General features: G+C 63.1%; 49 protein-coding genes and 2 tRNA genes (2 of these 51 cut by a window edge). 33 read left to right on the forward strand and 18 right to left on the reverse strand.

Annotation, left to right across the window (positions count from 1 at the left end; genetic code table 11):
• Nucleotides 1-2,189 carry the 5' portion of an ATP-binding protein gene (locus ACSKB8_RS41570; RefSeq protein WP_438111093.1) on the reverse strand. Its footprint begins 946 nt before the window's first position, so the window shows 2,189 of its 3,135 coding nt (coding positions 1-2,189); the start codon lies at nucleotides 2,187-2,189; its stop codon lies beyond the left edge, outside the window.
• 422 nt (nucleotides 2,190-2,611) lie between these two features.
• Here ACSKB8_RS41570 and ACSKB8_RS41575 point away from each other — a divergent pair, with 422 nt between their 5' ends.
• The 5 genes from ACSKB8_RS41575 to ACSKB8_RS41595 all read left to right on the forward strand — a co-directional run bounded on the left by ACSKB8_RS41575 (nucleotide 2,612) and on the right by ACSKB8_RS41595 (nucleotide 7,379).
• Complete coding sequence (locus tag ACSKB8_RS41575) at nucleotides 2,612-2,800, forward strand: hypothetical protein (protein WP_370988071.1); 189 nt, start codon at nucleotides 2,612-2,614, stop codon at nucleotides 2,798-2,800.
• 36 nt (nucleotides 2,801-2,836) lie between these two features.
• Nucleotides 2,837-3,565, forward strand: coding sequence for a sulfite exporter TauE/SafE family protein (locus ACSKB8_RS41580; RefSeq protein WP_438111095.1), 729 nt, complete (start codon nucleotides 2,837-2,839; stop codon nucleotides 3,563-3,565).
• Nucleotides 3,566-3,939: 374 nt separating this feature from the next.
• Entirely contained in the window at nucleotides 3,940-5,457 is a 1,518-nt protein-coding gene (gene hpaE / locus ACSKB8_RS41585; protein ID WP_438111097.1) for a 5-carboxymethyl-2-hydroxymuconate semialdehyde dehydrogenase, read from the forward strand.
• Nucleotides 5,458-5,487: 30 nt separating this feature from the next.
• On the forward strand, nucleotides 5,488-6,468 hold the full coding sequence (hpaD, locus tag ACSKB8_RS41590; protein WP_438111099.1) for a 3,4-dihydroxyphenylacetate 2,3-dioxygenase: 981 nt from the start codon (nucleotides 5,488-5,490) through the stop codon (nucleotides 6,466-6,468).
• Between the two features lie 41 nt (nucleotides 6,469-6,509).
• Nucleotides 6,510-7,379: a fumarylacetoacetate hydrolase family protein gene (locus ACSKB8_RS41595; RefSeq protein ID WP_438111779.1), complete on the forward strand. Its 870-nt coding sequence runs from the start codon at nucleotides 6,510-6,512 to the stop codon at nucleotides 7,377-7,379.
• Between the two features lie 42 nt (nucleotides 7,380-7,421).
• On the opposite strand, the gene ACSKB8_RS41600 is transcribed toward ACSKB8_RS41595, so the two are convergent.
• Nucleotides 7,422-7,814, reverse strand: a complete 393-nt coding sequence (locus tag ACSKB8_RS41600; RefSeq protein WP_208753103.1) for a Rieske (2Fe-2S) protein — start codon at nucleotides 7,812-7,814, stop codon at nucleotides 7,422-7,424.
• A complete protein-coding gene (gene hppD / locus ACSKB8_RS41605) occupies nucleotides 7,814-8,917 on the reverse strand; it encodes a 4-hydroxyphenylpyruvate dioxygenase (protein WP_438111101.1) in 1,104 nt (367 codons plus the stop codon). The genes ACSKB8_RS41600 and hppD overlap by 1 nt, the downstream gene beginning before the upstream one ends.
• Before the next feature lie 136 nt (nucleotides 8,918-9,053).
• On the opposite strand from hppD, the gene ACSKB8_RS41610 reads away from it, so the two are divergent.
• The gene (locus ACSKB8_RS41610) at nucleotides 9,054-9,596 is read left to right on the forward strand and encodes an Lrp/AsnC family transcriptional regulator (RefSeq protein ID WP_438111780.1); all 543 of its coding nucleotides are present in this window, start codon (nucleotides 9,054-9,056) and stop codon (nucleotides 9,594-9,596) included.
• Nucleotides 9,597-9,692: 96 nt separating this feature from the next.
• Here the strand turns inward: ACSKB8_RS41610 and hpaD (ACSKB8_RS41615) are convergent, their stop codons facing one another.
• From hpaD (ACSKB8_RS41615) to ACSKB8_RS41630, 4 genes are all read right to left on the reverse strand, one after another.
• Nucleotides 9,693-10,538, reverse strand: coding sequence for a 3,4-dihydroxyphenylacetate 2,3-dioxygenase (hpaD, locus tag ACSKB8_RS41615; RefSeq protein ID WP_438111103.1), 846 nt, complete (start codon nucleotides 10,536-10,538; stop codon nucleotides 9,693-9,695).
• 249 nt (nucleotides 10,539-10,787) lie between these two features.
• Complete coding sequence (locus ACSKB8_RS41620; RefSeq protein ID WP_438111104.1) at nucleotides 10,788-11,369, reverse strand: amino acid synthesis family protein; 582 nt, start codon at nucleotides 11,367-11,369, stop codon at nucleotides 10,788-10,790.
• A 6-nt stretch (nucleotides 11,370-11,375) separates the two neighbouring features.
• Nucleotides 11,376-12,239 (reverse strand): fumarylacetoacetate hydrolase family protein, encoded by an 864-nt coding sequence (locus ACSKB8_RS41625; RefSeq protein ID WP_438111106.1) that lies wholly within the window; start codon nucleotides 12,237-12,239, stop codon nucleotides 11,376-11,378.
• 96 nt (nucleotides 12,240-12,335) lie between these two features.
• On the reverse strand, nucleotides 12,336-13,037 hold the full coding sequence (locus tag ACSKB8_RS41630) for an FCD domain-containing protein (RefSeq protein ID WP_438111108.1): 702 nt from the start codon (nucleotides 13,035-13,037) through the stop codon (nucleotides 12,336-12,338).
• Nucleotides 13,038-13,150: 113 nt separating this feature from the next.
• On the opposite strand from ACSKB8_RS41630, the gene ACSKB8_RS41635 reads away from it, so the two are divergent.
• The 3 genes from ACSKB8_RS41635 to ACSKB8_RS41645 are packed head-to-tail and all read left to right on the forward strand — an operon-like array spanning nucleotide 13,151 to nucleotide 16,080.
• The gene (locus ACSKB8_RS41635; RefSeq protein ID WP_438111110.1) at nucleotides 13,151-14,143 is read left to right on the forward strand and encodes a zinc-dependent alcohol dehydrogenase family protein; all 993 of its coding nucleotides are present in this window, start codon (nucleotides 13,151-13,153) and stop codon (nucleotides 14,141-14,143) included.
• Nucleotides 14,144-14,160: 17 nt separating this feature from the next.
• A complete protein-coding gene (locus ACSKB8_RS41640; RefSeq protein WP_438111112.1) occupies nucleotides 14,161-15,066 on the forward strand; it encodes a VOC family protein in 906 nt (301 codons plus the stop codon).
• Nucleotides 15,067-15,099: 33 nt separating this feature from the next.
• Nucleotides 15,100-16,080, forward strand: a complete 981-nt coding sequence (locus ACSKB8_RS41645) for a Bug family tripartite tricarboxylate transporter substrate binding protein (RefSeq protein ID WP_438111114.1) — start codon at nucleotides 15,100-15,102, stop codon at nucleotides 16,078-16,080.
• Nucleotides 16,081-16,178: 98 nt separating this feature from the next.
• Here ACSKB8_RS41645 and opgC read toward each other — a convergent pair whose 3' ends face one another.
• Complete coding sequence (gene opgC, locus ACSKB8_RS41650) at nucleotides 16,179-17,534, reverse strand: OpgC domain-containing protein (RefSeq protein ID WP_438111116.1); 1,356 nt, start codon at nucleotides 17,532-17,534, stop codon at nucleotides 16,179-16,181.
• 597 nt (nucleotides 17,535-18,131) lie between these two features.
• Here opgC and ACSKB8_RS41655 point away from each other — a divergent pair.
• The gene (locus ACSKB8_RS41655; RefSeq protein ID WP_128956415.1) at nucleotides 18,132-18,794 is read left to right on the forward strand and encodes a response regulator; all 663 of its coding nucleotides are present in this window, start codon (nucleotides 18,132-18,134) and stop codon (nucleotides 18,792-18,794) included.
• On the opposite strand, the gene ACSKB8_RS41660 is transcribed toward ACSKB8_RS41655, so the two are convergent.
• Both ACSKB8_RS41660 and ACSKB8_RS41665 read right to left on the reverse strand, forming a co-directional pair.
• Nucleotides 18,789-19,535, reverse strand: coding sequence for a hybrid sensor histidine kinase/response regulator (locus ACSKB8_RS41660; RefSeq protein ID WP_438111117.1), 747 nt, complete (start codon nucleotides 19,533-19,535; stop codon nucleotides 18,789-18,791). The two genes, ACSKB8_RS41655 and ACSKB8_RS41660, sit on opposite strands and share 6 nt — an antisense overlap.
• Nucleotides 19,483-20,988 (reverse strand): sensor histidine kinase, encoded by a 1,506-nt coding sequence (locus ACSKB8_RS41665; protein ID WP_438111119.1) that lies wholly within the window; start codon nucleotides 20,986-20,988, stop codon nucleotides 19,483-19,485. The genes ACSKB8_RS41660 and ACSKB8_RS41665 overlap by 53 nt, the downstream gene beginning before the upstream one ends.
• 925 nt (nucleotides 20,989-21,913) lie before the next feature.
• Between ACSKB8_RS41665 and ACSKB8_RS41670 the strand changes: the two genes are divergently transcribed.
• Together ACSKB8_RS41670 and ACSKB8_RS41675 are read left to right on the forward strand one after the other, a co-directional pair.
• Nucleotides 21,914-23,479, forward strand: coding sequence for an amidase (locus tag ACSKB8_RS41670; RefSeq protein WP_438111121.1), 1,566 nt, complete (start codon nucleotides 21,914-21,916; stop codon nucleotides 23,477-23,479).
• A 144-nt stretch (nucleotides 23,480-23,623) separates the two neighbouring features.
• Nucleotides 23,624-24,427, forward strand: a complete 804-nt coding sequence (locus ACSKB8_RS41675) for an autoinducer binding domain-containing protein (RefSeq protein ID WP_438111123.1) — start codon at nucleotides 23,624-23,626, stop codon at nucleotides 24,425-24,427.
• Nucleotides 24,428-24,635: 208 nt separating this feature from the next.
• On the opposite strand, the gene ACSKB8_RS41680 is transcribed toward ACSKB8_RS41675, so the two are convergent.
• Nucleotides 24,636-24,711, reverse strand: a tRNA-Ile gene (locus ACSKB8_RS41680).
• A gap of 367 nt (nucleotides 24,712-25,078) precedes the next feature.
• Nucleotides 25,079-25,312 carry a hypothetical protein gene (locus ACSKB8_RS41685; protein ID WP_130219806.1) on the reverse strand — a complete coding sequence of 78 codons (234 nt, stop codon included), beginning with the start codon at nucleotides 25,310-25,312 and terminating at the stop codon, nucleotides 25,079-25,081.
• Nucleotides 25,313-25,567: 255 nt separating this feature from the next.
• Between ACSKB8_RS41685 and ACSKB8_RS41690 the strand changes: the two genes are divergently transcribed.
• Nucleotides 25,568-25,768: a hypothetical protein gene (locus tag ACSKB8_RS41690; RefSeq protein ID WP_438111125.1), complete on the forward strand. Its 201-nt coding sequence runs from the start codon at nucleotides 25,568-25,570 to the stop codon at nucleotides 25,766-25,768.
• 210 nt (nucleotides 25,769-25,978) lie between these two features.
• Here the strand turns inward: ACSKB8_RS41690 and ACSKB8_RS41695 are convergent.
• Nucleotides 25,979-26,055, reverse strand: a tRNA-Ile gene (locus ACSKB8_RS41695).
• Between the two features lie 360 nt (nucleotides 26,056-26,415).
• Nucleotides 26,416-27,390 (reverse strand): Bug family tripartite tricarboxylate transporter substrate binding protein, encoded by a 975-nt coding sequence (locus ACSKB8_RS41700; RefSeq protein WP_438111127.1) that lies wholly within the window; start codon nucleotides 27,388-27,390, stop codon nucleotides 26,416-26,418.
• 106 nt (nucleotides 27,391-27,496) lie between these two features.
• Here ACSKB8_RS41700 and ACSKB8_RS41705 point away from each other — a divergent pair, with 106 nt between their 5' ends.
• Nucleotides 27,497-28,459, forward strand: a complete 963-nt coding sequence (locus ACSKB8_RS41705) for a TAXI family TRAP transporter solute-binding subunit (RefSeq protein ID WP_438111129.1) — start codon at nucleotides 27,497-27,499, stop codon at nucleotides 28,457-28,459.
• 132 nt (nucleotides 28,460-28,591) lie between these two features.
• Here the strand turns inward: ACSKB8_RS41705 and ACSKB8_RS41710 are convergent, their stop codons facing one another.
• Nucleotides 28,592-29,803, reverse strand: a complete 1,212-nt coding sequence (locus ACSKB8_RS41710; RefSeq protein ID WP_438111131.1) for an ABC transporter substrate-binding protein — start codon at nucleotides 29,801-29,803, stop codon at nucleotides 28,592-28,594.
• 97 nt (nucleotides 29,804-29,900) lie between these two features.
• Complete coding sequence (locus ACSKB8_RS41715) at nucleotides 29,901-30,794, reverse strand: substrate-binding domain-containing protein (RefSeq protein WP_438111133.1); 894 nt, start codon at nucleotides 30,792-30,794, stop codon at nucleotides 29,901-29,903.
• 270 nt (nucleotides 30,795-31,064) lie between these two features.
• Between ACSKB8_RS41715 and ACSKB8_RS41720 the strand changes: the two genes are divergently transcribed.
• The 3 genes from ACSKB8_RS41720 to ACSKB8_RS41730 are packed head-to-tail and all read left to right on the forward strand — an operon-like array spanning nucleotide 31,065 to nucleotide 35,022.
• Nucleotides 31,065-31,898 carry a substrate-binding domain-containing protein gene (locus tag ACSKB8_RS41720; protein WP_438111135.1) on the forward strand — a complete coding sequence of 278 codons (834 nt, stop codon included), beginning with the start codon at nucleotides 31,065-31,067 and terminating at the stop codon, nucleotides 31,896-31,898.
• A 54-nt stretch (nucleotides 31,899-31,952) separates the two neighbouring features.
• On the forward strand, nucleotides 31,953-33,059 hold the full coding sequence (locus tag ACSKB8_RS41725; RefSeq protein WP_438111136.1) for a molybdopterin-binding protein: 1,107 nt from the start codon (nucleotides 31,953-31,955) through the stop codon (nucleotides 33,057-33,059).
• Nucleotides 33,060-33,072: 13 nt separating this feature from the next.
• Nucleotides 33,073-35,022, forward strand: a complete 1,950-nt coding sequence (locus ACSKB8_RS41730; RefSeq protein WP_438111138.1) for a molybdopterin biosynthesis protein — start codon at nucleotides 33,073-33,075, stop codon at nucleotides 35,020-35,022.
• Between the two features lie 51 nt (nucleotides 35,023-35,073).
• Here the strand turns inward: ACSKB8_RS41730 and mobA are convergent, their stop codons facing one another.
• Both mobA and ACSKB8_RS41740 read right to left on the reverse strand, forming a co-directional pair.
• Complete coding sequence (gene mobA / locus ACSKB8_RS41735; protein ID WP_438111140.1) at nucleotides 35,074-35,730, reverse strand: molybdenum cofactor guanylyltransferase MobA; 657 nt, start codon at nucleotides 35,728-35,730, stop codon at nucleotides 35,074-35,076.
• Nucleotides 35,711-36,601, reverse strand: a complete 891-nt coding sequence (locus ACSKB8_RS41740; RefSeq protein WP_438111142.1) for a formate dehydrogenase accessory sulfurtransferase FdhD — start codon at nucleotides 36,599-36,601, stop codon at nucleotides 35,711-35,713. The genes mobA and ACSKB8_RS41740 overlap by 20 nt, the downstream gene beginning before the upstream one ends.
• A 104-nt stretch (nucleotides 36,602-36,705) precedes the next feature.
• Here ACSKB8_RS41740 and mobB point away from each other — a divergent pair, with 104 nt between their 5' ends.
• The 16 genes from mobB to ACSKB8_RS41820 all read left to right on the forward strand — a co-directional run.
• Nucleotides 36,706-37,233, forward strand: coding sequence for a molybdopterin-guanine dinucleotide biosynthesis protein B (gene mobB, locus ACSKB8_RS41745; RefSeq protein ID WP_091884256.1), 528 nt, complete (start codon nucleotides 36,706-36,708; stop codon nucleotides 37,231-37,233).
• A gap of 9 nt (nucleotides 37,234-37,242) precedes the next feature.
• Nucleotides 37,243-38,499, forward strand: a complete 1,257-nt coding sequence (locus ACSKB8_RS41750; protein WP_438111144.1) for a molybdopterin molybdotransferase MoeA — start codon at nucleotides 37,243-37,245, stop codon at nucleotides 38,497-38,499.
• 45 nt (nucleotides 38,500-38,544) lie between these two features.
• Nucleotides 38,545-38,778 (forward strand): sulfurtransferase TusA family protein, encoded by a 234-nt coding sequence (locus tag ACSKB8_RS41755; RefSeq protein ID WP_028142272.1) that lies wholly within the window; start codon nucleotides 38,545-38,547, stop codon nucleotides 38,776-38,778.
• Nucleotides 38,779-38,902: 124 nt separating this feature from the next.
• A complete protein-coding gene (locus tag ACSKB8_RS41760; protein WP_438111146.1) occupies nucleotides 38,903-40,336 on the forward strand; it encodes a sigma-54-dependent transcriptional regulator in 1,434 nt (477 codons plus the stop codon).
• Complete coding sequence (locus ACSKB8_RS41765) at nucleotides 40,329-42,353, forward strand: sensor histidine kinase (protein WP_438111148.1); 2,025 nt, start codon at nucleotides 40,329-40,331, stop codon at nucleotides 42,351-42,353. Before ACSKB8_RS41760 ends, ACSKB8_RS41765 begins: the two co-directional genes overlap by 8 nt.
• A gap of 340 nt (nucleotides 42,354-42,693) precedes the next feature.
• On the forward strand, nucleotides 42,694-44,346 hold the full coding sequence (locus ACSKB8_RS41770; protein WP_438111150.1) for an OFA family MFS transporter: 1,653 nt from the start codon (nucleotides 42,694-42,696) through the stop codon (nucleotides 44,344-44,346).
• A 197-nt stretch (nucleotides 44,347-44,543) separates the two neighbouring features.
• Nucleotides 44,544-46,247 (forward strand): NADH-ubiquinone oxidoreductase-F iron-sulfur binding region domain-containing protein, encoded by a 1,704-nt coding sequence (locus ACSKB8_RS41775; protein ID WP_438111152.1) that lies wholly within the window; start codon nucleotides 44,544-44,546, stop codon nucleotides 46,245-46,247.
• Nucleotides 46,244-49,012 carry a formate dehydrogenase subunit alpha gene (fdhF, locus tag ACSKB8_RS41780; RefSeq protein WP_438111154.1) on the forward strand — a complete coding sequence of 923 codons (2,769 nt, stop codon included), beginning with the start codon at nucleotides 46,244-46,246 and terminating at the stop codon, nucleotides 49,010-49,012. Before ACSKB8_RS41775 ends, fdhF begins: the two co-directional genes overlap by 4 nt.
• A 304-nt stretch (nucleotides 49,013-49,316) precedes the next feature.
• Nucleotides 49,317-49,790, forward strand: a complete 474-nt coding sequence (gene ybaK / locus ACSKB8_RS41785) for a Cys-tRNA(Pro) deacylase (protein ID WP_438111156.1) — start codon at nucleotides 49,317-49,319, stop codon at nucleotides 49,788-49,790.
• A 218-nt stretch (nucleotides 49,791-50,008) separates the two neighbouring features.
• Nucleotides 50,009-50,845 carry an N-acyl homoserine lactonase family protein gene (locus tag ACSKB8_RS41790; RefSeq protein WP_438111158.1) on the forward strand — a complete coding sequence of 279 codons (837 nt, stop codon included), beginning with the start codon at nucleotides 50,009-50,011 and terminating at the stop codon, nucleotides 50,843-50,845.
• Between the two features lie 110 nt (nucleotides 50,846-50,955).
• Nucleotides 50,956-51,354, forward strand: a complete 399-nt coding sequence (locus tag ACSKB8_RS41795; protein ID WP_438111160.1) for an ATP-binding cassette domain-containing protein — start codon at nucleotides 50,956-50,958, stop codon at nucleotides 51,352-51,354.
• On the forward strand, nucleotides 51,351-51,902 hold the full coding sequence (locus tag ACSKB8_RS41800) for an ATP-binding cassette domain-containing protein (RefSeq protein ID WP_438111162.1): 552 nt from the start codon (nucleotides 51,351-51,353) through the stop codon (nucleotides 51,900-51,902). Before ACSKB8_RS41795 ends, ACSKB8_RS41800 begins: the two co-directional genes overlap by 4 nt.
• Nucleotides 51,899-52,600 (forward strand): ABC transporter permease, encoded by a 702-nt coding sequence (locus ACSKB8_RS41805; protein ID WP_438111164.1) that lies wholly within the window; start codon nucleotides 51,899-51,901, stop codon nucleotides 52,598-52,600. The genes ACSKB8_RS41800 and ACSKB8_RS41805 overlap by 4 nt, the downstream gene beginning before the upstream one ends.
• 11 nt (nucleotides 52,601-52,611) lie before the next feature.
• Nucleotides 52,612-54,201 carry a Gldg family protein gene (locus ACSKB8_RS41810; protein WP_438111166.1) on the forward strand — a complete coding sequence of 530 codons (1,590 nt, stop codon included), beginning with the start codon at nucleotides 52,612-52,614 and terminating at the stop codon, nucleotides 54,199-54,201.
• A 38-nt stretch (nucleotides 54,202-54,239) separates the two neighbouring features.
• Nucleotides 54,240-55,259 (forward strand): DUF4340 domain-containing protein, encoded by a 1,020-nt coding sequence (locus tag ACSKB8_RS41815; protein ID WP_438111168.1) that lies wholly within the window; start codon nucleotides 54,240-54,242, stop codon nucleotides 55,257-55,259.
• Nucleotides 55,256-56,226: the 5' portion of a HupE/UreJ family protein gene (locus ACSKB8_RS41820; RefSeq protein ID WP_438111170.1), read on the forward strand. Its footprint extends 121 nt past the window's final position; the window shows 971 of its 1,092 coding nt (coding positions 1-971); the start codon lies at nucleotides 55,256-55,258; its stop codon lies beyond the right edge, outside the window. Before ACSKB8_RS41815 ends, ACSKB8_RS41820 begins: the two co-directional genes overlap by 4 nt.

Below are 56,226 nucleotides of genomic sequence, written 5' to 3' on the forward strand. Positions count from 1 at the left end.
CCATAGTTGGTCGCGCTGGCGCTCAACTCGATCGCCCTGTCGCAGAGCGTGGCGTCCTGATCCCTCCAGCCGTTGAGGAACAGGTTGATGCTGGCGCTGCTGCCCTGGGCCAGGGCCTTGAATGTGTCGTCCGCAAGCGCCTGGCTCCGTGACAATACATCATCGGCTGCCTCGAGACAGGCGTGGCGATCGACCCGCAGCCATAAAGAGCTCACGGCCATGAGACCGTTGAGCTGCTGCTTGATTTCGCCGACCTGTTCGGCGCACGCAATCACATCCTGGAGATCGCGGATCGAGCCGACGAGGTCGCCACCCGAACGGAGAGCCAGGCTTCGTTGCCGCAGAAGCGCGATGCGGGTTGAGAGTTTGTCGGCAGCATCGAAGCGATCGAGTATGCCGAGCGCGCGGGTGAGATAGCTGGCGGCCTCGGCATGGCCAAGACGCTTCATCGAGTTCTGTGCCGCTTCTCCGAGATAGCGCAACGCGCTCGGGAAGTCGCGACCCTGCTCGAAATGAAGGGCAAGCTCTGGCGCTATTTCACCGGTGCGGCCCGCATAGGCCTCCTCCAGCCTTTTGCCCAAGCGCTTGTGTGTCTGCGCGCGATGTCCGGGCGGCAAATTCTGATAAATGACGTTCTGATAGAGAATGTGACGGAAGGCGTAAGTGCCCGAATAAGTTCCATCGGGCCATTCGGAAACACCTGAACGAACCAGGATATGATCCTTCCGGATCAACGCTTCGATGTCGCGTTCAACGTCGATGGCATCATCGGATAGGCCGGCTGCAACGACAGCTGCAGAAAATTCTTCGCCGGCAACGCTGGCGACATCGAGCAGGCGCCGTTCGTTGTCAGTAAGGCGTTCGAGTTCATGGCCGATCATCTTCAAGAGGCTGTCTGGAATGCCGTCTCGAGCAAACGCGTCTTGTGAAGACAGGCGCCATCTGCCGTCCACCTCGACGATCCATTCCTGGTCGATCAGATGCTTGAGCAGTGACGCAACGAACAGCGGGTGCCCCAACGTTCGCTCGAATACCGGCTTTGACAGGGCCGAGGCCAATTCGGCGTCATGGAAGCGCAATGCGAGATAGTGCCCGACCTCCTGGGGCGACAATCGATCGAGGTGCAATTCGCTGCAGCACCCATGAATCTGGAGATCCTGGTGCAGGCGGCGGATCGGATGCCCACCGATGGCGCTGTCGGCCGGCCGATAAGAGCAGAGGACCAGCACGCGTGCCCTGCCGTTTCCGCGCGCGAAACGAGACAGCACGTCGAGTGTCGCGAAGTCGCTCCAATGCAGGTCTTCGAGAACAATCACCCAGGGGCGGCCGGCGCTCAGCGCTTCGAGGAGATCGCAAAACTCGCGCAGCATCCGCTCACGCGTCGCGCCGAACACTTCATTCTGAAAAGCCGCGCGTTCCGATGCGTCGATCGCGCCTGGCAATTGCAGCAGCCAGGTGGGCGCGTGGGTGCGAACAGCCGAAATCAGCTCGGGACCGTTCGTTCGATACCTGTTCACCAGGGCATCGATGAGCGGCAGAAACACCTCATCTGTTCCGAACCGTTCGGTACAGCGCCCATAAAGCAGATCGAAGCCCTGTTCCGTCAGCCGCTCGATGGCTTTGGCGATGAATGCCGTCTTGCCTATTCCGGCTTCTCCCGTGACAAAAGCCATCTGCCGTTTGCCGGACAATACGTGCCGGGCCATCTGGTCGATAATCCCGAGGGGGGCTGTCCGGCCGACCACCAGGGCGGAGGTTTCGAGCTTCAGAGGTGCGACTGCGCTCTCGGCCTCCCTGGGTGCTTCGCGCACCGCGCCGATAAAGCGGACGCCTTTGCGCGGTAAAGTCTTGATCAGCCGTTGCGCTTCGCCGGAATCGCCTATTCCCGTACGAGCGGCGTTGATGCGGGTGGTGAGCGCTGACTCCGAGATGATGCGCCCGCCCCAAATTGCACTGATCAGATCGTCCTTGGTTACCACCCGGGCACGGTGGCGGATCAGATATTCGAGGAGGTCAAAAACCTGAGGCTGCAACGGAATCGCACGTCCGTCGCGGCGCAATTCCCGCTGGTCGGTGTCGAGAACAAATTCGTCAAATAGATACAGCAAAAGAATGCCTTCGGAGGTGCGCGCGAGGCGGATATTCAACCGGTACACGGGGTCGAAATCAAGCACACCCTGCAAAATCAAGGAAACGATAAGGACAAATTAAGCTCGTCTTAAAGCGCGGCGCGGTGTCCCGTTCGATACTTCCAGCCGTATCCAGCCACTCAGACAAGGTGTTCGTGTCATGCGCTTGGAAGAAAGGGCGCCGCGTCTCACTCGCGTGTTCTATGGGGCGTTGCTTCACAAGATGTGTCAGTCGATCGCGGCACCCTCCGTACCATTATTCAACAGCAGAGCTTCAACCAAAAGCGACGCGCCATTTTCAGCGAATTCGTTTGTCGCCTCCACAGGTTCTTCTCGAAAAGAAGACCGGTTTGGGCGCCTCCTTCAAACGCTCCATCACTCGCGACGGCTGCAGGCAGGGCGCACCCTTCGACAGTATCATCGTCTGATCGACAATACGTGGCACCAGTTTGCCTCTCGGTCAGATATTGGCGGAGGTGACAATGTCGGTCAGTGACGAGTCGTTCGAACGCAAGCTTCTGATTTCGGCGTTGAGCGAGAATGCGCTGCTTGCAACGATCGCCATCTGCTTTGTCATTTTGCACATCCTTGCAGCCACGATGTTGACGTCGACCGGCCAGAGCGATGCCGGAGCCGCGCCCGAGCCGCCCGGACTATCGTCGGAGGACTAATCGCAAGGTCGCCACTCCAGGATGAAAGATTAGCTCATGGGCGACATTGCGTCGTTTTGCCTGCTCAGTATCGCAGTGTTTTGCGGCGCGTTCGTCTCGGGCCTCGCGGGCTTTGCCTTTTCGGCGGTGGCCGGCGCGATTCTCCTTCACGTTCTCCCGCCACTGGAGGCGGTCCCGCTGATGATGGCCTGCAGCATCACCGTGCAGGCCACGGGTCTTTGGGCCTTGAGAAAAAGCATCCGCTGGAAACAGAGCTCGGTTCTCGTCGTTGGCGGATTGCTTGGCGTTCCGATCGCCGTGTGGTTGCTGCAAGCCGCTGACGCGCGGATCTTCAGGGAGAGCTTTGGTCTCGCGGTCGCCTGCTATGCGGCCTATACGTTATTCCGGCCGGTGCTTTCTCATCGCTTGCAGATGAATGCAGGACGCAATGCATTAATCGGCTTCGGCGGAGGCTTTATCGGCGGGTTGACGGCAATGCCGGGTGCAATACCGACCATATGGTGTGACATCCACGGGGTGCCAAAAACCGAGCAGCGCGGAATGGTTCAACCCTTCATCGCCGCCATGCAGATATTCGCCCTTGTTCTTATGCTGATCCGAAGAGATCTGTCGGCAAAGGTCCTGGTTGACTTCGCAGTCAGCATCCCGGCGCTCCTCGCAGGAACGGCGCTCGGTATTTATGTCTTTCGCTGCGTCAATGACGCGCTGTTCCGGCGGATTATTCTCAGCATCTTGCTGGTTTCGGGACTGTTGCTGATATTTTAGTTCCGACGCCGCGCGTCCAGTTACAACGGCAGCCGTTGGAGCACGCGCACGCGCTGATCCCTAAAGGAAGCCGGCGCCGTCGATTTCTTCAATGCGATCTATGGAACCATGGATTCGACCATGGCTTGGCCGAGGAGAATATTCCCGGCATGGGCTCGTGTCTCGTACCCTGTGTCAAACCGGTCGGGGCATTTCGCCCTGAAGTGGAGGTGCGAAAACGCTTGACAGTTGACGAAATACTTAACATGTTAAGTATATCCACCGGTACCCGGGATTGAGGCCATCGGAAGGGCGATGCCATTCATCTCTGGAATCGCGAAAACAGGTGGAGGGTCGCTGCCCGCGTGCGGCGCTGCAAAAGGGAGTGAACCGTCATGTCCAAGCTGCAGGAAAATATCGCCAAGGCCGAGCGGCACCTTGCCCGCTTCAGAGAGACGGGCGTGCTCAACCGCATCGGCGGTGAAGACATCCCGGCTGCGGACAATGTAACTTTTGAAACGATCTCTCCGGTCGACCTGAAGCCGCTCGCCAAGGTATCGCATGGCAAGGCCGCGGACATCGATCGCGCCGCGAGGGCGGCGCAGGCGGCCTTTCCGCAATGGGCCGAAACATCCGGCGATGCGCGAAAGGAGCTGTTGCACAAGGTCGCTGACGCTATCGTCGCCCGCGCTGAAGAAATTGCGTTCGTCGAATGCATGGATACGGGACAGTCGTTGAAGTTCATGGCCAAGGCCGCGCTGCGGGGGGCGGAGAATTTCCGCTTCTTCGCCGACCGCGCGCCCGAGGCGCGCGACGGCAAGTCACTTCGCACCGCCGGTCAGGTGAACATGACCACCCGCGTGCCGATCGGTCCGGTGGGCATCATCACGCCCTGGAATACGCCCTTCATGCTGTCGACGTGGAAGATCGCGCCGGCGCTCGCGGCGGGCTGCACCATCGTTCACAAGCCCGCCGAATTCTCGCCGTTGACTGCACGCCTGCTGATCGAGATCGCGGAGGAGGCCGGGCTGCCCAAGGGCGTCTGGAATCTCGTCAACGGTCTTGGCGAGGACGCGGGCAAGGCGCTGACCGAGCACCCGCTCATCAAGGCGATCGGCTTCGTTGGCGAAAGCCGCACCGGATCGATAATCATGAAACAGGGCGCCGATACGCTGAAGCGTGTTCATTTCGAACTGGGCGGCAAGAATCCGGTGATCGTATTCGCGGATGCCGACCTCGAACGCGCCGCGGACGCGGCGGTGTTCATGATCTACTCTCTCAACGGCGAACGCTGCACCTCGTCCTCGCGTCTTCTCGTCGAGGCGAGCATCTATGATAAATTCACGGCGATGGTTGCAGAGAAGGCCAGCCGGATCAAAGTGGGGCATCCGCTCGATCCCGAGACCGTCATCGGTCCGTTGATCCATCCGGTTCACGAGAAGAAGGTGCTCGACTACGTCGAGATTGGTAGAACGGAGGGCGCCAAGATTGCGACCGGCGGCCGCAAGATCGACGGTCCCGGCGGCGGTTGCTACGTTGCGCCGACACTCTTTACCGGCGCCAACAACCAAATGCGCATCGCGCAGGAAGAGATCTTCGGGCCGGTGCTGACGGCGATCCCGTTTAGGGATGAGGCCGATGCCCTCGCACTCGCCAACGACGTTCAGTATGGCCTCACCGGATATCTCTGGACTGCCGACGTCACCCGTGCCTTCCGTTTCACCGACCGGCTGCAAGCCGGCATGATCTGGGTCAACTCGGAGAATGTTCGTCATCTGCCGACGCCCTTTGGCGGTGTGAAGAGCTCGGGCATCGGACGCGACGGAGGAGATTGGTCGTTCGATTTCTATATGGAGACAAAGAACGTCGCGTTTGCCACCACCGCGCACAACATCCAAAAATTGGGCGGCTAAGCGGTCCGCAGCAGACCAACGGAGGAAATCATGGCATTGCCCAAGCCCAACCTTTATCCACCATTCAACATCGTGCGTCTCAGTCATGTCGAACTCGGCGTGAGCGATCTTGCGAGGTCACGGGCCTTCTATGTCGACATGCTTGGTTTGCAGGTGACGGACGAGAGCTCCGATGCGATCTATCTTCGCGCGATGGAAGAGCGCGGCCATCACTGCATCGTGCTGCGGAAGTCCGAGAAGATCGAAGCCCGTGACCTCGGCTTCAAGGTGTTCAGCGAGGAAGATCTCGACAAGGCCGCCAGCTTCTTCAGCAGCAGGGATCTGCCGGTTGAGTGGGTCGAGCGTCCCTATCAATCCCGCACGTTCCGCACCCGCGATCCCCACGGCATTCCCCTCGAGTTCTATTCCAAGATGGACCGGCTGCCGCCGATTCATCAGAAATACGCGCTGTACAAGGGCGTGAAGCCGCTCCGCATCGACCATTTCAATTGCTTCTCGCCGAACGTCGATGAATCCGTCGCCTTCTACAACGAGATCGGCTTTCGCGTGACGGAGTACACGGCGGATGAGGAGACTGGGCGGCTGTGGGCTGCCTGGACTTACCGCAAGGGCGGCGTTCACGATCTGGCCTTCACCAATGGCCGCGGCCCGCGCCTGCACCACACCGCATTCTGGGTGCCGACCCCGCTCAACATCATCGATCTGCTCGACCTCATGGCCACCACCGGATGGGTGTCCAACATCGAGCGCGGTCCCGGCCGCCATGGCATCTCGAATGCCTTCTTCCTCTATATCCTTGATCCGGACGGTCATCGGATCGAGATCTATTGTTCGGATTACCAGACGGTCGATCCCGATCTCGAGCCGATCAAATGGGACCTGAAGGATCCGCAACGTCAGACGCTTTGGGGGGCGCCCGCGCCGAAATCCTGGTTCGAGCATGGCAGCCTCTTTGCCGGAGCTGAACCGCGCGACGCCGATCTGGCCGCCCAGCCGATCATCGCCCCGTGACCGGCATTCGCATATCGCCTGAAACGAGGGAAAGGCACCACATGTCTCGTCCGAGGTTCGTCAGCTTCACTCGCAACGGCACGCCCGGCTACGGTCTCCTGGGCGATCAGGGCGTTGTCGACCTGTCCGGCCGCCATGGCAAGCGTTGGCGTACGTTGCGTGAGGTGATCGAAGCCGGCGCGCTGGTGTCCCTGGCCGAGGAGAGCGCCGGGTTGCCGGCGGATTTTCCGGTCACTGATATCCGCTACGAGATTCCGATTCCGGCACCGGAAAAAATCATCTGCGTCGGCGTGAACTTCCCCGACCGGAACGAGGAATACAAGGACGGGCAGGCGGCCCCCTCGAATCCCTCGCTCTTCATCCGTTTTCCGCGCTCGTTTACGGGCCATGAACAGGCTCTGCTGCGTCCCCCGGAGAGCCGGCAGCTCGACTATGAAGGCGAAATCGTCATCGTGATCGGCAAGGGCGGTCGCCGGATTCCACAGAGCGCAGCGCTCGACCATATCGCCGCAATATCGCTGTGCAACGAAGGCACGATCCGCGATTGGGTGCGGCACGCCAAATTCAACGTGACGCAGGGGAAAAACTTCGATCGCACCGGTTCGATTGGGCCTTGGCTAATCCCCTATACCGATGAGAGCCAGCTTGCCGACATCAAGCTGGAAACCCGGGTCAACGGCGAGGTCCGCCAGCAGGACCGCACGAGCCGGATGATCTTCTCCTTCCGCAAGATCATCAACTATATCTCGACGTTCACGACGCTGGTTCCTGGCGATGTCATCGTGACCGGTACGCCGACAGGTGCCGGCGCGCGCTTCGAGCCGCCTATCTGGCTGAAGCCCGGCGACGTCGTCGAGATAGAAGCAGAGGGCATCGGTATCCTGCGCAACACGATCGCAGATGAGGCATGATCCTTGTCGACTGCCAAGGTCGGGCAGTGGACTTTGGATTGCTCAAGCCGCTGATGCGGCATGCACGCGAATCCGACCGTCGTCGTCCACGACGATCGGAATGGCATCGAGGGCGCAATTCAGGCCCAGTCCCTCGACGCCGGTGCCATCCTGAACGCGAAATCCGGCGCTGTGGTTGGTGCACCGAAGAACCGTGCCGTCCGCGCTCAGCACGTTCTCCCCGCGATGATCGAGGGGTAGGTACTGATGCGGACATGCATTGACATAGGCTGCGAGAGTGCCTGCCGACCTGACGATCAGGATCGGAAAATCTGCGGGACCGAACTTGATGGACTTGAGGCTCCCTTCGCCAACGTCATGGGCGTCGCACAGGATGGTTCCTTCGGCCGGCGCGCCGCGATAGCTCTTCCATGCGTCAGGTATGGCTGCCTCCATCAGGATGCCTTGAGCACGCCGCGCTGAATCTGATCGGCCTCGATACTCTCAAACAGGGCCTTGAAGTTGCCCTCGCCAAAACCGTCATCTCCCTTCCTCTGGATGAACTCGAAGAAGATCGGGCCGATCACGGTCCTTGAGAAGATCTGAAGCAGGATGCGGGTCAGACCGCCATTGACGACACCTTCGCCGTCGATGAGGATTCCGTGCTTGCGCATGCGATCGAGCGGCTCGGTGTGGCCTTTCACGCGGTCAAACGACTTGTCGTAGTAGATCGGGGGCGGGCCCGGCATGAATTCGAGCCCGCGACCGGCGATGGCGTCGGTTGCCGCATAGATGTCGTCGGTGCCGACGGCGATGTGCTGGATGCCTTCGCCCTTGTACTGGCGCAGATATTCCTCGATCTGGCTCTTGTCGTCGGCGCTTTCGTTGATCGGGATCCGAATCTTGCCGCAGGGTGACGTCAGAGCGCGCGAGGTCAGGCCGGTCAGCTTGCCGGAAATGTCGAAGTAGCGGATCTCGCGGAAATTGAACGTCTGGCTGTAGAACTTGTACCAGGTGTCCATGTTGCCGCGCATGACGTTGTGCGTGAGGTGATCGAGATAATAGAACCCGACGCCTTTCGGGGTTGGATCGACTTCGCCGGTCCAGTCATATTCGGCTGAATAAGGGGAGCCCTTGGCGCCATAGGTCTCGACCAGGTACAGCAGGGATCCGCCAATGCCGACGACGGCGGGCACGTCGAGTGACTTGTCGTTGCCGGTGTATTCCGTTCCGCCGAGTTCGAGGACGCGCTTTAGGGCGTGTTTGGCATCGACGACCCGCCAGGCCATCGCCGGCGCGCAAGGTCCGTGTTGGGCGACAAAGCGGGCGGCATGGGAGTTCGGCTCGCGGTTCAGGACGTAATTGATCTTTCCCTGGCGCCAAACGGAGATGTCCTTGGTCTTGTGCCGGGCAACCTCGGTGTAGCCCATTTGCTCGAAGAGCTTGGCGAGCTTCTGCGGCTCCGGATGGGCGAACTCGACAAACTCGAATCCGTCGGTGCCGGCCGGATTGGCTGCCGAAATCGTGGCGGGTGGGGCATCGTGAGGGAAGGGGCCCATATCGCGCTCCTGGAATGGTATTTGATTTAGATCAAAATACCGCGGCTCCGTTGCACGATCTTCGCATAATCTGCTCGACAAAATCAGATTATGCGTGAAACATGCGCGCGTCCCCATTATCGTGCAAGGATCGCGCATGGACCAGTTTGATGTGAAATTGCTGCAAGCGCTCCAATCCGATGGACGGTTGTCGAATTTTGAACTGGCCGATGTTGTCGGCCTGTCGGCATCTCAATGTTCGCGCCGTCGCGCGGCGCTCGAAAATGCCGGCACGATCGCAAGCTACCATGCTCATCTCGATCGCGAGGCGCTCGGGCTCGGCATCGTCGTCTTCGTACAGGTGACGCTCGCAACGCACTCGCCAGACAATTCGAGACGCTTCCTCAAGCTCATCGAGAGCCTGGCAGAAGTGCAGGAGGCCTACGCACTCACGGGCGAAGCGGACTACCTCGTCAAGGTGGCGATCACCGACCTCAAGGCGCTCTCGATGCTTCTCAACGGCGTATTTCTGCCGCACGACAGTGTCGCGCACGTGCGCTCGTCCATCGTCCTTGATTGCCTGAAGCAAACCTCGCAGTTGCCGCTTGGGCATCTGATGCCCGCCGAGACACGTGCTGCGGGAAGTTCTCGGTCCCGAGACGAAGGCAAGCCGCGGTCAAGGCGACCCAGAAAGGCTTGAGTTGGCGACCAAAAACATGGCCGTCCCTCGACCGGACGCTGCGAACTTCCCGCTGGATGTGCACAGTCGGCGGCAGAGCCGACAGCATGGATTCGTTCACAGATGATGTTCGGCGATGATCTGGCCGCTGCCCGAGGACGGAAAATAAGGACACAGCAGTTCGGTCTCGCCTTTATATGCATCCCAACCGAGCATGCCGAACATCATGTGGGTGTCGGCCATCAAAGCTTCGCCGTTGCACTTGGTCGAATATTCGGGAAGCATGCGGACGAATTCCGCATAGCGGCGTTCCTTCCATAGATCGAGGACGCGCAAGTCGACCTGACGGTTGAACTCGCTGCCGACCTGTTCCCATTGGCCGTCGCCGACCTGCTCGTTGGCAATGAGCTTGTGCGACATGGAGCCGGAGGCGAGGACCGCGACCTTGCGGCTCGACGCGGCGATCGCCGTGGCGCAGGCAGCTCCAAACGTGCGGTTCTCCTCGATGCTGGCGAAGATCGGGGCTGCGACCGACAGGACGCGCGCCCAGCCGCCTTCGTTCATGTAGTGCATCGGCACGATGGTGCCGTACTCGAGCGGTAGCGTCTCCACCTTGTGCGCCAGGACCTGCAGGCCGCTCCTCGAGGCTTCGACCGCAATGGCATCGCCGAGCTCTGGATCACCAGGATAATCGTAGTTCATGTTCTGAATCATGTGCGGCGCCTCGTGGCTCGTATACACGCCGCGATGACGCGCGTTCGCGTTCATGTGGCAGCCGAAATTCGAGATCCAGTGCGTGTCGAACACGAGGAATGTGTCGGCTCCTCTATTGCGGGCGCGCTTGCCGATCTCTCGTAACGCCTGAATTGCCGCCGCTCGCTTGCCCTTTAGGGGTCCCTCACGTTCCGAAATCAGAATCGAGGGGACGTGTGCAATCTTTGCTGCAAGCACGATTTCACCCATGGGGCACCTCCCTTCGATATAATACTTAACATGTTAATTATATCGATCGTCGCGATCTTTGATTCAGATCAAAAATGAGAGGCATGATGATCAAGTCGGTGTGATAGCGCCGACAGCCAAGTAGGTCTTGTCTTGAGCCTCTTACATAAAAGACGAGGCGCCGGAATGAACCGGCGCCTCGTCTGAAGCTCCCGCGGGCGTCATGACTGCCAGGCTTGTGAGTTTCGTGGCGCGATCCGCCGTCAATCCTCAGCGCTGCCCATCGTGCACCGAGATATCCGATGCAGCCAGCCCGCCGATCCGCGCATGCGGCCTGCCGCCGGTCGCCATCACCAGGCCGAAGGCGATCTCGTCACGTCTCGGTGCATCCCAGAGCGTCATCTCAGCCGTCCCGAAATGACTGCGCACATAACACGCATGGATGTGTCCGAGCGGGACCATCAAGCGCGTGCCGGGACCGCCGATGGTCTTTGCCGCCGGAACGATCGCCTTGGGTTGCCCGAGCACTTCGCGCATGCCCTGGCCGCCAGCCTCATGCCAGACGGCGCCGTGCTCGAGCTCGCCGTCCTCGCCGATGATGATGCCCTTGCCATAGGCTTCGATGTGCGGCGCGCCGCCAAGTTGCGCGATCAGGCGGGTCGCGAGCTCGCGCCCGAGCTCACGCAACGACGCTTGAAACGGCATCAGGTTCGGCTCGTAGCGGCCCGCGAAGGGATTGGCGACGACCGCAACGGCCGTCCCGACCAGGAGCGGCTTTTCCAGCCGGGGGCCGCGCTCGTGCCAGACCGTCTCGACACTGAGTGCGGTCTTGCGAATGTCATAGGACGACATGCGAACCTATGCCTCGTCCACGACCGGATTACTGAGCACGCCGATGTTCTCGATCTCGACCTCGACCACGTCGCCCGGCTTGAGGAAGATCGGCGGCTTACGGGTGAAGCCGACACCGGCCGGCGTGCCGGTGGCGATGACGTCGCCGGGGACGAGGTCGAAAATGGTCGAGCAATATTCGATCAGCCGCGGGATCGAGAAGATCAGCATCGAGGTGTCGGACGACTGCACCGTCGCGCCGTTGACCCGCGTCTCGAGCTTCAGCTTAGTGGGATCGCCGATCTCGTCCGGCGTGACCAGCCAGGGTCCGAACGGACCCGTGCCGACGAAGTTCTTGCCCGAGGCGATCTGCTGCGCATGACGCTGCCAGTCGCGCACGCTGACGTCGTTGTAGATCGAATAGCCGGCGACGTGATTCCAGGCGTCGGTTTGGCTGATGTGACGGCCGCCCTTGCCGATGACGACGGCGAGCTCGCCCTCCCAGTCGAAATTGTCCGAGACCTTCGGCCGGATCACAGGTGCGTTGTGGCCGACCTGGGAGCGCCAGACTCGCAGGAAGATCGGCGGGAATTCCGTGATCTCGCGCTTCATGCCGAAGGCGACCGCTTCATTGTGGTGGTCGAGATAGTTGCGCACGGCGCAGACGATCTTCTCCGGGCGCGGAATGACGGGGAGATATTTGATGGCGCTCAGCGCCATCGCCGGCTTGTGCTGGGCGACGATGGCATCGCGTCGCGCGTAGTCGTCGCTGCCGACGAAGTCCGCGAGCGTCGGATACTGGGGCAGGGCACGGCCCAGATCCACGACCCCGTTTTCGACAACGGCGCCCCAGCTTTCGCGATTTCCATCCAAGAACGACAGCAGCTTCATGATTACGACCCACGAGTTGGCATTTTTCGATGATCTCTAGTATTTTCGAAAATCATGCGGGACGCAAGCCCACTGCGCCTGAAAAAGCCGCGCCATCTATTCGGCGTCGAGCAGGTGCCCGGCGTATTTCGCGACATTATCCGCGGTGGTGCGGATATGGGTCTCGATCAGTTGCACAGCGAGATCGGCATTGCGCGATATGGCCGCCTGCATGATCGCCTGGTGCTCGCCGGCCTTGTCGCGCGGGCGCGGCCGGAAATTGGCCGACAAATGCCGGTAACGCTCGGCGCGATCGAACAGCTCGGCGCGGATCGCCAGCAGGGTCGCAGAGCCGCAGGCGGAGACCAGCGCCTGATGGAATTGCCGGTGCGCGATCTTCCATTCGGGATCGCGCAGCGGATGCTCGGGATCGCGCTGCTCGATGCGCTTCAGCCTGTGCAGCGTCGAGATGACGGCGATTTCCCAGTCGTCGTCGCCCCGCTCAATCGCGCGGCGAATCAACTCCACTTCGATCAGAACCCGGGCATCGGTGACTTCGACAAGATCCTGGCGGCTGACCGGTGCCACGCGAAATCCGCGCTGCTCCTGCGCGTCGACCAGGCCCTCGGCGGCAAGGGCGGTCAGCGCCTCGCGCAAAGTGGTGAAGCTCGCGCCGAAGCGCTCGCGTAACACGTCGAAGCGCAGCGGCTCGCCCGGCGCCAGACCGCAGGTCACGATCTCCTCGCGCAGCCGATGGGTGATGTCGGCGGCGATCGTCTTGCCGAATTCCTTGCGGGGGCGAATGGCGCTGTCAGGCATGGTCCTGCCCATGAATCGATGGCCCAAGATGCCGCGCCAAGGACCATCTTGCAATAATTTTCGTAACCGTTAGTATTTTCGAAAATCAAGGTCCGAGGAGGGGGAATGAACTCATGAGAGCGGTTCTGGTACGTCAGCCGGGCGGGCCGGATGCACTCGAACTGGTCGAAGTGCCGGTGCCGGCGCCCGCCGCCGGACAGGTTCAGATCCGTGCCGAGGCGTTCGGGGTCGGCCAACCCGACGTTCTGATCCGCCGCGGCGTCTACAAATGGATGCCGCCGCTGCCGGCCAATCCCGGCAATGATGTTGCCGGCCGTATTGCCGCGCTCGGATCGGGCGTTGAAGGTTTGCAGGTCGGCCAGAAGGTCCTGCTGAGCGCGCGTGATCTGTCGCAGCGCGGCGGCTGTTACGCCGATTACGTCGTCGCTCCGGCAGACGCCGTTCATGCACTTCCCGACAATGTCGATCTGCAGGCAGCGGTGTGTCTGTCGAACTACCAAGTGGCTTACGCACTCCTGCACGAGTGCCGGCATCCGCGCGCGCCAAAAAGTGTGCTGGTGATCGGCGCGGCCGGCGGCGTCGGTACTGCGCTGGTGCAGCTGGCCAAGCTGGCGCAGATGACCGTGATCGGCACGGTCTCGACCGAGGAGAAGGCCGCGTTTGCGCGAAGCAACGGCGCCGATCACACCATCTTCTACCGCAGCGAAGATGTCGTGGCGCGGGCCCGCGAGCTGAGCAATGGCGAAGGTGTCGGCCTCGTGCTCGACCACGTCTGCGGACCCGAGTTCACCTCCTATCTCGGCGCGCTCGGCAAATGGGGCACGCTGCTGTCATACAACGCCTTCGCCGGGTTGCCGGAAGAGAATCTGATGGCGGCGATGCGCAATCATCTCGACATCTGCCCGGCCGTGCGTTGCTTCTCCTTCCACATCTATGACCATGATCGCGAGGGCCGTCGCGCGCTGATGCGCAACGTGATCGAGGCCCTGAGCCGCAACGCGATCAAGCCGGCGATCTCGGCGACACTGAAGCTCGACCAGGTCAGGCAAGCTCATACACTGCTCGAGCAGGGCTCCGCGCTCGGCAAGATCATCATGACGCCATGAGAGAGTGAACCAACACAATGACGACCCAAGCGCCCATTGCCCGATTCACACGGCTGAGACACGCCACTTTCGCCTCGCCGGATTCCGAGCGACTGCTCGACTATTACCGCGGAGTGATTGGCCTCGGCCTGGTCGGTCGCGATGGACATCGCATTTTTCTCGCCAGCGATTCCGAGCAGCTTTCGCTGGTGATCGAGCCCGGCGAGGCGGCGTTGAAGAGCATCGCTTTCGAGATTTCTCCGAATGTCGAGATCGAGGCGCTGAGCGCCGCCCTGAAACGCGCGGATTTGCGTCCTGAACTGCGGAGTGATGCTCTGCCCGGCGTCTCCAGGCTGCTGTCGTTCATCGATCCCGAAGGAACGCAATTCGAGCTGATCCAGGGCTGGACGCCGACGCCGACGCAGGAGCGGATCGGTGCGCTCGCTGTCACCAAGCTCGGCCATGTCGCGCTTCGTACGCCCGATCCGCTTGCGGCCTCGGAGTTCTATGCGAACGTCATGGGTTTCCGGGTCTCCGACTGGGTCGAGGACCGCTTCGTCTTCATGCGCAGCGGCTATGAACATCACACGCTGAACTTCGCCCGTGCTCCCGTGCGCAGCCTGCATCATCTCGCATTCGAACTGCGCGGCCCTTCCCACATGCAGCAGGCCTGCGATCATCTCGCCCGCCACAAGCTCCCCATCCTTTGGGGACCGGTCCGTCACGGCCCCGGCCACAACACAGCCGTCTATCACCGCAATCCCGATGGTCATCTGGTCGAGCTGTTCCACGATCTCGACCGCATGATCGATGAGGAGCTCGGCTATTTCGATCCGCGTCCGTGGCATCGCGACCGCCCGCAGCGACCGAAAGTCTGGGTCGGGCTGCCGCGCGACGTCTGGGGTCTGCCGCCATCACCGGAATGCGTCGAGTTCGCCCGCTAGAGCATAAACAACAGTCAAAGGGAGGATGCATCCATGCGATGGATGAAGCGACTTGCTGCGACCGGATTTCTGCTTGGCAGCTTTGTGGCGGCCGGCCCGGCCCAGTCGGCGGACAACTATCCGTCGCGCCCGATACGCTTGATTCACGGCTTTGCCGCCGGCGGTGCGGCCGATACGCTGTCGCGCATCATCGCCGACGGACTCTCCAAGAAGCTCGGGCAACCGATCGTCGTCGAGGCCAAGCCCGGCGCCGGCGGCAACATTGCGGCGGACGCGATCGCCAAGGCCGAGCCTGACGGCTACACGATCGGACTCGTCACGGGCGCCCACGCCATATCGGCCGCGACGTACAAGAGTCTGAGCTACCAGCCGGCCGATAGTTTCGACATGATCTCGACGCTGGTCTACTACGCGCTGGTCATTGCGGTGCGTAACGACTACCCGGCCAAATCGCTCGGCGAATTGATCGCGGCGGCAAAGCAGAAGCCCGGCGCGCTCAGCTTCGGCTCGGTCGGTTTCGGCAGCACGCATCATCTTGCGGGAGAGCTGCTCGACGCGATGGCCGGCATCGACATGGTGCATGTACCCTATCGCGGGGATTCCCAATCCGTCACCGCGCTTCTCGGCGGAGAAGTGCCTGTGATCGTCGGCACGCCCGTCCTGCTTGCACCGCAAATCCAGAGTGGGGCCATTCGGGGCTTGGCAGTCACTTCGCCGACGCGGACCGCGCTGTTGCCGGATGTTCCAACGGTCGAAGAAGCCGGCGTCAAGGGATATGACGTGCGGACCTGGGCGGGCCTTCTCGCTCCCAAGGGCACCCCGCCTGCCGTCGTCGCCGCACTCAACTCAGCGACCCTCGACATCCTCAAGAATCCCGAGATCAAGCAGCGGCTGGAAACGGCCGTCGGAGGCGAAGTCCGTGGCAGCTCTCCCGACGAGATGCAGAAGCTGATCCAGTCCGAAATCGCGAAGTGGTCGGGCGTGGTTGAGCGGGCGAAGATCCCCAAGATCTGATCCGCGCGTCCGCTTCGACTCCGCGACGATCATGCTGGCCTTTTCGCCGAGCCCGTCGCGGAGGCCACAGACATTGTGCTCGAGTGATAGAAGTCAGGTCAGACGGATACGGAGGAGGACTGACTTGGTGGGCATGACGAGGCCGCGATGGCATCCGCCTTGAGCCGCGCCAATTCGCCTGCGAGGCGAGGACCCTGGTGGGATTGCCGCTCCGCGAACCGGCAATCGATGAGGCGCTTCTGGCCGCCGGCCCATCCGACCTCGCGCAGTCCTCGGCGAAACGCCTCCAGGGTGCGCCAGCCAACGGTGCTCCAGGCGTCCTGCGGGGCGCGCACACCCATCGGCCGTGCAATGATCGGCTGCGGCCTGCGTTTGACCTTGATCAAGTTCAGCAGCGTCGCCGCCACGATCATCGTTAGGACGCCACCAGCGCTGAGCGTGATCTGCATCGCGAGCCCCTCAGATATGTCGAGCAGCGCCAGGAGGCTGACGAGCGTAAGCAGAACGCCGAGGCAGAAGATTGGCAACGAGTGCCTGCCACAGAGGATGGCGCCGCGCATCACCGCAGTCGTCAATGCTTGGCGATTGGGCGGCACGAACCATACCGCTACAACTGCAAGAGCCAGGAAATGCAATAGACGCAACGGATCGAGATTCGATTTGTCCATCGGGTAAGCCAACTTCGTCAGCCCCTGCGGGATCAATGCTTCCAGCGGCTTGATTCTCCAGCTCAATGCGATGACGAGGCTGAAGACCAGATAGAGAACGGCAGGCGTAAGCGCCATGCGTGACGTTAACCAGGGGCGCACTCTTTCGCCCTCGATTATCATCCACGCGCCAAGCACCACTAGCAGCTGCCAGGCCAGTGGATTGAAAGCCCAGTGGCCGTTCGGCCACGCCGGCAAGGACCAGCCGAACATATGCACCAGTGTATAAAGCACCAGCGAGGCGCCAAGCGTCACGTTCGGCAGTCGGAGCAGCAACCACAGCAACGGCGCGAACAAGAGGTGGAGAAGCACGAAGATCGGCAACACGTCGGTATTGACCGGGCGGTACTGCAGAATCGCCGCATGCGCGAGCGTCGCGCCCGGCTGGTCCAGCAGAATGCGCGTATTGCTCTCGTCAGCAAGACGTTCCACGCCAGCGATGTGGACCAGGAGGGCGCAGGCGAGCGTGAGCAGCAGAAATGCGACATAAATGTCCCGGCTTCGCCGCAGCGTCCGGCGGATCACGCTGGTCCATCCCTCGCACCTCCATACCTTTCCGTAGGCCAGTGCGCAGGTGACGCCCGAGACGAACATGAACACTTCCGCGGCATCGCTGAAGCCGTAGTTTCGCAGCGTCAGCCAACTTCCAATGTTATTGGGGACATGATCAAGAAAGATGCACCAGAGCGCGATGCCGCGGCAGGCGTCAATGCGCAGGTCGCGGCCGTTGGCTTTCGGCTCCGGCAACGCGTCCGCGGATGGCTTCAGGGGGGCGGTTCGATCATGCATTGGCCTGCCTCGTCCAGCGTGCGCGCACGCTTAAAGAGGAACGATCGAGACGGATCGAATTTGAAAAAAACGCGGCCCTGCGGGTCGTGACAGCGCCGCAGTTCAGGGTTGCTTCACATCGACCTGGCCAGGACAGCGATTGCGACAATGATCATATGGCCGCGCCGAGTAAAACGCTGGTGGAGAGGCGGACTGTCGATATCATCGTTCAAGTGGCGCAGTGTGTAAATCGGCCGCAGGTCGGTACAGGGAGGTGCCTAGGTCCTATGACCAAGGTATCGTCCGGGCCGCGGTATCCATTTGATACCCTCAGACACGTGACAAGTAATTCATCGCTCGCGTGGACGGACAGGCCAGCGAGTACCGCGCTTCACGTCGTCCGCGCTCTTTACGATTGTGTGCCGATTGCAACCATTGCACACAGCAGCGCTCGGCTCCTACTCTGAGTGCCTGACGGCGGAACCACTGGACCAGAGATAGAAGGTGGACGGTTTCGAAGGTGGGTGTATGATTTTTCATTGATCTCCGGGCGCTCAGAGAACGGAGAGCATTTTTATGAAGGTTCTTGTCGTTGACGATCACACATTGATCCGCGAGGCATTGCACGGCGTCCTGAAGCAATTGAAGCGAGAGGCCGTGATATTCGAAGCTTCGAGCAGTCGAGAGGCCATGCACATCGTCGAGCAGCATCCCGATATCAGCCTCATTTTGCTCGATATCAATTTGCCCGACCGCGACGGCTTCTCTGTCCTTTGCGAACTGCGCCATCGCTATGCGACGATTGCTATCATCATTCTCTCGTCCTCCGATGATCAGGACACGGTCAGGCGCGCTTTCAAACTTGGCGCGCTGGGTTTCATCCCGAAAACCACGGAACGTGACGTGATGCTCAACGCTATTGAGTTGGTGTTCTCCGGCGGAGTTTACATTCCCTCGGAGATTCTGGAGGAAACGGCGGGTCCGCGGCTTGCAGATAAACCATTGGCTCGCGACTCGCTCAAGGGGCGCGGATTGACCGATCGTCAGATCGACGTACTTGCGCTGCTGATGAAGGGAAAAAGCAACAAGGTCATTGCCAGGACGCTCAATATGGCGGTGCCGACAGTGAAGAATCACATCACGGTCGTTCTCAAGGCGCTCGGCGTAGCGACGCGCACTGAGGCCGTCATAAAGGTCGGAAAAATGGGCTGGGAATGGCCGCCGAAATCTGAATCATGAAACTGCTCCGGTGCCTCTTCCACCATCATGATCGCTAAGGAGCTCATGCATGACAGCGCGGAGCTGCATCGGGTCGACGGGCTTGTGCAGCAGAATGTATCCTCTGTCCCTGGCGTCCCGCAGAGGTTCAGCCCCGGTATCGCCGCTGATGAGAATGGCGGGAATTGACGAGCCAAACGCCGCATTGATTTGTTCAATTGCCCTGATTCCGGTCTTCCCGCTTGCGAGATGATAGTCCGAGATGATGAGATCGGGGCGCTGTTCGCGCTCGGCAAGCCGGACAAGTGCAGCTTCGTCGGATCCGGCGGCAAGAACCGAGTATCCCCATTTGCTAAGCAATCCGCCCGTTCCCTCCTGCACGATCGGAGTATCGGCAATAACAAGAATTGCCTTGCCGTCGACCGCCAAGGCATCAGGGTATGGTAAGTCGGCGGGCGCCGCTGACCTGACGCATTGATCGACTTTTGGAACCAGGATCGCAAATCGCGAACCTCGGCCCACAGTCGAAGCCAGGTCGATTTGATGGTCGAGAAGCAGGCGAAGCTTGTCGACGATGGCGAGGCCGAGGCCCAGTCCGCCGGACCGGTTCTGTCCTGAGGTAGGAACTTGAAAAAACTCACCAAAGATATTGTGCTTTTGATCGTCGGGAATGCCAGGACCGGTATCGCATACTTCGATGCGCAACATTTCACCGCGACGACGACATCCGACCAGGACACCGCCCTGCAACGTATAGCGCACCGCATTCGATACAAGATTTCAGCATGATGCGTTCGAGCAGCATCGCATCGCTTCGCACCCAGGCGTCACTTGGCCTGACGCGTAGCCGCAGCCCCTTTTTTTGCGTCGTCTGGTCAAACGCCGTCTCGATTTTTTGCAACAGGCGCCCGATCGGGAACTCGGTGATCCTGGGCGTAAGCATCCCGGCATCCAGCCTGGACATGTCCAGGAGCGAATTGAACATTTCATCCATTTCCTTGCGGGTGGCGTCGATCCGTTCGATCGTCTTTGTCCTTTCCTCCGGGTTGAGCGGCGTGCGCAGCTGGGCGACGAACAACCCCAACGCATGTAACGGCTGCCGCAGATCATGGCTTGCCATGGCGAGAAAGCGCGATTTCGCGGCGTTGGCGAGCTCCAGTTCCTGCGTGCGCGCTGCGACCTTCTGCTCGAGTTCGACGTGCGCGCGGCGCAGGCTTCCTTCCGCACTCTTGCGGACCTCGACATCCGCACTCAGCAGCAAGCTTGGAACGGTAATGCTGATCAAGAACATCAACACGAGCAGGAATGACGCATTGGGATCTGGCGTCGCGAAGGGGCCACCGCCCGTGTGCGTTCCCCAAATCGTGATGCCCGCGAGCACGAGGGCAACCATTGCGGTATCGCGTGGACCGCGACGCAGCGCCGCCCATAGCATGGGCAGGATCGCCAGAAAGCCGAGTGGATCTCGGCCGGGCGTCTGTTCGGTCAGGGGGCTGAAGGCAATGAGGCCAACAGCCGCCGCTGTTGCGAGGACCGCTGCCGTCTCCGCAAAATCGTGCCGGTTGAAGGCATGATGGTGTTTTGATGCCCACAGCACGATCACGGGGGCAATGACCAGCGCGCCGGTGACGTCGCCCAGCCACCAGGTGATCCACGCGTCCGCGAAATTCTCCGGCTCGATGTACCCGAAGAGTGCCAGGCTGGTCAGTCCAATGCTGGCGCTGATCGGTGTCGCGATCACGACGCAGATCAGGGTAAACTTTGCGACGGAATTTGGCGTTGAGAACGTTTCACACCCGCCTGACCACTGATTAATGAGATACGCGCCGGCAATCGCTTCAAGAGAGTTCCCGGTTGCAATCGCAGTTGCAGTGGCAACGGAGCCTGCCGTCGTCGCATTGGCGATCAGCGCCGCCGCAAAAATTGCGGGCCAAGTTCGATATCCCCGCAACAGCACCGCCGCCAGCGCGACGCCTGTCGGCGGCCAAATTGGCGTTGCGCTGGGATGAATGGAGGCGAGGGCAAGGCCACCCTTTGCCGAGGCGAAATAGATCACTCCAATCACGACTAGACCGCCGACGTAGCTGACGCTGCGGTATGAATCCATGTCGGGCGATCGTCGATCGGACATCGTCGGCGCCTGGACTAGGCAATTGGGTCGTTCACTATGACTGACTTTTAATTTAAAGAGACGACGCGTGCGCTGGAGGAACATCTGGCCGACTTGCGGTCCATCCCTCGCCTCAGCACCAGTGGGAGACGAACAGGCCGCCGTTGCGCCCGGAGGAATTCGCGCCGTCTCGCGTTCACCCGATTTTTCGGGGGAAGCATGGTACGACGAAGATAGGCTCTCCGAAAGGCTGGATTTAAACTCGGACAAAGTCGCTGTGTGCGACGAAGGCCCTATCTCTCGTTGGAGCCTCGGGACTGAACCACCTGCACGATAAATGCTGTGGCGGACGAGGAAGCGCAAGCTTGACTTAAGAACAGAAGCATCTCCATGACCGATGAGACGCTGAGTCCGTTTTGCGTCGGCGCTGGCGCTTGCGATGCGCGGCGCAATTCTCCTTTGATAGAACGATCGCCAAGTCGAACTCGTCTTTAGGTGATCGTGTTCGCAACTTTATGTTCCTGGCGAACAAGGACTACGCCATACGGCGGCTCTTACGCGGTACGTAAAGGGACGGCGTCGATCTGGTGGGGCCGTTCGATGGAACAGGTTCTCAACGTTGTTGTCTCGGTTCTGCGATAGAGCCGCCGAATTTATACTCAAGAAGAGAGCCGAGGCCGAATTGGACGTTTAGTTGGTCGCCGTTGAAGCAGAACAACGAATAGCTACACTGGTGCGGCCTCCAACGACGAAAATAAAAACCTGCTGAGCCATTGATCCGTTGGTGGCAGTTTACTTAATTCTCGCCTTCCTTTCCGGTCAAAAGTGATGGTCGGTAATTTAGTGCACTGTCACCGTAATAGAGGTGCTGAATGGCGCTTCGCTGCTTTCTGTGACGGCGCAGCATCATTTCCGTCTCGTTCTCATTTGGATTCACCCTTTCGGGGAATTGCGACTTGGAATCGCGCGGCGTCGAATTGGCGCAAGCATTCGGTCGCCCACCAGCTCCACCAACGGGAGACGAGACATCATGAGCCAAGCCCCCTACGAGAGTTTTGAAGGCCGGCCGAACCTGGAGCGCCGCCGTCTCCTGGGCATCGCCCTCGCAGGCGTCGCCGGGTCGGTCCTGCCGGCAGCGTCGAGCGCGGCCGCCGCCGGGCCGTCCGAAAAGGTCGATGTCGACGACATTGCCTACCTGACGGCCAGCGAGGCGCTCGCGAGATTCAAGGCCAAGAGGCTATCGCCGGTCGAACTGTTGCGGGCGCAGATCAAACAGGTCGAAGCATGGGAGCCGACGCTCAAGGCACTGACATACACCTATTTCGACGAGGCGCTGGAACAGGCACGGATTGCGGAGGGCAAGTACGCGCGTGGTGAACCGGTCCGCCCGCTGGAAGGCATCACCTGTGCCATCAAGGATTATCACTCCGTCAAGGGCAAGATCACCACCTACGGCTCGCGGCTCTACAAGGATTTCGTTCCGGACCAATCCGCGCCGACCGTGGAGCGCCTTCTCGACGCCGGGGCGATCTTGCATTGCCGCACGACGACACCGGAGTTCGCGCATTCAGGTGTGACGGCGTCCTTGCTTTGGGGCGTCACGCACAACCCGTGGAACCCTGCCTATACCCCCGGCGGCTCGACAGGCGGAGGCGGCGCGGCCTTGGCCGCCGGCTACACGACCTTGCAGGACGGCACGGATGGTGGCGGGTCCATTCGCATCCCGGCTGCGATGAACGGCGTGTTCGGCTACAAGCCGCCATGGGGACGCAACCCCGACGACCGCGAGCACCCGAATGAATGGCTGATCCACTATGGCGAACTGGCCCGCAGCGTCGGCGATTGCGGGCTGATGCAGAACGTTACGTCCGGCCAGCATCCGGCCGACATGTCGTCCCTGCGGGACAAGGTGATCATCCCGCCGACCTTCGACGGCATCGCCGGCATGAGGATCGCGCTGTCGATGGACCTGGGCTATTTCGCGGTCGACCCCGAGGTCGAGAAGAACACGCGCAATGCTGTGTCGGTCCTGCGTTCGCTCGGCGCCGTGGTCGATGAAGTCGACATCGGCTGGACCAAGGAAATCGAAGAGACGTGGAACACAAGGTGGCAAGGCGTGTTCTACGCGCTGGCGGGCAGTCTTCTGACCAAGTCCCGCAACGACGTGGACCCGTTCGTCATCAAGATCCTCGAAGAGGGCAAGAAGCACGACGTCACGAAGTTCTATAACCTGAATACCGTGCGGCAGAAGATGTACGCGTCGATGACGAAGATCTTCGAGACCCACGACGCGTTGATCTGCCCGACGACGGCAACGACGAAGATCGTCGCAGGGCGAAGCAGCGAAGAGCCGCTCACCATCAACGGTAAGTCGGTGAACCCGTTTATCGGCTGGTTCATGACGTATCCCTTCAACCTGGTCGGCACCCTTCCCGTGATGTCGGTGCCCACCGGTTTTGATGCTGAAACAAGCGTGCCCACCGGGATGCAGATTGTCGGTCCGGCCTATGACGACCTGAGGGTGTTCCGCATCGCGTCCGCGTTCGAAGGCGCGACGCACCCCTGGCAGCATCGGCGACCGAAACTGGCTGTCTAAAGCATGATCCGGAAAAGTGCGAAGCGGTTTTCCGAAAGATCATGCGCAAACAACAACCTAAGGCGCGATGACAATTCATCCCAATCTCATCGCGCTTTAGCGTGGCTTGACACCTGCGGGCCGCAGGAGGAGCCATTATGGCCCATGATTGAGAGATGGACCTTGATGTCTCTCCCAGCAGCTCACGCATTTCCCACCGTCGACCGCGAAGCTCTGCTGGGAAGCTTCGCGGCCGACCTCGAACGGGCGGGTGATCTCGAGTCCGCCTTGGATGCGTTGCATCAAACCCTGTCGGGCCTGGGTTTTTCCGCCTTCGCCTATGGCATGGCCAGCACGCCGAGAGCGCAAGACGGCAGCTTCACGTCACCTATCGTGAAGACGCGAGCCTTCCCTAATCGATGGGATCGGCACTGGAGCCACCTTTGCGACCCCTACTACCGCTTCTGCTTCACGACGACCTTGCCTCTGAGGTGGGTCGACGTGCAAGCCCATGAACGCCTGAGCGCTGGCGAGCGGGCGTGCGTGGACCACCTGAACGACAAGAACCTGCACTACGGCATCACAGTTCCGATGCACATGCCGAACGGGTCATTTGCGTTCGTCAGTGCGATCTCGGAAACCGCGACCAAGTATGAGGCCGGTTCTTCACCGACGGTTGTCAATGGGCTGTTCGCATTGTGTCATCAATTTCAGAACACCTCTCTGCGGAGATGGTTGTGGAACCAAGCCGCCGACACCAAGGCATGGCTCAGCGCGCGTGAGAAGGAGTGCCTGTCCCTCGCCGCGCAAGGGAAGACCTCGGACGACATTGCCCTGATCCTCGGCTTGTCCTGCGAGACGGTACGTTCGCACATGAAGCGCGCGATCGTGCACCTCAACGCGTCGAACAGGCCGCATGCGATAGCGAAGGCGATCCAGCTTCGGCTCATCGACATGCCGTTCGCCTAGAACGACTTGTTCAACCTACGGCGGGACTTGCACGCGCAAGAGTGCGCAGTCGCCGCTCGCGTGCACTGCTGGCATGTCTTGCCATGGAGCAAGGCGAAGGCTGGACGCGAACCAGGCTGGCGACGCTGCTCGGCACAACGAAGCGAGGCATTTCTGGTGCGGCGGCCAGCAGTCTGTGAAATGAAGAGCAGCCAAATGATTGATTTATTGGTGGGCCCGGCAGGACTCGAACCTGCAACCAGACCGTTATGAGCGGCCGGCTCTAACCATTGAGCTACAGGCCCCGCCGCGAGGCGGCCGCTTCGCGCGGCCGGCAACGGTGCGCGGTTCGTTTACAAGATTACGGTGACAGTGCACTCAATTGGCAACGAGTGCGGCTGGTCCCGCGCTAGGCGAAGTGGTGCGGTTGACAAGGGGGCGACGATGCGAGCCAAGCGGGCGATGCCCGCGATGATGCGTGTCGAGGCGGGTCAATTGAATCCACTGTCACCGTAATAGCTTCCGCGCCGTCAAATCGCGCTCCTCTCGCCATGCCGCAGGCGGCGTTTCCAAATCCTCAAATCCGGGGCGCCCATCACGGCGCGTCGAGCTGCTGCGGGGCAATACGTGTAGTGACGTAAAACCCCCTGCCATGTGCGGGGGCTTGATCATCTAGCTCTTCGTCGGGTGACAGATGATCTGTTGGATGCTGTTGAACGGCGCCATGAGAGGCCTAGCTTTTGCGTGGTCCGTATGATCGCTCCCAGCGATGAAATCCCTCCCCACGATGTAGGGCGGGTACATGGTGCATGCATTCTGCACGCCGAACACAATCGTCAAGGATTCGCAGTCCTCTACTAGCTTCGAGAGATGGCCTTCCAGCGTATGCGGGTCGATCTCCGACATCAGGCTGTCCCCTTAGTTGGACTCAATGTGCAGCACCTTAATGAGGCCACCGACAAATGCAGAAAAATCCGAGGGACCGACGCCGGAACTTCCCCCGCCCCCTCGCATTACGGTGACGCACTTAAATCGTGAGCCTCCGAATCCGTGAAATTGACGAGGGTCATTTGGGTGCATGTCACCCTATTCGACAATGCAATGCAAATGCGGCCGTTACTGTGCTGGGCAAAAAAGTGGTATATTTGACAGGGGACGACGATGCTAGCCAAGCGGGCTATGCCCGCGATGATCCGCGCCGGAAGCGGAACAGGTCAGTTATGCACAAGTCGTCGCGTACGTATCGTCCAAAGAGCCTACGAGCCGCGTGGGACTGAAGACGTTGATGGCTACGGCTTGAAATTCTTCGAGCTTGCCGTCTTCCTTGAGAAGGTCGTCGAGCGTGCTCAGCTTGGCCGCTGAGCGTGGCGCTTTCCTTTTCGTAGGCTTGGCCATCGAAACCCCTAGTTGCAAACGATCTCAGCCTGCCGCGCGTTATGGGCTGTTCCGAAGTCTTTCATGGCAGCGCTCGCCTTCGCCCTTCGGGCTCCGGCGTGGCAGCCTTCGCACACTTCGCGCCATAGCCGCCTGAGCTGGCTTGCCGAGCCGTAGCTCGCGAAGGCGAGCGAAGGCTGGTGGGCCCGGCAGGAACTCGAACCTGCAACCAGACCGTTATGAGCGGCCGGCTCTAACCATTGAGCTACAGGCCCCGCCGCGAGGCGGCCGCTTCGCGCGGCCGGCAACGGTGCGCGGTTCGTTTACAGGGCCTGAGGCGGGGGTGCAATGCCGGCTCTGGTCAACGGAAATCCGGGGCTGCGCGGCAAGCACTGCTCGTCGGATGATTGCTGGATTCGGAATAATCGCATTTTGCCAGTGTTTTGCCCGACGAGTCAATGGCCATGCGGTCATCCGGCCGGTTCCTGCTCTTGCGTTTCCTTAACCCGCTGTGATTGCTCACGTCTTCTACTGTGCATGGGGTTGTTTTCGCACTTTTTTGTTTTGAAGGGGCCTGTCGGTCCCTCCAAAACCCTCTTGCCCGCAAGCGACGCGCCCCGGCGCGGGGCCGCTTCCTAGTCCACCGACACCCCCGCGAACTCGACCACCTTGCGCCACTTCTCGGTTTCGTTTGCCACCAGCTTGCCGAACTCGGCCGGGGTCATCGGCTTGGGGATGCCACCGGTCTCCGCGAGGCGCGCGACCAGCTTCGGGTCCTTCAGCGCTTCGCCGACGGCCTTGTTGAGGACCTCGATCACCTCGGGCGGCGTGCCCTTCGGCGCGGAGATGCCGTAGAAGCCGACGGATTCGAAGCCCGGCACGGTCTCGGCGATCGCGGGCACGTCGGGCACGCTGGGCCAGCGCTGCGGCGAGGTCACCCCAATCGCGCGGACATTGCCGCCCTTCGCCTGCTCCATGGCGGAGGGCAGGTTGTCGAAGATCAGCTGCACCTTGTTGGAGATGATGTCGGGGAACGCGATGGCGGAGCCGCGATAGGGCACGTGCACCATGTCGCATTTGGTCATCACCTTGAACAGCTCGGCCGACATGTGCACCGAGGTGCCGTTGCCGGACGAGGCAAAGGAGACCTTTCCGGGATTGGCCTTGCAGTAGTCGATGAACTCCTGAACCGTCTTCGCCGGGAATGCGTTGGAGACGACCAGCATGTTGGTGAGCTGCATGATGCTCGCGACCGGCACGGTGTCGCGCAGGAAGTCGAACGGCAGCTTCTTGTAGAGCGAGGTCGAGATCGCGTTGTTGGGCGCGACGAACAGCAGTGTGTAGCCGTCCGGCGGCGAGTTGATCGCGGCGGCGGCCGCGATGTTGCCGCCGGAGCCGGTGCGGTTCTCGACGATGAATTGCTGGCCGAGACGATCCGACAGCCACTGCGCCATGATCCGCGCCACGATGTCGACCGGGCCGCCGGCGGAAAAGCCGATCAGCCAGTGCACGGGGCGGTCGGGATAGGCGGCGGAGGCGGGAGGTGTGGCGTTGAAAAGCCCTAAAAAGAATGCGAGTCCGAAAATACCGTACCGCAAAATTCGCAACATGACGCCTCCCATTGTTCTATTGTCGTTGGGGGCATGCTTTCACAAAATCGGGCTGATGCCTACATCGTCGCAAGTCGGTGTTGACGCAGGCTCGGCGGAAATGACCATGAGATTGGCGACTATCCTTCTCGCCGCGGCGCTGCTCTTTGGCCCCGCCGCTGCTCAAACCGGAGGCAACGCCATTCCGACCACGACACTCAGCCTCGGCACTGCGACGCCCGGCGGCGGCTTTCCGCTCTACGGCAACGCCTTCGCGGAGGTGATGAACGCGGCCGATCCGCAAACCAGCATCGCCCCGCGCAACACCAAGGGCAGCAACGAGAACATCCCGCTTCTGGAGAAAGGCGAGCTCGATCTCGCGTTGGTCGCAGGCGAGCCGGCCTATGAAGCCTTTGCCGGCATCGGCCGTGCGCCTGTGCGGCTGAAGATCCTCACCGCGATCTATTCCAACCCCGGCATGTTCGTGGTGCGGGCGGACAGTCCCTACAAGACCATTCGCGATTTGGTCGGTCAGCCCGTCGCGTTCGGCGCCAAAGGCTCGGGCCTGCCGATCCTGGCGCGCTACGTGCTCGATGGACTCGGCCTCAAGCAGGACGAGGATTTCAAGGCGGTCTATCTCGATCGCGCTGGCGACGGCCCCGCAATGGTCGAAGACGGCCGCGTCGCCGCGCTGTGGGGCGCCGGCATCGGCTGGCCCGGCTTTGCCGCGGTCGCATCGAGCGCGTCAGGCGCACGCTTCATCGCGCCCAGCGCAGAAGAGATCACACGCATCCGCGCCAAGCATGCGTTCCTGAAGCCGCTCTCCGTGCCGGCCAATAGCTATCCGAAGCAGACGGAGCCGATCGCCTCGCTCGGCTCGTGGAGTTTTGTCCTGACGCGCAACGACCTGCCGGATGACGTGGCCTATCGGCTGGCAAAGACGCTGCATGGCGCAGAAGTGACGTTCTGCAAGAAGCTCGCGCAGGCCTGCGAGACCACGGCCGCGAACACGGTCGCGGCAGCGCCAAAGGTGGAGCTGATCCATCCGGGCGTGATGAAGTATTTTCGCGAGATCGGCGTGACGAAGTGACGGTCGCAACCACACCCACGCTCGTCATGCCCGGGCTTGTCCCGGGCATCCACGTTCCTCTGTCCGCGTGGCGAGACGTGGATGGCCGGGACAAGCCCGGCCATGACGTTTGCGGCTAGATTGCGTTGCCCGTCACTTCTTCACCAGCGCACATGCCGGGTCCGGCGGCCCGAACGCCTTGTCGCCGGAGATCGTCGTGAGGATCTTGTAATAGTCCCACGGATATTTGCTCTCCTCCGGTGTCTTCACCTGCACCAGCCAGAGGTCGTGCACCATCAGATTGTCTTCGCGCAGGCGGCCGTTGCGGGCGAAGAAATCCTCGATCGGCTTCTCGCGCATCTTCGCGGCCACTTTAAGCGGATCGTCGGTGCCGGTCTCCTTGATGGCGGTGAGATAGTGCATCACGCTGGAATAGACGCCGGCCTGCCACATCGACGGCATCTTGTTCATCTTGGCGAAATAGCGCTTCGACCATTCGCGGGTCTTGTCGTCCATGTCCCAATAGAACGACGTGGTCAGGAGCAGGCCCTGCGCCGCCTGCAAGCCGAGGCCGTGAATGTCGGTGATCAGCGCCAGCAGCGCCGCCATCTGCTGGCCGCCCTTGAACACGCCGAACTCCGAGCCGGTCTTGATCTCGTTCATGTTGTTGGGGGGACCGGCGGCAATGCCGATGATCTTGGCCTTGGAGGCCTGCGCCTGTAGCACGAAGGAGGAGAGGTCGGGCGTTGCCAGCGGCGGCCGCACCGAGCCCAGCACCTTGCCGCCATTGGCGGTGACGACGGCGGAGGCGTCGCGCTCCAGGGAATGGCCAAAGGCGTAGTCGTCGGTGATGAAGAACCAGCTGTCGCCGCCGCGCTTGACCACCGCATCCGCCGTGCCGACCGCGAGCGCGCGGGTGTCGAACACCCATTGGATCGCATAGGGCGAGCAGAACTTGCCGTGGAAATCCGCGGTGCCGGTGGAGTGGGTGATGAACAGCCGTTTCTTCTCGTTGGCGATGTTCTGCACCGCGAGCCCGACCGCGGAGACCGGCACGTCGACGATCAGATCGACCTGGTCGACGTCGTACCAGCGCCGCGCGATCGCGCCGCCGACATCGGCCTTGAGCTGGTGGTCGCCGATCACGACGCTGATCGGCTTGCCGAGCACGGTGCCGCCGAAATCGTCGATCGCCATCTGCGCCGCCGTCACCGAGCCCTGGCCGGTCGGCGCCGAGGCCGGGCCGTTCATGTCGGTGAGCACGCCGATCTTGACGACGTTGTCCGACACCTGCGCCGACGCCGCACCCGGCAGCAGCGCCGCCAAGGCGGCCGCGACCGGCAGTCCAAATCTGATTGGATTCATGCTTCTCCTCCCCTGATCCGGCTCGTTGGCCGGTGTTGCCCGGGTATGCCCGGCTGAATTGGTTTCTTTTGCAACTATTCGGGGGCGGGCGTCAATGTCAGGCCGCAAAGCGGATCTGTCCGGCCAGCGAGGGGTCGTAGCCGGTCAGCTCCTCGGCGCGCTGCCGCAGCCGCCTTTCGCCGAGCAGCCGGAGCAGGGCCTGCATGGCGGGGCGGAAATAGCTGCGCTGCCGCATCGCGAGGTCAAAGTTTTCCCAGACCAGCGGCACGAAATCCAGCCCGGCCGAGCGCGCCGCCGCGCGCGTCGCGATACCGCAATCGGCCTGGCCGGCGCGGACGATCTCGACGAGGTCCGGGCCGGTCAGAGCCGGCGTCTCGATGCGGCGCAAATCCCGCGTCGAGGCGCCCGCGCGCTTGAGCAGCCCGTCGAGCAGCATCTGCGCGCCCGTGCCCTGTGGTCGCATCGCCATCCTGGCGCCGCGTGCGAGCACGTCGGACAGGCCGTGCAGCTGCTTGGGATTGCCATGCGGCAGCACGAGGCCCTGCTCGCGGCGCACGAACGCGACCAGCACCGCATCGTGCAGGTCAGGAGCTGCCCGCAGCGCCTCGACATTGGCATCGCTGGCGAGATTGTCGGCGGCGTCCAAGGCATGGAAGTGCACCGCCGCGGCCATCACCTCGTTGCGCTGCAAGCGCTCGAGCCCGCGCGCGCTGCCCTCGCTCATCGATCCCAGCCCAGAGCCGGATTCGCGCAGGCTCCAAGCCAAGAGCTCGTCCTGGCTGCCGCCCACGACCGGCGGCGGCTCCGCGATCAGCATGCCGGCCGGGCGCGCCAGTCCCGACAGCACCCAGAGATCGAGCTCGTGCCGCGGGAAGAGCCACTTCCCGGTCACCTTGGTGCAGGGGATCGCACCGGTGGTGACGAGTTCGTAAAGCTTGCGTTCGCCGAGCCGAAGATAGTCGGCGGCTTCGCTGGTCGTCAGGAATTCCATCCTGCATTCCTATGCAAATTCTTGCTTCTTTTTGACGTCCGACGCAGGTGGAATTCTGCATTTCAATTCGTGTCCGCGGGAACCATGCCCGATCATCTCGCTGCTTTGCAACACATCCTCGCGCGCGATTTCTGCTTTGGTGAACGATCCGAAAGTGCTCCCGCTTTGCCGAAATTTCCCGAGTGGAGAGCGCGAGGAGCAGATGGCGTCACGAGTGCGGCGCAATCGATCATCATGATGATCCCGTCACAGCCAAGGGGAACCCTTATCATGGCCGTCCGCCGCCTCGCCGTTGCATTCGCGCTTCTTTGCGGCCTTGCTGCGGGCGTTACGGCGTCAGCCGCGGAGGAGCGTGGCATCGTCCTCGCCACGACGACAGCAACCCAGGAGTCCGGCCTGCTCGATTATCTGCTGCCGATCTTCCGCGCGAAGACCGGCATCGACGTGACGGTGATCGCGCGGCGCGCCGATGAAGTGCTCGACGGGGCGCGAAGGGGCGAGGTTGACGTCGTGCTGATGCATGCGCGACCGCAGGAGGAGAAATTCGTCGCCGATGGTTTCGGCGTGAAGCGCCTCGACGTGATGTACAACGACTATGTGCTGATCGGGCCGAAGGGCGATCCCGCCGCGGTGAAGGGCAAGGACATCGCGACCGCGCTGAAGGCGATCGAGGCCAAGGGGGCGCCATTCGTGACGCGCGGTGACCGCTCGGGCACCCACGCCGCGGAGCTCGCGCTCTGGATCGTCGCCGGCATCGACATCGCGAGCGCCAAGGGCGCCTGGTATCGCGAGGCCGGGTCGGGCATGACGAGGGCTCTCGACGCCGCGCGCGCCGCGAACGCGTATGTGCTGTCGGACCGCGGCAGCTGGATCTCGTTCAGGGATCGCGGCGATCTCGACATCGTGGTCGAAGGCGACAGGCGGCTGCTCAATCAGTACGGCGTGATGCTGGTGAACCCCGAGAAGTTTCCGAACGTGAAGAAGGACCTCGCGCAGACCTTCATCGACTGGCTGACCTCGCCGGAGGGGCAGACGGTGATCGCCGGCTACAAGGTCGACGGGCAGCAGCTATTCTTTCCCAATTCGGACAGGTCGGGCGGCTGACGTCCGCAGCGCTGGCGGTTGCCAAGCCGGGCGATGCATGGTCCATCATGGCGCATGACCCAACGCCTGCCGTCCTCGCTCACGCCGCTCGACACTGCGCTCGCCGCGTTGCTGCGAGGCGTCGATGCTGTTGCGCCGGTGGAGTTGCCCCTGGCGGAAGCGATCGGTTGCGTCGCGGTGGGCACTCCGCTGCTTGCCGCCTATCCTCCGCGCGACATGGCCGCCGCAGACGGCTGGGCGCTCTCGGCCAATGACCTCGTCGGTGCGTCTGCGTACGCGCCGCTGCCGCTGGCGATGGCTCCTGCGTGGGTCGATGCCGGTGACGCAATGCCGGAGGGATGCGATTGCGTGCTCGATGCCGGCGCGGTCGAGGTATCGGGTCCGCTGGCCCAGGTGCTGGCAGAGGCCGTGCCGGGGCAGGGCGTCAGGCGCGCCGGAAGCGACGTCGCCGCGCGCACGCCCGCCGGCGCCGAGGGATATCCCATCGGTCCGGCTGATCTGCTGATCGCGCGCGTTGCGGGCTTGGAAAAGCTTTTCGTGCGGCGGCCGCGGCTGCGCGTCGTCAATGTGCCGGGTGCAACGACGACGGCGCGGATGATCGCCGAGATCGCGCGCGCAGCGGGACTGGATGTAAAGACGTTTGAGGCCGGCGCGCGCGACGAAGCATCGATTGCCGAGGCGCTCGATGCGTCACCCAGCGATCTGCTACTGACGGTCGGCGGCAGTGGCGTCGGCCGCCGGGATGCAGCTGTCACGGCGCTGGCCCGGCGCGGCGAGGTGCTTGCCCATGGCCTTGCGCTCCAGCCTGGACGCACCGCCGCGGTCGGCCGGCTCGGGCGCGTTCCCGTTGTCGCCTTGCCCTGCTCGCCCGATCATGCGCTCGCGGCCTGGCTCGCGCTCGTGCTGCCGCTCATCGACCACCTGTCGGCGCGCCGGCCACGCCGACAGGTGAGCTTGCCGCTCGCACGCAAGATCACATCCGGTGTCGGCATCGCAGAAGTGGCCCTGCTGGCCGAGGAACATCATGCATGGATGCCGCTTGCCGTGAGTGAATGGCCGCTCCAGGCGATCGCCCGTGCCGATGCATGGCTGCTCGTCCCCGCCAGCCACGAGGGATTTGCGGCGGGCACGCCAGTCGGTGCTTATCTGATGCGGGAATGATATGGGTTCCGGCATGACGATGATTCCGCGATCGCAAGACCGCAGCGCGCTCGAACAGGACCAGTTCCTCAAGATCCTGTCGCGGGAGGAAGCGCTGGCACGCTTCGAGGCGGCGCTGTTCCCGCGATCGCTTCCGAGCGCAGCGTGCAAGCTCGCCGATGCACTCGGTGCGGCGCTTGCCCAAGACGTCACGGCACCGATCGACGTTCCGCCGTTCGACCGCTCCAATGTCGATGGCTTTGCGGTCCGCTCAGCCGATGTCGTTGCGGCGGGGGAAGGTGCACCCGTTCGTCTCGCCTTAAACGATGAAACCATCCACTGCGGCACAGCGCCGACACTGCAAGTGGCGGCTGGATCCGCAACGGCGATCGCCACGGGCGGTCCGCTGCCGCGCGGCGCCGACGCTGTCGTCATGGTCGAGCACACCCAGCCGGCCGGGTCGGATGCGATCGAGGTTCGTCGCGCCACGTCTCCCGGGCAATTCGTCTCCTATGCCGGATCCGACATCGCGCGCGGCGAAGCGCTGCTGCGTGCGGGGACGATCATCGGCTCGCGCGAGATCGGCATGCTGGCCGCTTGCGGCATCGCCGAGGTGAATGTCGCGCGCAAGCCGATTGTGGCCGTCGTCTCCACCGGCGACGAGCTGGTGCAGCCCGGCGAGGGGCTCGCGCCCGCCGAGATCTACGACACCAACGGTGCGATCGTCGCTGCTGCGATCGACGAGAACGGCGGCAAGGCGGTCTTTCTTGGCGCCATTCCCGACGATGAAGCCAAGCTCGAAGCCACCATGCGCCGCGCGCTGGCGGATGCCGACATGCTGGTGCTGTCGGGCGGCACGTCGAAAGGCGCGGGCGACCTATCCCATCGTATCATCGGCCGGCTCGGCCAGCCCGGCATCATCGCGCATGGTGTTGCGCTGAAGCCCGGTAAGCCGCTGTGCCTTGCGGTCTGCGACGGCAAGCCGGTGGTGATCCTGCCGGGCTTTCCGACCTCGGCGATGTTCACCTTCCACGACATGATCGTGCCGGTGCTGCGCAGGATGGCCGGACTGCCGCCGCGCTCCGAGGCCAAGGTGAACGCGACCGTGCCGGTGCGCATCGCTTCCGAACTCGGCCGCACCGAATTCGTCATGGTCTCGCTGGTTGAAGGTCGGGGCGGCCTGATCGCCTATCCCTCCGGCAAGGGGTCTGGCGCGATCACGTCATTCGCGCAGGCTGACGGCTTTCTGCGCATTGACGCGCTCGCCGATCAGATGCCGGCCGGGACCGAAGCCGAGGTGACGCTGTTCACGCCGCATGTGCGCGTGCCCGATCTCGTCATCGTCGGCAGCCATTGCACCGGCCTCGATCTCGTCACCGCACAGCTCGCGCATGCCGGCCTGATCGTGCGCTCGATCGCGGTCGGCAGCCTCGGCGGGCTCGCGGCAGCGCGGCGCGGCGAGTGCGATCTCGCGCCGATCCATCTGTTCGACGACAAGAGCGAGACCTACAACGCGCCCTATCTCGTCGAGGGGCTCGAACTCGTTCCGGGCTGGCGGCGGATGCAGGGCATCGTCTTCCGCAAGGGCGACAAGCGTTTTGAAGGGCTCAGTGCGAAGGCCGCCGTCGCGGCTGCGCTCGCTGACCCCGCCTGTATCATGGTCAACCGCAACCAGGGCGCCGGCACGCGCATCCTGATCGACCGGCTGCTCGGCGGCGCGCGCCCGGAAGGCTATTGGAACCAGCCGCGCTCGCACAACGCGGTGGCGGCGGCCGTCGCCCAGCATCGTGCCGACTGGGGCATGACCATTGCGCCGGTCGCCCATGCGGTCGGCCTCGGTTTCATTCCGCTCGCGGAGGAGCATTATGACTTCGCGCTGGTGACGGCGCGCAAAGCGCGGCCGGCAGTGCAGGCCTTTCTCGATGCGCTCGGCTCGACAGAGGCGCGCGCCGCGCTGGAGCGGGCGGGTTTCCGGCCCGCGTAGATTGACGAAGCGGCGCTTCTCAATGATCCAACCTAACCGGAGCACACCGCCTTACGAGGCGTCATCGAGCGCCGCCAGCCGCTCGGCCTCGGCGATGTCCTCGACGGTATTGGCATTGAAGAGCGGGTCGAGCGGCTCGGTCGGCCATGTCACCGTCGCCAGCGGATAGCGCGCGGTCCAGCGGTCGATCTTGCGGAGGTCTTCGACCACCAGCGCGTGGCGGAGCTCGTCGCGCAAGTCGACGCGCCAAAGGCCGATCACCGGATGCGACTGATCGCCCGATGCGGCGACCGCGAGCTGTGCGTTCTCGCGCGCCCGCGCCTCATGTAGGCGGGCGACCAGATCGCGCGGCAGGAACGGGCAGTCGCCGGCGGCGCTGAGCACCCACTCGATCTCCGGCCGGTTTGCCGCAGTCCAGTCGAGCGCGGCGAGGATGCCGGCGAGCGGGCCGGGAAAGCCGGGCACGTCGTCGGCGACCACCTGCAAGCCGAACGCGGCGAAGCGCGCGGGATCGCCGTTGGCATTGAGGATCAGTCCGCTACATTGGGGTGAAAGGCGCGCGATCACACGCTCCAGGATGGTGCGGCCACCGATGCTGCGCATCGGCTTGTCGCCCCCGCCCATGCGGCGGGCGAGACCGCCGGCGAGCAGAACGCCAAGAGTCGGCGGAACACTCGTCGCGGGAATCTCAGTCGTCACCACCTTCACCCTTGCGCTTGTGCTTCGCCGATTCCTCCTCGACGTAGGCGAGATTCTGATCGTAGACGATGCGGTCTTCGCCCGCGAGCGCGATGAAGCGCTTGCCGCGGGTGCGGCCGATCAGCGTCAGCCCGACCTGCCTTGCGAGGTCGACGCCCCAGGCGGTGAAGCCGGAGCGCGACACCAGGATCGGAATGCCCATGCGCACGGTCTTGATCACCATCTCGGAGGTGAGGCGCCCGGTGGTGTAGAGGATCTTGTCGCCAGGCTCGACGCCATGGCGGTACATCCAGCCCGCGATCTTGTCGACCGCGTTGTGGCGGCCGACGTCCTCGGTGTAGCAGAGTGGGATGCCCTCCTTGCACAGCACGCAGCCATGGATCGCGCCGGCCTCCAGATAAAGCGAGGGCATGGTGTTGATGGTCTGGGTCATCTGGTAGAGCCAGGAGGTGCGCAGCTCCGCCTTGGGGAGTGCGACGCTCTCGACCGCCTCTAACAGGTCGCCGAAGGCGGTGCCCTGCGCGCAGCCCGACGTCTGGGTGCGCTTCTTCAGCTTGGCCTCAAAATTGGTGTGGTGTGAGGTGCGCACCACGACCACCTGGAGGTCGTCGTCGTATTCGACCTCGGTGACCGCATCATTATATTTCAGCATGTTCTGGTTCAGCAGGTAGCCGAGCGCCAGATATTCCGGATAGTCGCCGATCGTCATCATGGTGACGATCTCCTGGGAATTCAGGTAGAGCGTCAGCGGCCGCTCCATTGGCACCTTGATCTCGACCCTGGCGCCGGTCTGGTCGGTCCCGGTCACGCTTTGGGTCAGGCGCGGGTCGTCCGTGTCAGGGACGATCAGGGGCACCGGGGTCTTGTCGATCTTCATCATGGTTGCGACGTTAGCATGACATTCGGGTCAAGCCGATATAAGCATGGCGGGGAGAGGCCGGAAGTTCCATCGGCTGGCGAGCCGTTGGCGGAGATCGAAAGGTGATGAAAGTCATCGGCCTTGCAGGCTGGAGTGGGGCGGGCAAGACCACGCTGTTGACGCGGCTGATCCCGCATTTCAACGCGCAGGGCCTGCGCGTTTCCGTGATCAAGCACGCGCATCACCAGTTCGACGTCGACGTGCCCGGCAAGGATTCCTGGCGCCATCGCGAGGCCGGCGCGGCCGAGGTGTTGGTTGCTTCGTCCAACCGCTGGGCCTTGATGCACGAATTGCGCGGCGCGGCGGAGCCGCGGCTGCCGGAACTCTTGGGCAAGCTGTCCGCGGTCGATCTGGTCGTGGTCGAGGGCTTCAAGCGCGAGCCACATCGCAAGATCGAGGTGTTTCGCGGCGCCAATGGCAAGCCACTGCTGTTTCCAGACGATCCCGGCATTGCCGGTATTGTCGCCGACGTCGCGGTTGACACCCGGCTGCCGACTGTCCATCTCGACGATATTCCGGCCGCGGCGGCATTGTTGCTGCGCGCGGCGATGCCGGTTGAGGAAGCGGTGGCGAAAAGCGCCGCGATGCGCTGACGAGGCACCATGGCGCAACTATCGGACGATTGCTTTGCCTTCGGCGGCCCGATGATGTCGGTGGACGAGGCCGTTGGCCTGATCACCACGCGCGTCAATGCGATCGCCGATCTCGAAACCGTGGCGCTCGTCGAAGCGGACGGGCGCGTGCTGGCGCGCGATATCGCAGCGCCTTTGCCGCTGCCGCCCTTCACCAACTCGGCCGTCGATGGTTACGCCGTCCGCAGCGCGGATCTTCCGCAAGGCACCGAGCAGGCGTTGCCGCTCGACGGCCGCATCCAGGCCGGCGGCCTTGCACAAGCGCCGATCAAGCCCGGCCACACCGCGCGCATCTTCACGGGCGCGCCGATGCCGCCGGATGCCGAGACGGTCTTCATGCAGGAAGATGTCCGCATCGATAAGTCCGGCAAGGTGGTGCTGCCGCCGGGGCTGAAGCCGGGTGCCAATGTCCGCCCTGCGGGCGAGGACATTCCCGAAGGGTACGTCGCACTGCGCGCCGGCCAGCGCTTGCGGCCGCAGCACGTTGCCCTCGCCGCCGCCTTCGGCCTGACCAGCCTCGACGTCGTCAGGCGCATCCGCGTCGCGGTGTTCTCGACCGGTGACGAGCTGGCATCGCCCGGCGAACCGCGCGCAGCCTCGCAACTGTTCGATTCCAACCGCTTCATGCTGATGGCGATGCTGCGCCGGCTCGGCTGCGAGGTCAGCGATCTCGGCATCTTGCGCGACGAACCGACGTCGCTTGCGAACGGCCTGAAGCAGGTCGCCGGCGAACACGACCTTATCCTTACCACCGGCGGCGTCTCGACCGGGGAGGAGGATCACGTCAAGGCGGCGGTCGAGAGCATCGGCTCGCTGGTGCTGTGGCGGATGGCGATCAAGCCCGGCCGGCCGGTCGCAATGGGCATCATCGACGGCACGCCGCTGATCGGATTGCCCGGCAATCCCGTTGCGAGCTTCGTCACCTTCGTCCATGTGGTGCGGCCGACGGTGCTGGCGCTCGCCGGCAGCCTGCCGGAGCCGCTGACGCCGATCCCTGTGCGCGCCGCGTTCACTTACAAGAAGAAGGCGGGCCGGCGCGAATATGTTCGCGTCTCCTTGCGGCGCGGAGAGGATGGCATGCTCGAGGCGATCAAGTTCCCGCGGGAAGGCGCTGGGCTGTTGTCGTCGCTGATCGAGACCGACGGCTTGGTCGAACTCGCCGAAAGCGTCACGGGCGTCGAGCCGGGGCACAGCGTAGGTTTCCTACCCTACGCCGATCTGCTCTGATGCGGCTGCGTTGACGCCATCGCCTCATCCCGCCATGTTGCGCCCATGACCCGAACGACGCTCGATCTCACCGGGCTGAAATGCCCGTTACCTGCTCTGAAGACGCGCAAGGCGCTGAAGCCGTTGCAGCCTGGCGATCAACTCGAAGTGCACTGCACCGATCCCTTGTCGGTGATTGACATTCCGAATCTGATTCGCGAGACCGGCGACAAGGTCGAGATCACCGAGCGCAACGAGGCGCGCATCGTATTCCTGGTCGAAAAGAGCGACGCCCCGTAGAAAGGCGAATGTTCACGGCGGCGACGTTTGACTATGCTGCGCCTGCGGGGACGGCCGAAGCTTCGCTGCAGTGCGAAAGGCGCCGAATATTGCGGTGGATGATCTCAAACCTAAGACATCGGGCATGACTTTCTCAACGCCGAGGGCAAGCACAGCCGCGAGTCCCGCGGTGGGCCGCGAGCCTGCCGTCAAGCTCGGCAAGACGGCTGCAGGGCCGGAGTTCGGCGCGCTGGCGCAGGCCTCCATCCTGATCGTCGACGACGAGCCGGGCATGCGCAATTTCCTAGTGCGCACGCTTGCGCCGCGCTGCAAGTTGGTGGACGAGACAGCCGATACCGACCAGGCCTCGCGCAAGCTCGATTCCAACCGCTACGACGTCGTCATTCTCGATAACATCATGCCAGGCAAGAATGGCGTCGATTGGCTCGCCGAGCAGCGCGCCGTCGGCTTTTTCGCCGACGCCATCCTGATCACCGCCTATGCCGACCTCGACACCGCGATTCAGGCCTTGCGCGCCGGTGCGGCCGATTTCGTGCTCAAGCCGTTCCGCTCCAACCAGATCCTCAACGCGGTGGCACGATGCCTCGACCGTGTCCGCCTCCAGCGCGAGAACTATGTCCTGCGCTATGCTTTGCGTGCCTCGTCCGACCGCACCTTTCTGCGCGACAATCTGATCGGACAGTCGGCAGCGACGCTGCGCGTACGTGAGACCATCGCGCGCGTCGCGCGCCTGCCGACCTCGGTTCTCCTCACCGGCGAATCCGGCACCGGCAAGGAAGTGGCAGCGCGCTCGATCCACTCGCTGTCCGACCGCGCCGACAAGCCCTTCGTGCCCGTGAATTGCGCGGCGATCCCGCCCGAGATGATCGAGGCCGAGCTGTTCGGACACATCAAGGGCGCCTTCACCGGCGCCGATTCGGGGCGCGAGGGCTTATTCCTGTATGCGCATGGCGGCACGCTGTTCCTGGACGAGATCGGGGAGCTGCCGCTGCCGATGCAGAGCAAGCTGCTCCGCGTGCTCGAAGACCGCCGCGTCCGTCCGGTTGGCTCCGAGCGTGAAGTTCCGGTCGACCTTCGCTTCATCTTCGCAACCAATGCCGAGCTTCAGAAGGAGGTCGAGAAGGGCCGTTTCCGAGCTGATCTGTTCTACCGACTCAACGTGATGCAGATCCGCCTGCCGCTCCTGAAGGATCGCGGCGATGACGTGCAGGAGCTTGCCGCCATCTTCATGAGCAAGCTGTCGGCTCAGCTCGGCATGCCGCCGGTGCCGATCGATGCCTCGGTGCGGGCGGCGCTCGCAAGCTATGACTGGCCGGGCAATGTGCGCGAGCTGCGCAATTTGATCGAGCGCACGCTGATCCTCGGCGCCTTCCCCGACGATTTCGCCGATCCCCGCAACAACGGTCAGTCGGCGCCTGCCGACAGTCTCGCGGAGCTCGAGCGCCGTCACATTCTCGGCGTGCTGAAGGAGGTCAATGGCAATCGCGAGGAGGCGGCGCGTCGCCTCGGTATCTCGCGCAAGACCATCGACCGCAAATGCGCGTTGTGGGATGTCTGATGCTGCCGGCCGCAGCGGCGAGCCCGTGCGGGGACGCTCCGTCCGCTTCCGGCTGCTCGCCATCGCGCTGCTGCCGATGCTGGTCATCCTGCCGCTCCTGCTCGGGGTTGCGATCTATCGCTGGAACGCGAAATTCGACGCGACCCTGATCTCCAAGGTCAACGGCGATCTCACCATCGCCCACCAATATCTCGCCCGCATCCTGGAAAAGACCGGCGTCCAGCTCCGGGCGCTCAGCCTGTTGGCCCGCTTCCATGAGGTGCTGGCGCCGGATGCGCGCGGCTCCCTGCAGGATCTGCTCGACGAGACCCGCAAGGAAATCGGTCTCGATTTCCTGTATCTCACCAACGATCGCGGCGACGTCCTGGCCTCATCGCCGCCGCTGCAGCATCGACCGAGAAGTGACTGGCCGATCATCAGGTCGGCGCTGTCGGGACAGGTCCCTGCGACGGGCGTCGACATTTTCGGCAATGACGAGCTCGCGGCAATTTCGCCGGCCCTGGCTGAGCGCGCGCGATTAGACCTCGTGCCGACCCCGAACGCGGTGCCGACCGACCGCAGCACCGAGACGCGCGGCATGGTCGTGCATGCGGCGAGCCGGGCGATGCTACCTGACGGTGGCGCCGCTGCGCTGGTCGGCGGCACGCTGCTCAACCAGAATCTCGAATTCATCGACACGATCAACGATCTCGTCTATCGCGCGGCGAGCCTGCCGGAGGGCAGCCAGGGCACCGCGACGCTGTTCCTGGACGACGTGCGGATATCGACCAACGTCCGTCTGTTCGAGGGACGGCGCGCGCTCGGCACGCGCGTGTCGGCGGCGGTGCGCTCGGCCGTGCTGGGCGAGGGGCGGACCTGGCTCGACAGCGCTTTCGTGGTCAATGACTGGTACATCTCCGCCTACGAGCCGCTGGTCGACAGTTACGGCAAGCGGGTCGGCATGCTCTATGTCGGCTTTCTGGAGAAGCCGTTCAGCGAAGCCAAATACCAGACATTGATAATCATCATCGCAGCGTTCATCGCGATCACCGCAGCGACCGTACCAATCTTCCTGCGCTGGGCGAGCTCCATCTTCATGCCGCTGGAGCGCGTCACGGCGACGATCACCGAGGTGGAGCGCGGGAACCTCTCCGCCCGCACCAAGATGCCGGTGTTGGGTGACGAGATCGGCCGCGTCGCGGTTCATCTCGACAGCCTGCTCGACCAGATCCAGGAACGCGATCGACAGCTCCGGGAATGGAATGAGGAACTGAACGTCCGCGTGCGGGAGCGCACGCGCGACCTCGAGCACGCCAATCTTAAGCTCGAGGCGACCACCAAGCAGCTCATCATGTCGGAGAAGCTGGCTGCGATCGGCGAGATCACCGCCGGCGTTGCGCACGAGATCAACAATCCGATCGCAGTGATGCAGGGCAATCTCGACGTTATCCGCAGCGTGTTCGGGGCCGATGCCGACAAGGCGAAGGTCGAGTTTCGCCTGCTCGACGAGCAGATTCACCGCATTAGCCAGATCGTGACCAAGCTGTTGCAGTTTGCAAGGCCGGAGGAATATGCCGGCTATGTCGAGCGCCATGCGCCGGCGAGCGTCATCTCCGACTGTCTGCCGCTGGTGCAGCATCTTCTGAACAAGACCGAGATCGCCGTGGTCAGGGACGACCGCGCCAACCGGCTCGTGCTGATGAACCGCAACGAGCTGCAGCAGGTCCTGGTCAATCTCATCGTCAACGCGATCCATGCCATGCCGGAAGGCGGAACCCTGACGCTCCGCTCCTTCGATGCCGAGCGCGACGGCCATCAAGGCGTCGCCATCGAGGTCGCCGACACCGGCATCGGCATGAGCACTGAGGTGATCGAAAAGATATTCGACCCCTTCTACACCACGAAGCGGCGGCAAGGCACCGGGCTCGGCCTCTCCATCAGCCAGACGCTGATCAAGCGCCAGGGTGGGCAGATCACGGCCGAAAGCCGCGTCGGTTCCGGAAGTACATTCACAGTGTGGCTGCCGGAAGCGACCTGATTGGACATTTTGTCCGAGGATCTCGGGACATTCTGTCCGGCGCAGCACATTGCGCTGCGGGAAGTCGTTGAATTGTCACGATGCGACTTCTGGCACGTACGTTGCTCATCTCAGGACAGGGTGTTGAGGGGGATGAGGGCGCGATAGCCGTCACTGCAACGCTGCTTGCGGGGTGAAGGGACATCACCCGCAACCAGCTGCTTGCTCGGCGCATATGACGGATGCGCACCAGACGATTCCGCTTCGGCATGAAGTCCGACCTGTCATGCGCGGCTGCCAAGCTCGCACGGCCGGTCTCAAACCGATGTGCCGGCAAGGCCGCGCTTGGGAGGTAATGCTTATGACGACTGCCGATACCGTTCTTGCACCAATTGGTGCTCCCGGCTTTCTCGATCGTGAACGCACGATCGCGACCGCCGGCTTCAATCGCTGGCTGGTGCCGCCGGCAGCGCTGTGCATCCATTTGTGCATCGGCATGGCCTATGGCTTCTCGGTGTTCTGGCTGCCGCTCTCGCGCGCGATCGGGTTGACCGCACCGAAAGCCTGCCCGGACATGTCGCTGTGGCAAGAGCTCTTCACCACCACCTGCGACTGGAAGGTCGCAAGCCTGGGGTGGATGTACACGCTGTTCTTTGTCTTGCTCGGCGTCTCCGCCGCGATCTGGGGCGGCTGGCTCGAGCGCGCCGGTCCGCGCAAGGCGGGCGTCGTCGCCGCCTGCTGTTGGGGCGGTGGTCTTCTGATCGGTGCTTTCGGCGTCTACGTCCACCAGCTCTGGATCATGTGGCTCGGCGCCGGCGTGATCGGTGGCGTGGGACTTGGGCTCGGCTACATCTCCCCGGTGTCGACCCTGATCAAATGGTTTCCGGATCGTCGCGGCATGGCGACCGGCATGGCCATCATGGGATTCGGCGGCGGTGCCATGATTGGAGCGCCTTTCGCCAATCTCTTGATCAACTACTTCAAGACACCCAGTTCGGTCGGCGTCTGGGAGACCTTCGTCACGATGGGGGTGGTCTACTTCGTCTTCATGATGATCGGCGCCTTCGCCTATCGCGTGACGCCGGCCGGCTGGCAGCCCGAAGGCTGGACCCCGCCGAGCGAGAAGAAGTCGATGATCACCGAGCACCATGTGCACCTCGACAACGCGCACAAGACGCCGCAGTTCTGGCTGATCTGGTGGGTGCTCTGCTTGAACGTCTCGGCGGGTATCGGCGTGATCGGCATGGCCTCGCCGATGCTTCAGGAGATATTCGCCGGCAAGCTGATCGGGCATCCCGAGCTGACCTTCGGCCAGCTTTCGGTCGAACAGAAGGCCGCGATCGCTGCGATCGCCGCCGGCTTCGCCGGTCTGTTGTCATTGTTCAACATCGGCGGCCGGTTCTTCTGGGCCTCGATGTCGGACCTCATGGGCCGCAAGAACACCTACTACACGTTCTTCATCCTCGGCATCGCTCTCTACGCGCTGGCGCCGACCTTCGCGGCGATGGGCTCGAAGCTGCTCTTTGTGCTCGGCTTCGGCATCATCCTGTCGATGTATGGCGGCGGCTTCGCGACCGTGCCCGCCTATCTCGCCGACATGTTCGGCACGCAGTTCGTCGGCGCCATTCACGGCCGGTTGCTGACGGCGTGGTCGACCGCCGGCATCATCGGCCCGGTCGTGGTGAACTACATTCGCGAGTTCCAGCTCGCGGCGGGCGTTCCACGTGACCAGCTCTACAACACCACCATGTACATCCTCTGCGCCATGCTGATCGCGGGCCTGATCTGCAACTACCTGATCAAGCCGGTCGATCCGAAGTGGAACATGAGCGAGGAGGAGGTTGCCAAGCTTCAGGCTGCAAGTGCCAAGACCCAAGCCGGCATCCAGTATGGCTCCTTCGGCATCGGCAAGGGCGGTTTGGATGCCAGGGCCGCGCTGTTCTGGGCCTTCGTCGGTGTTCCCTTGGCATGGGGTGTGTACAAGACACTCGAGAGCGCGGTGAAGATCTTCTGATCGTGCAGGGCCCTCTCGCAGCGGGAATCTCCACTCGAAGGTGCATGAGGGCGGCGCCAGATCGATCCGAGCGGGGCATGCGGCTTTTTGGCCGCATGCCCCCTAAATACTTATTGCAACGCACGAATTCTCTTGGCATCTGGTATGCCAATGATTAGAGTTGGACTTGTTCTAAAGAAGGGCTACGAGACGCAGCGATGAGCCACGACGTGCAACAGGTCCGCTCGTTCGAACATCCGGGCGAGGGACGGAAGCGAGCCAAGGCGACGCCCAAGGGGCGCCAGGTCGACCCTACGGCCGCGCACGAGATCGAGCAACTGCTCGGCGACAGGCCGCGGCGGCGCGATCTGCTGATCGAATATCTGCACCTGATCCAGGACAAATACCACCAGATCTCGGCCGCGCATCTCGCCGCGCTCGCCGACGAGATGAAGCTCGCCTTTGCTGAGGTGTTCGAGACCGCGACCTTCTACGCGCATTTCGACGTGGTGAAGGAAGGTGAGCCTGACATCGCGCCGCTGACGATCCGCGTCTGCGATTCGCTGACCTGCGCGATGCTCGGCGGCGAGAAGCTGCTCGAGGATTTGCAGAGCGCCTCGGGCCCTGGCATCCGCGTCGTGCGCGCGCCTTGCGTCGGCCGTTGCGATACGGCACCTGCTGCTGAGGTCGGCCACAACTTCGTCGACCACGCGACCGTCGCCAATGTGATGGCGGCCGCGAAGGCCGGCGACACCCACGCGCATCTGCCGAAATATATCGATTACGAGGCCTATGTCGGCGGCGGCGGCTACAAGCTGCTCAATCGCCTGCGCTCCGGCGAATTACCGACGGACGAGCTGCTGAAGGCGCTCGATGACGCTTCGCTCCGCGGTCTCGGCGGCGCAGGCTTCCCGACGGGACGCAAATGGCGCGCGGTGCTCGGCGAGCCCGGGCCGCGGCTGATGGCGATCAACGGCGACGAGGGCGAGCCCGGCACGTTCAAGGACCGTTACTATCTCGAAACCGATCCGCATCGCTTCATCGAGGGCATGCTGATCGGCGCGCATGTGGTGCAGGCCTCCGACGTCTACATCTATCTGCGCGACGAATATCCGGCCTCACGCGAGATCCTGGAACGCGAGATCGCCAAGCTCCCGCCGGGCGGTCCGACGCTGCATATGCGCCGCGGCGCCGGTGCCTATATCTGCGGCGAGGAATCCTCGCTGCTGGAGAGCATCGAGGGCAAGCGCGGCCTGCCCAGGCACAAGCCGCCTTACCCGTTCCAGGTCGGCCTGTTTGGCCTGCCGACGCTGATCAACAACATCGAGACGCTGTGGTGGGTGCGCGACATCGTCGAGAAGGGCGCCGACTGGTGGAAGGGGAATGGCCGCCATGAGCGTCATGGCCTGCGCAGCTTCTCGGTCTCGGGCCGCGTCAAGAATCCCGGCATGAAGCTGGCGCCCGCGGGCATCACCGTGCGCGAGCTGATCGACGAATATTGCGGCGGCATGGCCGACGGCCATCAGTTCTATGCCTACCTGCCGGGCGGCGCGTCGGGCGGCATCCTGCCGGCGTCGATGGACGGCATCCCGCTCGATTTCGGCACGCTGGAGAAATACGGCTGTTTCATCGGCTCCGCCGCGATCGTGATCCTGTCGCAGAAGGACAGCGTGCGCGCAGCGGCGTTGAACCTGATGAAGTTCTTCGAGGACGAGAGCTGCGGTCAGTGCACACCGTGCCGCGTCGGAACCCAGAAAGCAGCGCTGCTGATGCAGAAGCCGGTCTGGAACCGGGCCTTGCTGGAAGAATTGAGCCAGGCGATGCGCGATGCCTCGATCTGCGGGCTCGGACAGGCGGCATCGAATCCGCTGACCACCGTGATCAAATATTTCCCTGACGAGTTCAAGGACGCGGCCGAATGACCAAGATTACGTTCGAGCTTGACGGCAAGCAGGTCGAGGCCAAACCCGGCGAGACGATCTGGCAGGTGGCCCAGCGCCAGGGCCGCGAGATCCCGCACCTCTGCTATTCGCCCGCACCCGATTATCGCCCTGACGGCAACTGCCGCGCCTGCATGGTCGAGATCGAAGGCGAGCGCGTGCTGGCGGCGTCCTGCAAGCGCACGCCATCGGTCGGCATGAAGGTGAAGACCGAGAGCGCGCGCGCCGTCGCCGCGCAAAAAATGGTGATGGAGTTGCTCGTCGCCGATCAGCCGGCGCGCGAGACCTCGCACGATCCGGATTCGAAGTTCTGGCACTGGGCCGAGACCACGGGTGTCACCGAGAGCCGCTTTCCTGCCGCCGAGCGCTGGGCGACCGACGCCAGCCATCCGGCGATGCGCGTCAATCTCGATGCCTGCATCCAGTGTGGCCTGTGCGTGCGCGCCTGCCGCGAGGTCCAGGTCAACGACGTCATCGGCATGGCCTACCGCAATGCCGGCGCCAAGATCGTGTTCGACTTCGACGATCCCATGGGCGAGTCGACCTGCGTCGCCTGCGGCGAATGCGTGCAGGCCTGCCCGACCGGCGCGTTGATGCCGGCCGTGATGCTCGACGAGAAGCAGACCCGCGTCACCTATGCGGACAAGAAAGTGGATTCGCTGTGCCCGTTCTGCGGCGTCGGCTGCCAGGTGACCTACGAGGTCAAGGATGAGAAGGTGATCTATGCGGAGGGCCGCGACGGCCCCGCCAATCACAACCGTCTCTGCGTCAAGGGCCGCTTCGGCTTCGACTACATTCACCATCCGCATCGGCTGACCAAGCCGCTGGTGCGGCTGCCGAACGCGAAGAAGGATGCCAACGACCAGGTCGATCCGGCCAATCCCTTCACTCACTTCCGCGAAGCGAGCTGGGAAGAAGCGCTCGACATCGCGGCCAAGGGCTTGGTCAAGATCCGCGACGAGAAGGGCGTGAAGGCGCTGGCCGGCTTCGGCTCGGCCAAGGGCTCGAACGAAGAGGCCTATCTGTTCCAGAAGCTGGTGCGCACCGGCTTCGGCTCCAATAACGTCGATCACTGCACACGGCTCTGCCACGCTTCGTCAGTCGCCGCACTTTTCGAAGGCCTGAGCTCGGGCGCGGTGTCGGCGCCGTTTGCTGCAGCGATGGATGCCGAGGTCATCTGGGTGATCGGCGCCAACCCGACCGTGAACCATCCGGTCGCCGCGACCTTCATCAAGAACGCGGTCAAGCAGAACGGCGCAAAACTGTTCGTGATGGATCCGCGCCGGCAGTCGCTGTCGCGCCACGCGACCAAGCATCTGCAGTTCAAACCGGGCTCCGACGTCGCCATGCTGAATGCGATGATCAACACGATCATCACCGAGGGCCTGACCGACGACCAGTACATTGCCGGCTACACCGAAGGCTTCGAGGAGCTCAAGGAGAAGATCAAGGAGTTCACGCCGGAGAAGATGGAGCCGATCTGCGGCATCCCGGCGCAGACCCTGCGCGAGGTCGCGCGGACCTATGCGCGCGCAAAATCCTCGATCATCTTCTGGGGCATGGGCATCAGCCAGCACGTCCACGGCACCGACAATGCGCGCTGCCTGATTGCGCTGGCGCTGATCACCGGCCAAGTCGGCCGTCCCGGCACGGGCCTGCATCCGCTACGCGGCCAGAACAACGTGCAGGGCGCCTCCGATGCCGGCCTGATCCCGATGTTCCTGCCGGACTATCAGCCGGTCGGCCGCGACGACATGCGCGGCGCTTTCGAGAAGCTGTGGCAGCAGGATCTCGATCCGGTCCGAGGATTGACCGTGGTCGAGATCATGAACGCGATCCATGCCGGCGAGATCAAGGGCATGTACATCGAGGGCGAGAACCCCGCGATGTCCGATCCTGATCTCCAGCACGCGCGCCACGCGCTGGCCATGCTCGATCATCTCGTGGTGCAGGATCTCTTCGTCACCGAGACCGCGTTCCACGCCGACGTGATCCTGCCGGCCTCGGCCTTCGCCGAGAAGGAGGGCTCCTTCACCAACACCGATCGCCGCGTGCAGCTCGCGCGCCAGGTGATCAAGCCGCCCGGCGACGCGCGGCAGGATCTCTGGATCATCCAGGAGATCGGCAAGCGGATGGGGCTGCCGTGGAATTATTCCGGCCCCGGCGACGTCTACACCGAGATGGCGGAGCTGATGCCGTCGCTGAAAAACATCAGCTGGGAACGGCTGGTGCGCGAAGGCGCGGTCACCTATCCGGCCGACGCTCCCGATAAGCCCGGCAACGAGATCATCTTCACCACGGGCTTCCCGACCGCGAGCGGCCGCGGCAAGATCGTGCCGGCCAAGGTCGTCCCGCCGGACGAATTGCCGGATGCCGAATATCCCATGGTGCTGTCGACCGGCCGCGTGCTCGAGCATTGGCACACCGGCTCGATGACGCGCCGCGCGCAAGTGCTGGACCAGATCGAGCCCGAGGCGGTCGCGTTCATGTCGCCGAAGGACATGCGCAAGAAGAGGCTCGCGCCGGGCGACTTCATTCGCCTGGAGACCCGCCGCGGCGCCGTCGAGGTCAAGGTGCGCTCCGACCGCGACGTGCCCGAGAACATGGTGTTCATGCCGTTCTGCTACGCAGAGGCGGCGGCGAACCTGTTGACCAACCCGGCGCTCGATCCCTTCGGCAAGATCCCGGAGTTCAAGTTCTGCGCGGCCAGGGCGGAGCGCGTGGAGATGCGCGACGCGGCGGAGTAGGGACGGCCTCGTTCGGCGACGCGCTGCCGCCAAACCCTCAGTGTCGTCCTGGCGAAAGCCAGGACCCATACCGCGTGATCCATCGATTGCGGACGGTCGCAGTCCCGAACGACTAGCCTCCGTCAAACCACTCCCGGTGGTTATGGGTCCCGGCCTTCGCCGGGACGACAATCGAGCGTGTGGCGCATGTCTGCATCCGCATCGTCATTGCGAGCGCAGCGAAGTAATCCAGACTGCCTCAAAGGCAAGATTCTGGATTGCTTCGTCGCTTCGCTCCTCGCAATGACGGTGGTAAACGTGACTCATGTCCAAAGTCACCCCCGCCACGCGCGCGCTTGAAGCCGCCGGAGTTGCCTTCACCGTCCACACATACGACTACGATCCCGACGCAGAAAGCATCGGGCTCCAGGCCGCCGCCGCGCTAGGTGAAGACCCGGCGCGGGTGTTGAAGACGCTGATGGCCTTAGTGGACGGCAAGCCGGTCTGCGTGGTCGTCCCGTCCGACCAGGAAGTCTCCATGAAGAAGCTCGCCGCAATCGTGAGCGGCAAGTCGGCGCAGATGATGAAGCCGCTCGAGGCCGAGCGCGTCACCGGCTACAAGGTCGGCGGCATCAGCCCGTTCGGGCAGCGCAAGCCGGTGCGCACTGTGATCGACCGGCGGGCCATGACGCAGGAACAGGTGTATCTCAACGGGGGCCAGCGCGGCTTACAGGTGCGGCTCAAGCCGGACGATGCGCGCGAGGTCCTCAAGGCAGTCGTGGCCGACGTGATCGCCTGACCACGCAGGCGGTCGCACGCGCCATCAGTTGCGGTGCACAAACGCGGCGTCGTGCAAGTTGAATTTGTTGCGGGCTCGCGTGCATTGAGCCTGCACAGCATCATTAGACTATGGTAGGGTACGACATCCGCGGAAAAAAAGTGCGTCGAAAACAGGGAGGACGACATGCGGGTGATTGCGTCGAAGGTCCTTGGCTCGCTGGCCGCAGGACTTTTTTTATGTCCGGTGCCGTGACGGCCGCGGAGCCGCCGAAGGAGATGAAGCTCTACGTCTTCTCGTCGGGGGCGCTCAATCTCGACAAGTCGATCATTCAGAATGGCAGTAGTGGCAAGGTCCAGATCCCGGTCGGCTTCTTTCTGATCCGGCATCCGAAGGGCGACGTGCTGTTCGACTGCGGCAACAACGACCGCATCATCAAGGATCCCGACTATTGGGGCCCGTTCGTGAAGGCGCTTGACCCCGGCCGTTCGCCCGACATCGCCATCGACGCCCAGCTTGCCAAGATCAACGTCAAGCCGTCCGATATCAAATATGTCGTGCTCGGCCATTTCCACGTCGATCACGCCGGCAACATCCAAAAATTCCTGGACTCGACCTTCGTGTTCCAGCGTGACGAGATCAGGAACGCGTTCTGGCCGGCGCCTGGCTACGCGACCTTCTTCATCTCGGACGACTTCGCCATGCTGCGCAACAGCGTCGGCGGCGGCATGCCGGCCAAGTACAAGACCATCGAGCTCGACGGCGATCTCGATCTGTTCGGGGACAACAGCGTCTTCATCCATCGCACCGTGTCGCACACGCCCGGAAGCCAGATCCTGGTGGTGCGGTTGCCGAAGACCGGAACAGTGGTGCTGACCAGCGACGCCATCTATCTCCAGGAGAATCTGGATAAGAACATCCTGCCGAGCATCGGCAGCGTCTATGATCCGGTCGGCATGCTCGATGCCTATGCCTGGGTGAAGCGGGTCCGCGACACCGAGGGCGCCGACATCATCTACGCCCACGATCCCGACGTGTTCAAGGCGCACAAGCACTCGCCCGAATTCTACGAGTGATCGGTCGCGACATCGGGTCATCTCGCGCAAGTCGTTATCCCGGGTCCCTGGGCCCGGATTCCGTTCGGTGCTCCGAGGGAGTACCTGCCAGAGGGGTATCTGAAGTCTCCATGCTTCCGGCTGTCTCTCCGGTCGTTGTCGCCGAGCGCGTGACAAAATGGTACGGGCCGCGGCGCGCTGTCGCCGACGTCTCGTTTTCCATCGCGCCGGGCGAGATCGTCGGACTGCTCGGGCCGAACGGATCCGGCAAGAGCACGATCTTCCGCATGCTTACGGGCTATCTGGTGCCGACGAGCGGGCGCATTGCGGTCGCCGGCCACGACGTGGTTGAGGATTCCATCGGCGTGCGCCGCGCCATCAGCTATGTGCCGGAAGATGCGCCGCTCTACGATCATATGCGGGTCGGCGAATTCCTGCATTTTATGGCGGACTCGAAGGCCTGCACGGGGCGAAGGCGAGGGCCGCGGTCGACGAGGCGGCCGAGCGGCTCGACCTTGCGCGCGTCATGAAGCTGACGGCCGGCAAATTATCGCGCGGCTTCCGCCAGCGTGTCTCGATCGCGCAAGCACTCTTGGGCGATCCAGACGTTCTGGTGCTGGACGAGCCGACCAGCGGGCTCGATCCGCATCAGGTGATCGCCGTACGCGACCTGACCCAGTCGCTGGCCGGACGGCACACCGTGCTCATGGCCTCGCACATCCTGCCCGAGATCGAGAAGATTGCTTCGCGGGTGATGATCCTGCTCGATGGCGTGCTGCTGACATCCGATGCATTGAAGGATGCCGCGCCCGATCTCCGGCTTCGCTTGTCGGCGGATGCGTCGCTCGAATCCATTCGCGCTGCGGCTGGTGCGGTCGCCGGCGTGCGCGACATCGTCGCCGATGCCGATGGAGGTGGGCGCTTTCTCGTTGCGGCGGATCGGCGTCCCGCACTTGCCTCCGACCTCCTGTCCGCGCTGATCGGTGCGCAAATTGCGGTGCGTGAGCTGACCGAGCTGCGGCCCGACCTCGAGCGGGTGTTTCTCGACCTCACCCGCCAGCCGGAGGCGGCCGCATGAGAAGCTTCGCCGTGCTGCTGGGCAAGGAAGCGACGGCGCTGTTCTCTTCGCCGATCGCCTACGTGCTGATGACCGTGTTCCTGCTGATCATGGGCTATAGCTTCACGCTGACGCTGTTCCTCAGCCATCAGCCGAGCATGGTGCACGTCTTTTTCCAGATGTTCGTGCTGTTCATGCTGACCGCGCCGCTGATCACCATGCGCCTGTTCGCGGAGGAGCGGAAGCTCAAGACGCTGGAGGTGCTGCTGACCGCGCCTGTCTCCGAGGTCGCCATCGTGCTTGCGAAATTTCTCGCCGCGATGAGCCTGATTGTGGTCATGCTTGTGCTGTCGGGGGCCTATGCGGCCGCGCTCGCCTGGTTCGGCGATCCGGATTTCGGCCCGATCTACAGCGGCTATTTCGGCCTCTTGCTATTCGGCTCGGCGCTGATCGGCGCGGGGCTGTTGGCCTCGGCGTTGACGGCCAACCAGGTGATCGCGGCGCTGATCTCGCTCAGCGTGTTCCTTCTGCTCTGGATCATCGACAATTTCGGCTGGCTGCTGCCGAGCCCGTTGAACACGCTGGTGGTGAACCTGTCGCTCTCGGTTCATTTCCGTCCCTTTGCCGTCGGCTCGATTTACCTGTCCGACGTGGGCTTCTTCCTCAGCGTCACGCTGCTGACGCTGCTGTTGACGGTCCGCGCGCTGGCGCGGCGGTGAGAGGCAACCGAATGACCGGCCCCGCCAGATCGAACGTCGCGCTGCTCGTCCTGGCGGCCGGAGCGATCATCTGCGGCGCACTCGGCTTTGCCGGACTCGGCGAGACGGCCTCGAACACCTTGCTGTTCATGGCCTGCGTCCTCACCTTGCTCGCACTCTTCATCGTCGCGATCAGGCTGCCGTTGCGCGGCGGCGGTTCGGCCTGGCTCGCGAACACGTCGATCGTGCTTGCCGCCATCGCCGTCGTGATCGGCGCCAACATTGCGCTCTATCGCCATGATTTGCACTTCGACGTCAGCCGCGAAGGGCGCAACACGCCGCCGCAGCAGCTCACCGACGTGATCGCGCAATTGCGCGTCCCGCTGTCCCTGACCTATTTCTACAATGCGGGCGATGCAAATGCAGTCAATGTCAAGGAATTGGTTCAGACCGCCGCGCGCAATCATCCGCTGTTCGCGTTCCGCGCCATCGATCTCGACAAGGAGCCAGGCCTTGCCCGCGATCTCGGCGTTCGTGCCTACAACACGGCGGTGCTCCAGGCCGAGGATCGCAAGGTCCTGGTCGAGAACGTCATTGATCCCGCCCGCATCGGCTATGCGGCGCTGCGGGTGCTGCGCAAGCGGGTGGAGACTGTGTGCTTCGTCACGGGTCACGGCGAGACATTTCGGCCGTTGCCCTCGCATTTCCATTTCAGCCATGTCGAGACGCTGAAGGGGCACGAGACGCCCGGCGCCGGCGACGTGCTGGAGGCGGCGCCGGAAGCGCTCGACCGTCTCCAGCTCGCGTTGAACCAGATCGGTTTCGAGATGCGCGATCTCGTCACGGCGACTGCCTCCAGCATCCCGTCGGACTGCTCGGTCGTCGCCGATGTCGGCCCACGCACCGCCTTTTCCGCTGACGAGGCGGCGCTGCTTGGCGGCTATGTCAGAGGAGGGGGCCGGCTTCTGCTGCTGATTGATCCGCTGTCGGAGGTCAACGGCGATTTCGAGCGCCTGCTGCTGAGGCCTGTCGGCTTGTCGACCGAGGCGGCGATCGTGATCGATCCCCTCAATCATTTCCGCACCGACGCCGACAAGGTCGCGGTCCCCGATTATCCGCCGCATCCGATCACCCGGCGCCTGGCGTTGACCGTGTTTCCGCAAGTCCGGCCGCTCGCGGTGGCGCAGCCGCCAAGCGGCGTAAGCACGATCGTGCTCGCGGCCAGCAGCCAGGACAGCTACCTGCGTTCGCCCAGGACTGTTGCCGCTGCGAGCGATGGGGCGGCAACAGGGACCCGCAGTGCCCAGCCGCTCGCGGTTGCTCTCGAGGGGACCTGGCCGGGCGGCGCGCCAGACAAGCGCTTCCGCATGGTCGTGGCCGGGACAAGCAAGTTCGCGAGCAACGAATATTTCCCCTATGTCTCCAACGGCGAGCTGTCGCTCGCCACGCTACGCTGGCTCGCCGAGGATGATCACTCGCCAAGTGTCGCACCGCAGACCTTCAAGCTGCCGGAGATCGTGTTGACCAGCAGCCAGATGCGCGACACTTTCATTGTGCTGGAAGTGCTGTTGCCGCTGAGCACGGCCTTGTTCGGTGTTGCGATGTGGTGGAGGCGGCGGTGAGGGCCGGGGCGGCCAGAGGCGGGACGCCCCGATGGCTGATGCCGCTCCTGGCTGTGGTGCTGGTGGCGCTCCTCGGGCTGCTGGTTCTCAGCGGGGAGTGGCCGGCGCTGCGCAGCAAGGTCGCGTTCGCACCCAAGGGCCTCCTGGCTCTCACGCCGGCCGACGTTCGGAGAGTGGAGATCCGTTCGGATGGTGACAGCGTCGTCCTGCTTCGCAGGGAAGGCGCATGGGCGATCGAGGGGCTGGATGGCACCATGCCGGCTGAGCTCAGGACGCATCTCGAGACGGCGCTGCGGCTCGCCGCGGTAAGCGAGCCGGCGCGCGAAATCCCCGCCGGCGAGCTCAGCCCGGCAAGCTTCGCGGGCTTCGGTCTGGACCCACCCGCAACCGTCGCGGTCATCGAGGCGGTCGACGGTACGGCGACGTCGGTGAATGTGGGCGCGCTGAATCCGGCGAATACGTCGCACTATGTCCGGGTCAGCGGCCGCCCCGCCGTATACCTGATGCCGCGCCATGTCGGCGAGGAGTGGCGCGTCACCTTCGACATGATACGCCGCCTGCGCGGTCCGGCCGGCGCCGATGCGGCGAGCCGCGGCAAGAGCCTGTTGCTGCCGGTATCGATGGCGCAGGTCTGGGCGCTCGAGATCGTCTTCGCCGGCAAGCTCACCCGTTTCGAGCGCGATGCCGGTGGCAATTGGTTCCGCCATCTCGGTCAGCACAATCATGCCGCCGGTAATGTCGTCCATGTCGCCGATCCCGAGCAGGCCCGCATCATCGATGCAGCGCTGCGTGCGTTCGATGCCGCTGCGGTCGAGACGCGGATTGGCGCTGCCGATCCGTCGCAATTGGGGCGGTACGGTCTCGATCTGCCGAGCCTGATCGTTCTGGTCTTCGCGCGCGACGCGCCCGCGCCGCTCGCAAGGCTCGAATTCGGCGCCTCCGCCGACAGTCTCGATCGTTACGCGCGGCTCGCGCCCGAGGGCGCCGTGGTCACGGTGGCCGAGTTCGAGATGCGCCGGTTGACGGAGCTGCTGCGCGCGGTCGGAGCCGGATCATGATGCGGCCGCGCCTGGCGCTGCTCGGCATGATTCTGCTCGGCATCGGCATGCCGGCGTGGGCACACCAGGTCAATCTGTCGACCGCACGTGTGGCACTGACCGCCGCTCGCGCCGTGACCATCGAGGTGGCACTCAAAGGTAGCGACGTCGACCGGCTTGTCGGTACAAAGGTCTATGACGCGAAGCAAGATGCGGTCGATCCGGCCGCGGTCGACGTGGCCGCGGCATCGATCCTGACCTATGTGCGATCACATCTCGCGGTAACCGGCGCCGGCGGCACGGCGTGCTTGGCCGGGACTGCCGCGATCCTGGCGGACGGCGACGGCATCATCTATCGCAACAGTTTCGACTGTGCCGCCGTGGCCGGTGACATCGTCTATCGCTCCACCGTGCTGACCGAGAGGGATCCCACCGCGCGTCAGGTGGTGCTGGTCGCGCAGAATGGGACGGAGGCGCAGGCGCTGCTCAATTCTGGCAATTCCACGGTCACGCTGTCCGCTCCCGCGCCGCCGCTGTGGTCGACGATGCAGCGCTATCTCCTCACCGGGATCGAGCACATTTTTCTCGGTTACGATCACGTCGCCTTCCTGATCGCCGTCGTGCTGTGGGCGCGCCGGCTCATTCCCGTCATCAAAATCGTCACCGCCTTCACCATTGCCCATTCGCTCACGCTGTCCCTGGCCGCGCTGGACGTCCTCGTCATTCCGAACCGGATCGTGGAGCCGGCGATCGCCGCCTCGATCCTGTTCGTTGCCGTGGAGAATTTCTTTTCGCGCGACATCGACAAGCGCTGGCGCGTGACCTTTCTGTTCGGGCTGATCCACGGCTTTGGTTTCGCCGGTGCGCTTCAGGAGATCGGGCTGCCGCCGAACGCGGTGGTGCCGGCGCTCGCCGCCTTCAACATTGGCGTCGAGATCGGGCAGGTCGCGATCGTTTCGATCGTGCTGCCGCTGCTTGGCCTGCTCGA

The organism is Bradyrhizobium sp. BR 1432 (genome assembly GCF_051547705.1).
Lineage (GTDB): Bacteria > Pseudomonadota > Alphaproteobacteria > Rhizobiales > Xanthobacteraceae > Bradyrhizobium > Bradyrhizobium zhanjiangense.

What these genes read in the sequence shown, in the direction of transcription:
- ACSKB8_RS41740 (WP_438111142.1), bottom strand. Translation starts at nt 36,601, where the DNA reads ATGATGAAGATCGACAAGACCCCGGTGCCCCTGATCGTCCCTGACACG.
- ACSKB8_RS41705 (WP_438111129.1), top strand. Translation starts at nt 27,497, where the DNA reads ATGAGATTGGCGACTATCCTTCTCGCCGCGGCGCTGCTCTTTGGCCCC.
- ACSKB8_RS41795 (WP_438111160.1), top strand. Translation starts at nt 50,956, where the DNA reads ATGCTTCCGGCTGTCTCTCCGGTCGTTGTCGCCGAGCGCGTGACAAAA.
- ACSKB8_RS41575 (WP_370988071.1), top strand. Translation starts at nt 2,612, where the DNA reads ATGTCGGTCAGTGACGAGTCGTTCGAACGCAAGCTTCTGATTTCGGCG.
- fdhF (WP_438111154.1), top strand. Translation starts at nt 46,244, where the DNA reads ATGACCAAGATTACGTTCGAGCTTGACGGCAAGCAGGTCGAGGCCAAA.
- ACSKB8_RS41610 (WP_438111780.1), top strand. Translation starts at nt 9,054, where the DNA reads ATGGACCAGTTTGATGTGAAATTGCTGCAAGCGCTCCAATCCGATGGA.
- ACSKB8_RS41800 (WP_438111162.1), top strand. Translation starts at nt 51,351, where the DNA reads ATGAAGCTGACGGCCGGCAAATTATCGCGCGGCTTCCGCCAGCGTGTC.
- ACSKB8_RS41750 (WP_438111144.1), top strand. Translation starts at nt 37,243, where the DNA reads ATGGCGCAACTATCGGACGATTGCTTTGCCTTCGGCGGCCCGATGATG.
- ACSKB8_RS41625 (WP_438111106.1), bottom strand. Translation starts at nt 12,239, where the DNA reads ATGAAGCTGCTGTCGTTCTTGGATGGAAATCGCGAAAGCTGGGGCGCC.
- mobB (WP_091884256.1), top strand. Translation starts at nt 36,706, where the DNA reads ATGAAAGTCATCGGCCTTGCAGGCTGGAGTGGGGCGGGCAAGACCACG.
- ACSKB8_RS41720 (WP_438111135.1), top strand. Translation starts at nt 31,065, where the DNA reads ATGGCCGTCCGCCGCCTCGCCGTTGCATTCGCGCTTCTTTGCGGCCTT.
- ACSKB8_RS41600 (WP_208753103.1), bottom strand. Translation starts at nt 7,814, where the DNA reads ATGGAGGCAGCCATACCTGACGCATGGAAGAGCTATCGCGGCGCGCCG.
- ACSKB8_RS41730 (WP_438111138.1), top strand. Translation starts at nt 33,073, where the DNA reads ATGACGATGATTCCGCGATCGCAAGACCGCAGCGCGCTCGAACAGGAC.
- ACSKB8_RS41640 (WP_438111112.1), top strand. Translation starts at nt 14,161, where the DNA reads ATGACGACCCAAGCGCCCATTGCCCGATTCACACGGCTGAGACACGCC.
- ACSKB8_RS41775 (WP_438111152.1), top strand. Translation starts at nt 44,544, where the DNA reads ATGAGCCACGACGTGCAACAGGTCCGCTCGTTCGAACATCCGGGCGAG.
- hpaD (WP_438111103.1), bottom strand. Translation starts at nt 10,538, where the DNA reads ATGGGTGAAATCGTGCTTGCAGCAAAGATTGCACACGTCCCCTCGATT.
- ACSKB8_RS41620 (WP_438111104.1), bottom strand. Translation starts at nt 11,369, where the DNA reads ATGTCGTCCTATGACATTCGCAAGACCGCACTCAGTGTCGAGACGGTC.
- ACSKB8_RS41715 (WP_438111133.1), bottom strand. Translation starts at nt 30,794, where the DNA reads ATGGAATTCCTGACGACCAGCGAAGCCGCCGACTATCTTCGGCTCGGC.
- hppD (WP_438111101.1), bottom strand. Translation starts at nt 8,917, where the DNA reads ATGGGCCCCTTCCCTCACGATGCCCCACCCGCCACGATTTCGGCAGCC.
- ACSKB8_RS41810 (WP_438111166.1), top strand. Translation starts at nt 52,612, where the DNA reads ATGACCGGCCCCGCCAGATCGAACGTCGCGCTGCTCGTCCTGGCGGCC.
- ACSKB8_RS41645 (WP_438111114.1), top strand. Translation starts at nt 15,100, where the DNA reads ATGCGATGGATGAAGCGACTTGCTGCGACCGGATTTCTGCTTGGCAGC.
- ACSKB8_RS41770 (WP_438111150.1), top strand. Translation starts at nt 42,694, where the DNA reads ATGACGACTGCCGATACCGTTCTTGCACCAATTGGTGCTCCCGGCTTT.
- hpaE (WP_438111097.1), top strand. Translation starts at nt 3,940, where the DNA reads ATGTCCAAGCTGCAGGAAAATATCGCCAAGGCCGAGCGGCACCTTGCC.
- ACSKB8_RS41690 (WP_438111125.1), top strand. Translation starts at nt 25,568, where the DNA reads ATGCTAGCCAAGCGGGCTATGCCCGCGATGATCCGCGCCGGAAGCGGA.
- ACSKB8_RS41670 (WP_438111121.1), top strand. Translation starts at nt 21,914, where the DNA reads ATGAGCCAAGCCCCCTACGAGAGTTTTGAAGGCCGGCCGAACCTGGAG.
- ACSKB8_RS41700 (WP_438111127.1), bottom strand. Translation starts at nt 27,390, where the DNA reads ATGTTGCGAATTTTGCGGTACGGTATTTTCGGACTCGCATTCTTTTTA.
- ACSKB8_RS41765 (WP_438111148.1), top strand. Translation starts at nt 40,329, where the DNA reads ATGTCTGATGCTGCCGGCCGCAGCGGCGAGCCCGTGCGGGGACGCTCC.
- ACSKB8_RS41805 (WP_438111164.1), top strand. Translation starts at nt 51,899, where the DNA reads ATGAGAAGCTTCGCCGTGCTGCTGGGCAAGGAAGCGACGGCGCTGTTC.
- ACSKB8_RS41665 (WP_438111119.1), bottom strand. Translation starts at nt 20,988, where the DNA reads ATGTTCCTCCAGCGCACGCGTCGTCTCTTTAAATTAAAAGTCAGTCAT.
- ACSKB8_RS41710 (WP_438111131.1), bottom strand. Translation starts at nt 29,803, where the DNA reads ATGAATCCAATCAGATTTGGACTGCCGGTCGCGGCCGCCTTGGCGGCG.
- ACSKB8_RS41725 (WP_438111136.1), top strand. Translation starts at nt 31,953, where the DNA reads ATGACCCAACGCCTGCCGTCCTCGCTCACGCCGCTCGACACTGCGCTC.
- ACSKB8_RS41755 (WP_028142272.1), top strand. Translation starts at nt 38,545, where the DNA reads ATGACCCGAACGACGCTCGATCTCACCGGGCTGAAATGCCCGTTACCT.
- ACSKB8_RS41675 (WP_438111123.1), top strand. Translation starts at nt 23,624, where the DNA reads ATGATTGAGAGATGGACCTTGATGTCTCTCCCAGCAGCTCACGCATTT.
- ACSKB8_RS41760 (WP_438111146.1), top strand. Translation starts at nt 38,903, where the DNA reads ATGACTTTCTCAACGCCGAGGGCAAGCACAGCCGCGAGTCCCGCGGTG.
- ACSKB8_RS41685 (WP_130219806.1), bottom strand. Translation starts at nt 25,312, where the DNA reads ATGTCGGAGATCGACCCGCATACGCTGGAAGGCCATCTCTCGAAGCTA.
- hpaD (WP_438111099.1), top strand. Translation starts at nt 5,488, where the DNA reads ATGGCATTGCCCAAGCCCAACCTTTATCCACCATTCAACATCGTGCGT.
- ACSKB8_RS41815 (WP_438111168.1), top strand. Translation starts at nt 54,240, where the DNA reads ATGCCGCTCCTGGCTGTGGTGCTGGTGGCGCTCCTCGGGCTGCTGGTT.
- ACSKB8_RS41790 (WP_438111158.1), top strand. Translation starts at nt 50,009, where the DNA reads ATGTCCGGTGCCGTGACGGCCGCGGAGCCGCCGAAGGAGATGAAGCTC.
- ACSKB8_RS41635 (WP_438111110.1), top strand. Translation starts at nt 13,151, where the DNA reads ATGAGAGCGGTTCTGGTACGTCAGCCGGGCGGGCCGGATGCACTCGAA.
- ACSKB8_RS41580 (WP_438111095.1), top strand. Translation starts at nt 2,837, where the DNA reads ATGGGCGACATTGCGTCGTTTTGCCTGCTCAGTATCGCAGTGTTTTGC.
- ACSKB8_RS41630 (WP_438111108.1), bottom strand. Translation starts at nt 13,037, where the DNA reads ATGCCTGACAGCGCCATTCGCCCCCGCAAGGAATTCGGCAAGACGATC.
- ACSKB8_RS41595 (WP_438111779.1), top strand. Translation starts at nt 6,510, where the DNA reads ATGTCTCGTCCGAGGTTCGTCAGCTTCACTCGCAACGGCACGCCCGGC.
- ACSKB8_RS41655 (WP_128956415.1), top strand. Translation starts at nt 18,132, where the DNA reads ATGAAGGTTCTTGTCGTTGACGATCACACATTGATCCGCGAGGCATTG.
- ybaK (WP_438111156.1), top strand. Translation starts at nt 49,317, where the DNA reads ATGTCCAAAGTCACCCCCGCCACGCGCGCGCTTGAAGCCGCCGGAGTT.